This is a genomic window from Sorangium sp. So ce204 (assembly GCF_051526795.1).
In the GTDB taxonomy this organism is placed as follows: domain Bacteria; phylum Myxococcota_A; class Polyangia; order Polyangiales; family Polyangiaceae; genus Sorangium; species Sorangium cellulosum_B.
Genome location: NZ_CP150317.1, coordinates 5,679,247 through 5,736,163, shown reverse-complemented (window position 1 = coordinate 5,736,163; position 56,917 = coordinate 5,679,247). Strand labels below are relative to the sequence as shown.

The window sequence follows — 56,917 nt, the reverse complement described above, 5'->3', positions numbered from 1 at the left end:
GCGCACTGGTGCACCTTCGCCACGTGGGCCTCGAAGACGGCGGGGCGGTTCATCCGCAACGAGGAGGTGCCGGCGGTGCTCCGGCAGCTGATCCTCTCGGACGAGGACGAGCGGGAGGTGATCTCGCAGCGCGCCGGCATCGCGACGGGGCGCGGCAAGGGCGAGCCCCAGCGCTCGCCGCTCGCCAGCGGCGTCAACCTGCTCACGCCCTGGTGGGGTCATGGACTCGATCTGATGGAGATCCCGGAGCGGATCTTGCGCGAGCTGAGCTCGGACATCGCCCTCGGCAATCTCAAGGTCTTCGAGGAGCTCGGACCCCTGTTCGTCCGCATGATCCACCTCTATCGAGAGTGCCCGCGGCCCGGCGACGCGCAGCTCGCCGCGCTGCTCGACGGGCTGCAGACAGGGCAGTCCCGAGAGGGGGGACAGGGGCTGCTCCGCAGCGCCATGGCGCGCTACCACGAGGCGATGCTCACGGAGGAGAAGGACAGGAAAGCGGAGCTGGTCCTCCTCGCCAACGCGCTCGTCGGGCTGCACGAGCAGGTGCGGCTCCAGCCGTACATCGCGAGGGCGCTCAACGCGCCCGTCCGCTGCCTGCGCGACGCGATCGGCGTCCCCGGACGGCACCTGCCCGAGGCGCTCAGGTCCGTGATCCGCGAGCAGGCGGAGAAGGTGCAGGTGGTCTGGCGCCTGCTGGCCACGAAGGAAATGATGACCATGCGCCTGCCGGACGAGCTCCTCGATCTCGGCCACGACCTGCCCGCGCCGCCCGGCTTGCCGCTCCACTGCGCGGAGCTGGCGACCATCGAGGATCGCGAGCTCTTCGACCTCCTGAGCGAGTACGACGCGCACGACCAGACGACGCACGGCTGCGGCGCAGAGGACTGGGCGTCGCTGCCCGAGCGCATGGGCTACATCCTCGAGCTGTTCCGCTCACGGCAGTCCTGCGCGCGGCTCCTCGAGCGGCCCTTCAGCCGCGAGCAGCACGCCGAGATCGTCGCCTGGCGGGTGCCGATGCCCATCCACGGCGAGCTCTAGCGCCGCGCTCCTTCTCCCCCAGCGCGCCGCGCTCCGCTCAGGGGCGGGCCGCGCGGCGCTCGGAGAGCTGCGCCAGGAGGCCGAGCGCGCCCTGACCCTCCGCGATCTCGCGCCCGCGCCGGAAGGCCGCCTCGGCCCGATCCCGCGCCTCCGCGGCCGTCGGCGCGCCGCGCACGAGGGCGATCTCGCCCTCGAGACGGTAGAGCTCTGGCTCGAAGTAGCGCTCGTCGCTCTTCTCGACGAAGGCCAGCGTGTCGGCGAGCAGCGCGCTCGCCTCGTCGACGTTGCCCGCGCCGAGCTCCGCCTCGATGAGCGCTGACCGCCAGTAGGTGAGCGACACGCGGCTGCCGACGCCCGTCAGCATCGCCAGGCCTCCGCGGATGCGCGCGGCGCCCTCGGCGTACCGCGCGCGCGCCGCCTCGCCGGCCGGCCCCTCGGCCGCGCGCGCCGCCGTCGCCCATCCGAGGTCGATCTGGCTGAGCGCCGCCCAGTGGGGCATGCCCACCTCCTCGGAGAGCTTGCCGAGCGCGTGCGCGTGCGCCTCCGCGCCCGCGACATCGCCGAGCAGGCAGCACAGCACGGCCGCGAAGTGCTCGACGAAGCCGCGGCTCACGGGCTGGTTCAGCTCCTCGCACAGCGCGATCGCCTCGTCGACCGAGGCCCTGGCGCGCTCCGGCTCGCCGAGGTGGAACGCGATCCAGGCGAGGTGAGACAGCGAGAACGCCGCGGCGTCCTGGCCGAAGAGGAAGGCGAGCGGGAGGTGGCGCGCGGGATCGTAGAGCGCGAGCACCTTGTTGAAGTGCTCGCGCGCCTCGCGGAGGTGCCCTCGGAGGAAGCGCGTCGCGCCGAGCGCCTGGTGGGCGCCCAGCGTGATGCCGGCGTCGCCCGTGCTCTCGGCGAGCGCGAGCAGCTGCTCGCCGTGCTGCTCCGCCAGCGCGTAGTCGCCGCGGACGTGGAAGAAGATCCAGAGCCCCCACAGCGCGGGGAAGAGCTGCGGCGAGGAGCCCGCCTCGCGGCAGAGCGCGTGCGCGCGCGCGTACGTCGCCTCGACCTCCGGGGCGGCGTAGCCGCGCGTGATCATCAGCGGGACGCCGAGCGTGGTCTGCAGCGTGATCTCGTCGCGCATTCGCTCGCTGGTCTCCGGGAGCTGCTTGAGGAGCTCCAGCCCGCGGCTGAGCTGGCTGATCGCCTCGGCGTGCGCGGACGAGAACAGCGAGGCCTCGCCCGCGCGCTGCCACGCGGCGACGGCGGGGCCGATCAGCGCGGCCTCGGTGTAGTGCCGCGCGAGCAGCTCGGGCGGCGTATTCGTGGTGCGCTCGGCGAGGACGGCGGCGATGCGCGCGTGGTACACCTGCCGGGTGCTGCGGAGCAGCGACTGGTAGGCGGCGTCCTGCACCAGCGCGTGCTTGAACGTGTACGTCGAGCGCGGGGGGCGCCCCCGCTGGAAGAGCAGCTCGGCGTCGACGAGCTGCGCGAGCGCCTCGCGCAGCGCCTCGGGGCTCGACGCCATGAGCAGCGGCTCCGCGCCCGCGCTGCCCGCCGCGCACAGCTCGAGCGCCTCGTAGCCGAACGATCGGCCGAACACCGCGCAGAGCTGCGCGACCTCCTTGGCAGGGCCCAGGCGATCGAGGCGCGACATCAGCGAGTGCTGGAGGGTGGTCGGGATCTCGAGCGCGTCCACCCCCTGGCGCGCGGCGCTCGGCGCGCCGGTCGACTCCCCGGCGGCGGCCTGCGCGGCGGCCGACTCGACCACCATGCGCGTGAGCTCCTCGGCGAACAGCGGGACGCCATCGCTGCGCTCCGCGAGCGTCCGGATCACCTCGTCTGGCAGCGACGCCTTCGTGCCCGGCGCGCCGCTCGTCGCGTACGCGCCGGCCAGCTGCTGGACGAGGGCCCGCATCCGCTCGGCGCTGAGCGGGGCGAGGTAGAGCTGGGTGAAGTGCGAGCGCACCGGCCACGGCGGCGCGAACGTCGGGCGCGCGGTCAGGAGCAGCAGCAGCGGAGACGGCCGCCCCTCGTCGATGAGCCGGCCGAGCAGCTCCAGGGTCGACGGGTCGGCCCAGTGCAGGTCCTCGGCCGTGAGCACGAGCGGCTGCCGATCGGCGAGCCCGAGGAAGAGCTGCAGGAGCGAGGAGATGGTCTCCTGCCGCTGGCGCTGCGGGGTGAGCGCCGGCATGGGGTGGCGTCCCTCGGTCGGGATCGACAGCAGCGCGGCGAGCAGCGGCACGGCGAGCGGCCCCGCCTCCGCGTCGGCGAGCAGCTTCTCCAGCCGCGCGAGCCGGTCTTCGCGCGGCTCGAGCCCTGCGCCGCGCTCCGTCGACGGCGCGGCGCCGCTCAGCGTGCTCGCGCGCTCGCGGTCGCCCGCGAGCAGCGCGTTGAGCAGCTCGATCACCGGATAGAAGGCGCTGTTCTGGAGCTGCGGCGAGCAGCGCGCCTCGAGCCACAGGTGCGGCGTCCCGGCCAGCCGGTCGCGGAACGCGCGCACGCTCCGCGACTTGCCGATCCCCGCCTCGCCCGTCATCAGCACGACCTGCCCCGCGCCCCCCGCGGCCCGCGTCCACCGGGACGCGATCTCGTCGAGCTCGCTGTCTCTCCCGACGAGCGGCGTGAGCCCGTGCTGCATCCTCGCGTCCAGCCGGTCCCGCGCGGTCGTGCGCCCGTGCACCGCGAAGACCTCGATCGGCTGGCGCGCCTCCTTCGGGCTGATCTCGCCGAGCGCGTCCACGTGGTAATAGCCCTCGACGAGCTTCAGCGTCGCGCGGCTCACGAGCACCGTGCCCGGCTCCGCGTGGGCCTTCAGCTGCGTCGCGGCGTTCAAGGTCGGGCCTGCGAGCGATGGCGCGGCGTCGCTGTCCGCCACGACGACGATCCCGGTGTGCACGCCGACCTGCACGGACAGCGGCATGGACACGAGCTCACGCGCGTTCAGGCGGGACATGTGCTCGACCAGATCGAGCGCCGCCTGCACGGCGCGGAGGGCGTCGTCCTCCCTCGCGACGGGGTGGCCGAAATACGCGATCGTCTCCTCGCCCGGGGAGCGGAGGAAGACCCCCTCTTGCGCCCCGATCACCTGGGCGCACACCGCCTGGTACATCTGGACGAGCTCGTGGAACGCCTCGCTGTCGACCGTGTCCGCGATGCGCTCGGCGCCGGCGAGCCCGCAGACCAGCACGGTGAGCTGGCGGCGCTCGCCGCGGCCGGTGGTGGACATCGGCCGCGTCCCGGGCGCGACGCTGGGGCGGGACGTGAAGCTCGTCGCCGGCGCCGTCGGCGGGCCCCCCGAGGCGCCGAGGTGGATCGACGCGTTGCGGATCGGCCTCGCCGGCGCCGCGGCGGGCGCGACGTTGCGGCCTGGGATCGCGAGCGTCGGCGCGGCGCCGAGCCGCTCGTCCTGCCGCTGCTGCTCGGGGGATTTGCGCACCGTGCCCGGCAGCGACGCGATCTGCTCGGAGGGCACGGGCTGGGTCTCCTGCTCGGCCTCGCTCTGCCCGGAGGAGGGCACGGGCTGGGTCTCCAGCTCGGCCTCGACCCGCCGCGCCGGTCGCGTCGAGATTGCCCGCTGCTCCAGCGCGCCGCCGCGCTCCTTCAGCGAGGCGGTGGGTCCAGGATCGGGCGGCAGCGGCCACGGGATCCCCGACACATCGCACTCCTCCAGCAGCTCGTAGGCGTCGCGGGCGGACCGGAAGCGGTGCGCCGGCGACTTGGCGGTCACTTGTTCGAGCAGCGCGCCGAGGGGGTGGCCGCGGAGGGCGCGGGGGATCGGCACCGGCTCGGGGCTCAGCTGGCGGAAGATGACCTCGGCGATCGTCGCCTCGTGCATCACGGGCGCGCCGATCAGGCACTCGAGAAAGGTGAGCCCCCATGCATAGATGTCCGCCGCTGTGGTCGGGGTGGACTGCACGAGCTGCTCCGGGGCCATGTAGGCCGGCGTCCCGTTGAACTCCCCGGTGGGGGTGAGCGCGCGGTAGTCGGTGGAGCGGGCCTCGCCGATGAGCGCGGCGATGCCGAAATCCAGCACCTTGGCGTGCGTCCGCTTGCCCGACCCGGCGACCATGATGTTCTGCGGCTTGAGGTCGCGGTGAATGACGCCGCGCTCGTGGGCGAAGCCGATGGCGTCGAGCACCTGCAGCATCAGCCGCTTGGCCTCGTTCGGCTCGACCCCCCTCGTGCGCTGGCAGCGCGCGGTCAGCGTCTCGCCGTCGACGTACTCGAGTGCCAGGTAGAGCTCGCCCTCGGGCAGGCGCCCGGCGTCGAGCAGGCGAACGATGTTCGGGTGGCTCAGCTGGGCGATGACCTGCATCTCCCGCTCGAAGCGCGCTTCCTGGGAGCTCGACTCGCGCGAGCGCCGCAGCACCTCCGGCCGAAGCAGCTTGAGCGCTACGCGCTGGGTGGTCACGATCTGGCGCGCATCGTAGACGACGCTATGGCCGCCGCTCCCGAGGTGGCCGAGCACCTGATACCGGCCGTCCACGAGCGCGCCGACCTCGAGCAATCCATCGCGAGCGGACATCCCTTGATCTCTTACCGCCGAACGCCGCCGGAGTGGATCGTGAACGCCGCTGCCGGTCCAGGTTGATCGCTCGCGCCGCCTCGAGGCCCGCTCAAGCGACGCGAGGCAGGGCGCCAGGGCGAAGCGGCGCCCACATCTGCTGGCCTCCCCGCTGTGTCGCGCGCCTGGCCGTCCTTCGCTGGCGTGATGCAGGCAACCAGATCGCCTCGGCTTGAGCGCGTGGTGCAGGAGAACGAGGTCTGATACCCTCGCGATTGATGGGCAATGCCCCGCACTCCGGCAGCATGCCGCCACCTTCGAGTGGTCGGGGCCAAGGAGCCCTCCTCTACGCCGTCGACGATGAGGAGCTCAACCTGGACCTCATGGATCGGGCGCTCCGCTCCGGCTACCAGGTGCGCACCTTCGGGGACCCTCGCCGCGCGCTGGCGGCCGCGGTGAAGGAGCCGCCCGCCGTGGTCGTCGCCGACTACCGGATGCCTCATTTCAGCGGGCTCGCGCTGCTGCGTGAGCTGCGCCGGCAGGGGCTGAGCTACGTCCCGGTGCTGGTCTGCGCCCCGACGGACGTCGAGCAGATCCAGAAGATCTCCCGGGAGAGCGCGGCCTTCCGGATCATCACGAAGCCCTGGATCGCCTCGGATCTTCGCCGCCAGGTCGACCTGGCGGTGAGCCTCCACCAGCTCCAGGTCGCGCGGAACCACCGCTGAGCCAGAGGCGCCCCGTGGCTTCGCCGTGCGCTGTCCGGGGCGATGCGACCGGATCGCCGGCGGGCGGCGCGCGAGCGTGCTCGCGGTGCGGGGGCGTCCGGTGGTGTCCTTGAGCGATCGCTCCCTCGACGTTGTCGCGCTCGAGCTGCCGCAGCGCTTCGGCGACCGAAGGGGCGCGCTTGCCGAGATCGACGGTCTCCTCGGCTCGCCAGCGCTTGCGGGGGCAGACCTGGTGCTGCTGTCCGAGCTCATCCTCACGGGCTATGTCTCGCCGCGGGGCGACAGCGATCTGCGCCGCTTCGCGGAGCCGATCGACGGAGAGTCGGCGGAGCGGCTCGCCGCGCTCGCGCGAAGGCACGGGATCGCGCTGGCCGGCCCCCTCGTCGAGGCGAGCGGGGGCCGCTTTTACAACAGCCTGCTCGTCTTCGACGGCGAAGGACGGCGCGTGGGCCATTACCGCAAGCGTCATCCGTGGTTCCCGGAGCGCTGGGCGGCGCCGGGGGATCTCGGGACGCCGGTCCTCGAGCTGCGCGGCGTCAAGCTCACCGTCGCGATCTGCTTCGATGTTCACTTCGTCTCCGAAGACGCGGGCGACGCGCTCGACGAGGCCGATCTGCTGCTCTTCCCCACGGCGTGGGTCGACTCGCCGGGGGAAGAGGACATGCGCGCCGATCTCCTGCCCGTGCTTGCCCGGCGCCATCGCATCTCGATCGTGAACGCCAACTGGGGGCCCTCCCGCCCTGCGCTCGACGGCCAGGGCGGCTCGCGCATCCTCGACGCGCAAGGGCGGTCGGTCGCAGCGGCGCCGCCCGGCCCGGGGCCGAGCGCCGTACGCGCCACCTTGCGCTTCGCGCGAGCGCGGCGCGGCACGTGAGCGTGCGCGTGCGCGCGGGGAGCGCCAGCGCGCCTCGCGGGCAGCTCGAACGCCCGGGCGCGCTCAGGTGAAGGTCGAGCTTCCCCGCGCGGGCGCGGCGAAGCTGGGAGCCGGTGTGGCTGCCGCGATCGCGCTCAGGTGAACGGGAGCCGGGTCAAATCGACGTTGCCTCCGCTCACGATGACGCCGATCCGCGCCCCCTGGACCAAACGCCGCAGGACCGCCGCCACCGGGACGGCCGCGCTCGGCTCGATGACGAGCTTCATCCGCTCCCAGACGACGCGCATCGCCTTGACGATGTCCTCTTCGCTCACGGTGACGATCTCGACCCCGCGCTCGCGCAGGACCGCGAAGGTGAGCTCGCCGAGCGACGTGCGGAGGCCGTCGGCGATCGTGACCGGGTCGTTCGAGGGGACGATCCTCCCTTCGCGCATCGATCGTGCCGCGTCGTCCGCGGCCTCGGGCTCGGCGCCGATCGTGCGCGCGCGCGACAGCGAGCCGGTGGCGATGGCGGTCCCGGAGAGCAGCCCGCCGCCGCCCACGGGCGCAACCACGGCGTCGAGATCGTCCACCTGGGCCGCGAGCTCCAGCGCGGCCGTGCCCTGGCCGGCGATGATGCGCGGGTCGTTGTAGGGATGGACGAAGATCGCGCCCGTCTCGGAGATCACGCGGGCGATCGTCTCCTCGCGCGACCGGAGCGTGGGGGCGCAGCTCACGACCCGGGCGCCGTAGCCCTCCACGGCGGCGCGCTTCACCGCGGGCGCGTTCTCGGGCATCACGATGTACGCGGCGACGCCGCGGATTCGGGCCGCGAGCGCGAGCGCGGCGGCGTGGTTGCCCGAGGAGTGGGTCGCGACGCCGCGCCGCGCCTCCTCGTCCGAGAGGGACATGACCGCGTTGCTCGCGCCGCGGAACTTGAACGCCCCGACCCGCTGCAGGTTCTCGCACTTGAAGAAGACGCGCGCCCCGGCGATACCGTCGATCGTCCGGCTGGTCATGACGGGCGTCACGTGGGCGTGGGGCGCGATGCGCACGGCGGCGTCGCGGATGTCCTCGACGGTAGGCAAACGGCTCATGGGACGCTCATCGGAGCGCGGTCCCGGCCCGGCGTCCACCGCGAGCGCGGCGCGCCCACGCGACGCCCTCGCGGCGCTGCTTCAGAACAGGTCGGCCGCGACGCCGTCGGCGAAGACCCAGGCGGCTCGCGGGACGCGGACCCGCCCGCCGGCCACCTCCAGGCGGCCGGCGCGCTCGAGCCGCTCTGCGGCCCTCCGCCGCGAGGGCGGCCACGCCGGCACCCCGAGCGCCGCCGCGGCGGCCTCGAGATCGAGCCCCTCGCGCAGCCGCAGCCCGAGCATGATCCGCTCGGACAGCCGCGTCTCCGGGGCGAGCCGCTCCTCGCTCTCCACGGCGATCGCCTCGCCGCCCTCGGCCATCGCAGCCATGTACCGTTCTGGACTCACGATGTTCCGGTATCGGACCGCGGACGCTTCTCCGTCATGGCCCTCCGCGCCGGCCGAGCGCAGGCCCCAGCGCGGATCCGGGCGCGAGACCGTCCCGTAGGCGGCGCACCCGAGACCTATGTAGTCGATGCCTTGCCAGTAACCCAGGTTGTGGCGCGCCTCGTCGCCTGGCCTCGCGTAGTTCGACACCTCGTAATGGGCGAGCCCCTCGGCCTCGAGGGCCTCGTCGATGGCGAAGAACGTGTCCGCAACGCCATCGTCTCCGGCGAGCGGCAGGCGACCGCGCCGCGCGAGCTCTCCGAACGAGGTGCCGGGCTCGACCGTCAGGCTGTACGCCGAGATATGCGTCACCCCCGTCGAGGCCACGGCGCGCGCCTCGGCGGCGGCCTGCTCGGGGCGCTGCTCCCGCGCCGCCTCGACCGTTCCGACCGCGACACCGTAGATGAGATCGCCGCTCACGCGCGGCATCCCGGACCGGAGCGCCGCCGAGAGCGCGCCGAGCCCGCCGTCTGGGTCGTGCAGGCGCCCGAGGAACCGGAGGCGCTCGACGTCGAGGCCCTGAACTCCGACGCTGAGCCTGTTCACCCCGATCGCTCGGAACGCCCGGGCTCGCTGCTCATCGAGCGAGGTCGGGTTGCACTCCACGGTCACCTCGAGGTCCGGCGAGAGCCGGCCGGCGGCCGCGGTGACGGCCGACAGCACCCTGCCCATCTCGTCCGGCTCCCACAGGGACGGCGTCCCGCCGCCGAAGAAGATGCTCCGGAGCTCGCGCTCGCCCAGCACATCCTCCCGCTTCCGCAGCTCGGCCAGCACGGCGTCGGCATAGCCGCGGTGGTCGATCGCCTCCCGCGCCTTCGCGAAAGACACGAAGTCGCAGTAGGGACACTTCTTGAGGCACCAGGGGAAGTGGACGTAGACGGTGATCGGCTCCATGGTTTTCATGCATCCGCGACAACATTCGACCCGACGCAAGCGGGCGAAGCGGAAACTCCGAGATGAACCGAGGTGAGGACGAGGACGGCGTGGATGACGCGGATGGCGCGGATGGCGTGGATGGCGTGGATGACGACGAGAACGCGCGGCGGAGCGCGCGTGCCCTGCGCCGGGCAACGCGCCCGGGCACCTTACTCCGCGCGTGCGCGCGCGCCGCGCATGGTGACACAATTGCGAGGTCTAGATCGCGGTGTTAGCGTGCGAAAGGGAGGGGGCGCATTGCGCCCACCGAACTCTTCATGCTGACGTTGACGGAGCTTGTCGATCGCGTCCGGACCTATCAGCCGGCAGCAGACGTCGATCTCATCGCCCGGGCCTACGCCTACAGCTCTGATGCTCACAAAGGGCAGACCCGCAAGAGCGGCGACCCTTACTTTTCCCACCCGGCGAGCGTCGCCGCGATCATCACCGAGCTCAAGCTGGACACGGCGAGCGTCTGCGCCGGGCTCTTGCACGATGTCGTCGAGGACACGCTCGCGACGACCACCGACATCGAGAACAGCTTCGGCCAGGAGGTGGCGTTCCTCGTCGACGGCGTGACGAAGCTCTCGAAGATCAACTTCGCTTCCAAGGAAGATCGGCAAGCCGAGAACTTCCGCAAGATGCTGGTGGCGATGGCGCGGGACATCCGCGTGCTCCTCGTGAAGCTGTGCGACCGCCTCGACAACATGCGGACGCTCGAGTTCATGAAGCCCGAGGCGCAGGACCGGATCGCCCGGGAGACGATGGAGATCTACGCGCCGCTCGCGAACCGCCTCGGCATCGCGCGCTTCAAGAGCGAGCTCGAGGACCTGTCGTTCAGGTACATCGAGCCGGAAGCCTGGTCGGACCTCTCGCAGAAGGTCAAGACGACCGCGAAGGAGCGGGACAAGTACATCCACGAGGTCTCGAAGGTGCTCGCGGGCAAGCTCGCGGAGCAGGGCTTCGCGGTCGACGTCACCGGCCGAGCGAAGCACCTCTACTCGATCTGGCGCAAGATGCAGGCGCAGCAGTGCGATTTCGATCAGGTCTATGACGTCATCGCGTTCCGGGTCCTCGTCGAGTCGGTGGCCGACTGCTACGCGACGCTCGGCGTGATCCACTCGCAGTGGACCCCGGTCCCCGGCCGCTTCAAGGACTACGTCGCGCTGCCCAAGCCGAACATGTACCAGTCGCTGCACACGACGGTGATCGGACCCGGGCGCGAGCGGATCGAGATCCAGATCCGCACCCACGAGATGCACCGCGTCGCGGAGCAGGGCATCGCGGCGCACTGGAAGTACAAGGAGAACAACTCCGGCGGCATCGACCCGAAGGACGCCGCGCGGTTCGGCTGGCTCCGCCAGCTGATGGAGTTCCAGAAGGAGCTCAAGGATCCGGCCGAGTTCCTGGAGAGCGTCAAGGTCGACCTGTTCCAGGACGAGGTGTACGTCTTCACGCCGAAGGGCGACGTGCGCGTCTTCCCCCGCGGCTCGACGCCCATCGACTTCGCGTACGCGATTCACACCCAGGTCGGCGAGCACTGCTCGGGGGCGCGGGTCAACGGCGCCATCGTCCCGCTCCGATCGAAGCTCCGGAACGGCGACGTGGTGGAGGTGATGACCAACCCGAGCCAGCACCCTTCGAAGGACTGGCTTGATTACGTCTCGACCAGCCGCGCGCGCTCGAAGATCCGCAACTTCCTGCGCACGGAGCAGAGGGAGAAGTCGCTCAAGCTCGGTCGTGAGCTCCTCGAGAAGGAGATGCACCAGCGCAGCATGAGCCTGAGTCGCCTCACGAAGCACGAGGGCGAGCTGCGAAAGGTCATGGATCGCTTCGGGGTCACCTCGGCCGATGAGCTCTTCATCTCGGTCGGCTATGGCAAGGTGAGCGTCCGCGCGGTGTGCGAGTTCCTCGCGCCCACGCCCAAGGAGAACGAGAAGGGCACGCCGACCCCGCCGCCCGAGTCGATCAAGGAGGGGCGCATCGAGTCGCTCGTCCGCAAGGTCACCGGGCGCGACAGCCACGGCATCCGGCTGAACGGCATCGACGACGTCCTCGTCCGCTACACGAAGTGCTGTAACCCGCTCCCAGGCGACGAGATCGTCGGCTTCATCACGCGCGGCCGCGGCATCACCGTCCACCGCCGCAACTGCGCCAAGGCGTTCGACACGGACCCGGAGCGCCGCGTGGAGATCTCCTGGGACGCGCGCGCGAAGATCAACCGCCCCGTGCAGATCAAGGTGATGACGGCGAACCGGCCGGGCATCCTCGCGACGGTCGGCCACACCTTCCACGAGCAGGGCATCAACATCAGCGAGGCGACCTGTCGCGCGGGCGACGACGGTCGGGCGATGAACACGTTCACGTTCCTGTGCTCCGACCTCGCGCAGCTGAAGAGCGTGATCCGGCGGCTGCAGCGGATCCCCGGCGTGATGGCCGTCGAGCGGACCTGAGCGGCGCGCCTCAGCGGCCACGGCGAGCGCGCGCCGCGCCGCTCGTCCTGGGCGGCGCGCCCGCGGCGCTCGGTCCAGCCTCCGTCAGGGCGCGGGTGAGCGGACGGCCGAGGTCGCCGCCCGGCTCGTGTCGCGCGGCGATCTCCTGCACCTTGCGGACGAGCCGGGTCACGTCGTGGTGGCGGACCGGGGATCCAGCGGAGGCGCGATCACAGAAGAACGTGCGGCACCCGAGGGGCCTCGCGGCGTAGATCGCGCAGCGACCGGCGTCGGTGAGCATCGGACACCGCCGCTCCGACGCCTGCGGCAGCTCGCGTCGCCGGCTCGGGCCGCCGGCGGACGCCCCCGGCTCGGGCGCTCCCGCCCCGCCCGCTCGCACGATCCCCTCGAGCGCTCGGCGGCCCCCGCGCGCCGCGATCGCGCGCCGGACGGCAGCGAGCTCGACGGACGTCACGTACGGTTCGCGGCCCGTGATGCCGAACCGACAGCACTCGGTCGAGGCCTCGCACGTCCAGCCGCTGAAGACCTCTTCCGCCTCGCGGTACACGGCCGAGAGCTCGGTGAGCAGATCGGCCTCACGGACGGATGGATCGAGGGGCGTGGTTCGACGCATTCGTTCGGAGGCGCGCTCGTGGTGATCGGACGTACTGCCAGCCCGAAGCGGCCGCGATGCAAGGGGAGGGGTGCGGAGCCGGGCGGAGCTTCGAGCCGCGACCCTAGTGCCACGCGGCGCCGCTGCGAAGCAGCAATCCGCCATCCCGACGGGCGCTCTGACGCAGGGCACCAGCGCCGTCCGTTCTGGAGCGAGCTGCCGCTGCGACCGCGGGGGCGTCGGCGCTGTTCCCGGATGCGCGCGAGGCCGCGCGCTGGGCGGCGGGCGCGCACGCGCTATTCTCGCGCTGGATGCCGGTGCTGCGCCCGAAGCTTCGAGCCCTCGAGATCGTCGTCATCCAGGATGAGCGCCATGGCCGCGCCTTGATGCTGCGCGACACCGAGGGCATCGCGCCGTCTCCGGTCGTCGTTCCCGCCGCGAGCGCTGCCGTGCTCGCGCGCTTCGACGGGAGGCGACCGATCGACGAGATCGCGCGTGACGTCGCTCGGTCGACGGGCCAGCACGTGGACGCCGCCCACGTGTCGCAGCTGGCCGACGAGCTGGAACGCGCGTGGATGCTCGACAGCCCGCGATTCCACGCGCGCCGGCGGAGCGTCGTGCAATCGTTCGACGCGGCGCCGATACGGATGGCCGCGCATGCGGGCGGTGCGTACCACGGCGATCGACGGAAGCTCGCCGACTTCATCGAGCGAAAGTGCCTCCAGGTCGCGCGGCCGCAGGGCGGAGCGACGCGCGCTGCAGCGTCCCAAGGCGCGCCAGCGCGCATGGTCGGGCTCTGCGCGCCGCACATGGATCTCTGGCGCGCCGCGGCGGGCTACGGGCATGCCTACGCCGCGCTGGAGCAGGCGCTGGCGGGTCCAGGGCTCGATCAGGTCGACACGTTCGTTCTGCTCGGGACGTCGCACGCCGCGATGCGCCGTCCGTACGCCGTCTGTGAGAAGACGTTCGCGACGCCGCTCGGTCCTCTCGAGCCGGATCGAGAGATGATCGCGGAGCTCGCGGCGGCGAGCCGCTTCGACGTGCGCGAGGACCAGTACCTGCACAAGAACGAGCACTCGATCGAGTTTCAGGCCGTGTTCGTGCGGCACCTCCTTGGCGGCCGCGCGGCGTCGATCGTGCCCATCCTCTGCGGCCTCTCGGAGTGTCAGGCGCGGCGTCGCGACCCCGCGCAAGACGATGGCGCCGAGTCGTTCCTGAGGGCGCTCCGCGACGCCCTGGCGAAGCGCCCTGGTCGCGTCCTCGTCATCGCAGGAGCGGACCTCGCCCACGTCGGCCCGCGCTTCGGTGATCCCGCGCCCCTGGACGAGCGGCAGCGGACGGCGCTGCGCGACCGCGATCTCGCCTCGATCGAGCGCGCGACGTCGATCGACGCGCCGGGCTTCTTCGTCGACGTCGCTCGGGACCTCGCCAGCCGTCGCGTCTGCGGCCTCGGCCCCATCTACACGTTGCTCCGCGCGCTCCCGCCGTCGTCGCGCGGCGAGATGCTGCACTACGAGCAGTGCGTCGACCCCGAGGAGGGATCGATCGTCAGCCACACGTCTCTCGGATTTTACGGTTGAAGATCCGCGCCTCTACGTCCGCCTGGCGCGCTGGCGCTTCGTCATCGAGCGCGCCGAGAGCCCCCCCCGCTGGCGCGACGCGAGGCTCCCGGGCATGAAAAACGGGCGTCCCTCAGCCGCGCGGGACCCTGCGGCGCGCGATGTCGAGGCCGAGCCGGTCGGCCTCGCGGTAGATGGCCTGCCGCGACATGCCCAGGGCACGCGCAGCCGACGCGACGGAGCCGTTGGCCCGGGCGAGGGCGTCCTCGAGGCGGGCGCGCGCGAGCGAAGGATCCGTCGCGGGCGGGAGGTTCGGCTTCACCCGCGGGCCGCGCGCGAGCGATCCCGCGATCGGCGTGACGGAGAGCGGACCGTCCGGCGCAGCCTGGGCTGCGGTCACGATGGCGGACTCGAGCTGCGGCACGCCGCCCGGCCAGCCGGCGCGGACGAGCGCCTCCAGGAGCTGCGGGGTGAAGCGATCGAGGCCGATCGCGTTGCGCTCCGCGATGTCGCGCACGATGAGCGGCACGTCCTCGCGCCGCATCTCGAGCGTCGGGATCGTGATCCGCTTGCCGGAGAAGAGCGACGCGAACCACGGCGCCACGCGCCCGTCGCCGGCGGCGCGGTCGAGCGGCTGTCCGGTCGTCGCGATGATGCTGACGCCGTTCGAGCGGCCGACCGAGTGCGCGATCTCCAGCTGCTGCGGGCGCGGCAGGCGATCGGCGTCGAGGACGAGCCATGTCATCGGTCGCGCGCCCGGCGGGATGGCCGGCTTCGTCTCGGCGCTGCCGTCGACGACCAGCGTCTCACCCAGGCCCTCGCGCACCGCTGCGGCGAGGCGAGCCAGCGTCCGCTTCCCGACCCCGGGCGCGCCCTCGATGCAGACGCTGGAGCCCGACTGCACCAGCTTCATCACCGGGTCGATCCAGTCCTTGCGCTGCTTCGAGCCGAACACCAGCGGTCCGAGCCGAGACGGCGCGCCGTCGTACAGCGCGAGGTGCCGCTCGACGAAGACCCCGAGCTGATGCCCGAGGCGCACCACGTCGCCGTGCATCACGCCGATGCGCCGGGCGCGGACGCCGTTCACCCACGTGCCGTCGTGGGTGTCCATGTCCTCGATGTAGCAACCGTCCGAACGGACGCTGATCTTCGCGTGCTCCGGCGCGATCCCGTGGCCCTCGATGCGCCCGTCGCGCGCGGCGCTGCCGATCACGGCGCCGTCCATGAGGCTCACGATCCGCGGCGGCGCGTCGAGCCCGATCAGGACGAGCCCCCACCCACCGTCGTCATCCTGTCGCTTGGCGTGGACTCCGGACCGGTACTCTTTCTGAAGGACCGGCGCCGTTGTCTCCGCAACGTCCACTCGCAAAGCAGTCTGCTCGTTCATGCTCCCCCCAAGTCCAAAGGACCTGCCTGGTCGACCCAGGCCAACCAAGAGCGCGCCGAGTGGCGGGCACCCTTATGATGTAAGAGCCCCCCACACGGTGCCGCTGTCGCGAACGCGAAGGCTTTTGTGAGCGGCACCGTTCGCGGTGCTGCTTGGCGAGCCCCCTCGCTCGCAATGGCCACACAATACTCGACCAGAGCGGCCGTGCAACCTGCCGGCGACGGAAGTTTCGAGGTTTTGTTGTTGAGAGCTTGACTCCCACCACGCCGATTGGTACTCATCCGCCACGCATCGACGGAGCGAACCTCCGGTGATGACCCGGCGCGAATCAGGATTTTTCCGACAAACGCCTTTAGAAGTGGTTTCCTGAATTAAGTGATTGACATCTGCGGGAGTAACTCAGTGGTAGAGTGCAACCTTGCCAAGGTTGACGTCGCGGGTTCAAATCCCGTCTCCCGCTCCACGACATAGGCTCTGCGGCAGCGAGCAGACCCTGCGAGGCCGGTGTGACCCACCGGCCTCTGTGTTTTGTTTAACGTTCAGCTCAACGTTTTGCTCAACCGCTCGGCGCGCTGGCGTCGTGGGAACGCACGGGGCGATGCGCCGAACGGTGCGCCAGGCGGCGGGCCTGTGATACGAGGATTCGCCTCATGTCCGCTCCGCTCCACGAGCGCCTGCGCCTGCTTGCCCATAGCCTCGAGCGGCAGTTCCTAGGCAAGGACGAGATCATCCGCCTGCTCATGATCGCGGTCGTCGCGGGCGAGCACTGCGTGCTCCTCGGCCCGCCTGGGACCGCGAAGAGCGCGCTCATCCGCACGCTCGCCGAGCTGATGCAGGCCCGGTACTTCGAGTACCTGCTCACGCGCTTCACCGAGCCGAACGAGATCTTCGGCCCGGTCGACATCGGTGCTTTTCGCGAGGGCGTCTACCGCCGGAACACCTCGGGGATGCTCCCGGAGGCGGAGATCGTCTTCCTCGACGAGGTCTTCAAGTCGAACAGCGCCATCCTGAACGCGCTGCTCACGCTGCTGAACGAGCGCAAGTTCGCGAGCGGCGGCCAGGTGCTCCGCTGCCCGCTCATCAGCGTCTTCGCCGCCTCGAACGAGGTGCCCGGCGACGAGACGCTGACCGCGATCTTCGACCGCTTCCTCCTGCGGGTGCAGTCCGACAACCTCGACGCCTACCACTTCAGCGAGCTGCTCCAGCGCGGCATCCAGCAGGAGATCCGGCACATGGCCGGCGAGCCGCTTCGCCCGCTCGTCGCGGCGCGCGAGCTCGCCGAGCTCGGCCGAGGGTTCGGCGCGCGGATGAACTTCGGCGATGCGTTCCTGTCGGCCTACAAGGGGCTGGTGTTCCAGATCCGCGCCGAAGGGATATCGCTCTCGGATCGTCGTGTCGTGAAGATGCTCAAGCTCTTCGCGGCGAGCGCTTACCTCGATGGCCGCCAGACGACCGACGCGAGCGACTTCTTCGTGCTCAAGCACATCTGGAACAACCAGGATCAGGCGGCGATCCTCGAGGGCATCGTGCAGCCAGTGCTCGAGGCCTTCTTTCGCGAGCACCCGGATCGCCGCCGCGTCGGCGCGCTCGGCGTCGGCGTGGAAGCGCTCGCCGCGGAGATCGATCGGATCCGGCAGATCCTCACGGGCGGCGCCTCGCTCGGCGACGTCCAGCTGTTCAGTCAGCTGAAGGCGCTCGGCGAGATCAAACAGGCGCTCGCCGGCATCAACGACGCTCGCGCCCGCGAGCTCGAGGCGCGCGTGTCTCAGCTGCTCGAGGCTTCGTTTCGGAGCGGACGCTTCGCGCAGATCTAGCGGCGCCCGGTCCGGGCGTCGCCGGCGCGGCGACGTCCGTCCTGGAGCGAGCCGTCCTCCCGGCCTGGCTCCGGGCGGGCGCGCTCGGAGCGGCGTCGGTCCTGGAGCGAGCCGTCCTCCCGGCCTGGCTCCGGGCGGGCGTGCTCGGGGCGGCGTCGGTCCTGGCGCGAGCCATCCGCCCGGCCGGGCCCTGACCAGGTGCGCTCGGGGCGTCGGCGTTGGCTCTGGAGCGAACCCTCGGCTGCGCCGGTCCCCGGCTGCGCGCGGCGGCACCAGCGGCTTCCTGTGCAGGCCGAGGTGACGCCTTCGCGCCTGACCGGGCCGAGCTGGCCGTGCGGCGGTGGTCGACCGGACCCGACGACGCGCCCATCACCGCGCCGCGGATCCGCTTGGGCACGCCGAACGCCTCGCGGATGTGGAGGAGCTCATCCACCGTCAAGGCGCGCCACTCTCCCGGCCGGAGGCGTTCCGAGCTCACCCCGGCGAACGTCGTCCGGGCCAGGCGCATCACGGGCCAGCCGGTCGCCTCGCCCATGCGCCGGATCTGCTGGTTGCGGCCCTCGCGGAGGGTCACCTCGAGCCACGTCTTGTCGCCCTCGTGGCGGAGCAGCCGCGCCTCGGCCGGCAGCGTGACGCCATCCTCGAGGCGGATCCCCTCGCGCCACGGCGTGAGATCGTCCTCGCTCATGACGCCCTGGACCTTCAGGACGTAGGTCTTCGGCACGCCGCCGCGCGGATGGAGCAGCGCGTTGGCGAAGTCGCCGTCGTTCGTCATGAGGAGGATGCCGCTCGTCGCGAAGTCGAGCCGACCCACGGGGTAGAGCCGCGCGCCCGTGCCGCGCACGTGGTCGGCGACCGTCGGGCGCCCCTCGGGATCGCGCATCGTCGAGACGACGTTCCGCGGCTTGTGCAGCGCGACATAGACCGGCGCCTCGGAGACGAGGCGCTTGCCGTCGACCTCGATGCGGTCTTTTTGCCGGTCGGCCTTCAAGCCGAGCTCGGTCACGACGCGCCCGTTCACGCGCACCCGCCCGGCGAGGATGAGCTCCTCCGATGCGCGGCGCGAGGCGACGCCGGCGCGCGCGATGATCTTCTGCAGACGTTCTTCCATGGTGTGCTCGGGACCTACGCCGACGCGATGGTGTCGGCCGACGGCACTGATAAGCACGCCCCTCGCGCCGCGTCGACCGACCTGGGCGGTACGCCGCTGGGATCCGAGGCCGACGCCGGCGCGCCTGCCCTGGCGAACGCCCGCGGCGGCAGGAGCACCTGCGCGCGCTTGCGCCGTCAGGGCAGGGGGCGAGGTTGGCCGCACCTCGGCTCGAAGGAGGCGCGCTCTATTTCTTCTTGTCGCTGGAGGGCGCCGCGCTCCCGCTGTCGCCCACGGCCTCGTTTGCCTTGTCCGCGGCCGCCTGATCTTCCGCAGCCTTCTTCGCGGCTGCAGCGGTGGCCTCCTCTTCTTTCTTGCGCTCCTCGTCCTCGAGGCGGCGCTTCAGCTCGTTGTCGTGATCCCACCGATCGACCCGCTCGTCGGCGTCGATGTCCACGCCCATCCGCTCGAGCCGCCCCATGCGGTAGATCTCCCAGACGTCCGGCTTGCCGTCGCGGTTCGTGTCGCGCTTGATGCGCGCGAGCTTGCCGCCGCTGTAGTACTTCCACTCGTCGGGGTTGCCGTCGCGATCGGAGTCGACCTTCACCTCGGCCAGCCTTCCGCCGGCGAACGTGAGCCATGTGTCGATCCGGCCATCGTAGTTCGAGTCGGACTCCTCGTGAAGGCTCTCGCCCTTGTCGTTGTACTTGCGGACGACGTCCTTCACCCCGTCGAAGTTGGTGTCGATCTCGCGGCAGACGAGCGCCCTCTGGCGGTCTTCGCCGGTGCCCACGATCTGCCAGACGCGCCGCACGTTGGGCTGGATCGCGCCTGGCCCGGCGGTCTCGCTCGTCTCGCGATCTTCTTTGCCCTTCCAGTCGCACATCGAGCGATCGTCGATGCTGCCGTCGGCGTTGCGAGCCGCCTCGACCCTCGGCGCCTTCGCGCCTTCGAACCCTGGATCCGAGCCGCACGCCGCGCCGAGCAGGCTGAGCGTGGCCAGCGCGATGAGCGCTTGTCTCCTCATGTCACGGTCCCTTCTTGGCGGCCGGCTGGCCGGGCGCGGAGCCCGCGGGCGCGGTGGTCGCCGATGCAGCCGCGCCCGCGGGGGCAGCGGTGGGCGCGGCGGTCGCCGATGCAGCAGCCGCGCCCGCGGCGGGGGCAGCTGTGGGCGGGGCGCCCGGCGCTCCGGCGGCCGCAGGCTGCCCTGCGCCCGCCCCTCCCTCCGTGGGCGCGGCGCCGCCCGGCGGGGGCAGCGGCGCTTTCGGCGCGCCGTACGACTCGGCGCAGAGATCCACCACGCTTCCGGGATCGGCCTTGCCGTCGGCGTTCTGATCGCTCGCCACGACCGCGCACTTCGCGTCGTTCGGGTTGTTGAACTGCCACCACTGGTCGACGATCCCATCGCCGTCGGAGTCGCGCTCGCGGCGCGCGAGGCGCGGACCCTCGTAGTAGTCCCAGGTGTCGAGCTTGTCGTCGAAGTTGGTCTCGCGCTCCTTCAACACGACGGCGCCGCGCTCGTAGTGAGCGATCTCGTCGGCCCGCCCGTCGCGGTCGAAGTCCGATTCGCGCCGCCGTTCCACCCCCTTGGCGTCGTAGTAGATGAAGGCGTCGATCGCGCCGTCCAGGTTCAGGTCGACGACCCGACAGACCTCCCGGCCGTCTTGCTTCACGTGGATGATGTCGGGTATCCCGTCGCCGTTCACATCGACCTTCTCCGCAGAGGCGGAGTCCTTGTCGCAGGGCTCGTGGACGACCGCCGTGTCCCGTTCGTTGGTGGAGCCCTTCGCGCTCGAGGGGTCCGGCGTCGAGGACGCGCAGGAGGTGACCGAAATGGTGATCAGGGCCACAAGCGAGCACCTGGACGACCGCCAGGTGAGCGGGAATCGCGTCATCAAGAGATTCCTCCGGCCAGCCCGGAACCCTCGGGACAGAAGCTCGACGCGCCGGGCGAGCCGTCCCGACGCGGACCAGCTTCAAGCCGCAGTCTAGACCGCGGCCCGCGCGCACATCAAGAAGCCCCACTGAACGCGACGGACGCGACGGGCGCAACGGACACGACGGACGCGACGGACGCGACGGACGCGACGGACGCGACGGACGCAACGGACGCAACGGACGCAACGGACGCGACCCGCGGCCCAGCCCGGCCGATCCCCGCACCCCGGCGAGCGGGGTGGCGCCATTCCGATTGACATCATACGTACCGGCATCTAGGGTAACGTCTTGTCAGTCGTCCCCTTCGAGACTGGCGGGTTACCCTCCCGGGCGTGACATGTCGCGGAAGAAAGTCTCGACGACCATCTACATCACGCCCGAGCAGGCCGAGCGGCTGAAGATCCTGCACGAACGCACCAAGGTCCCGATCGCGGTCTACATCCGCGAAGGGATAGATATGGTCCTCAAGCACTACGAGCACGTGCTGCCAGGGCAGATGTCCCTGGAGAGCCCGCCGGTCGCCGCGCCGCCGATCCCGAAGAAATGACCGTCGCCGGGGGCCGCAAGGCTCCGGTGCCGGACGCCTGGGCGCCGGTCGCTCGGGGTGGATAGCTTCGCGGCGCGGGTCGCGCTAGGAGCAGCCGCGCCGCGGTCCACCATTTCCCGCGGCGCTCGTAGAGCCGCGCGCCGCGGCTCGCTCCCCCTGAGGGCCCGGACGTTCCAGTCCGCTCCCTCGCACCTCGGTCGAGGCCGCGCGCTGCGGCCGCTAACGCTGGTCAGGTCGCCGCGCCCTGAAGCTCGCTATGCCCGTTGATTCCAAGCTCATCCGCAACTTCTCGATCATCGCCCACATCGACCACGGCAAGTCCACGCTCGCCGACCGCATCCTCGACGTGACCGGAGCGCTCACCGCCCGCGAGCAGAAGGAGCAGTTCCTCGACAAGATGGACATCGAGCGTGAGCGGGGGATCACGATCAAGGCCCAGACCGTTCGCCTGGATTACACAGCGAAGGACGGCCAGACGTACCGGCTGCACCTCATCGATACGCCCGGGCACGTCGACTTCAACTACGAGGTCTCGCGCAGCCTCCAGGCGTGCGAGGGCGCGCTGCTCGTCGTCGATGCCACCCAGGGCGTCGAGGCGCAGACCCTCGCGAACGTCTTCCTCGCCCTGGACAACAACCTCTCGATCCTCCCGGTCCTCAACAAGATCGACCTCCCCTCGGCCGACGTCGACCGGACGACGCGCGAGATCGAGGACGTCATCGGCCTCGACTGCTCCGGCGCCATCCCCGCCAGCGCCAAGACGGGGATCGGCATCGCGGAGATCCTCGAGGCGGTGGTCGAGCGCATCCCGGCGCCGAAGGGCGACCCGAACGCGGCGCCCCGCGCCCTCATCTTCGACAGCTGGTACGACAGCTACCGCGGCGCGGTCGTCATGGTGCGCGTCGTCGACGGCATCATCCGGAAGGGCCAGAAGGTCCGCTTCATGGCGACCGGCCGCGACTACGAGGTCACGGAGATGGGCGTGTTCACGCCCCACGCGACCGCCATCACCGAGCTCGGGCCAGGGGAGGTCGGCTTCCTCGTCGGCAACATCAAGAGCGTCGTCGACACGAAGATCGGCGACACGGTGACCGACGCCGTCCACCCCGCGACGACGCCGCTCCCCGGCTTCAAGGAGGTCAAGCCGATGGTCTTCGCCGGGATCTTCCCGACGGACTCGGCCCAGTACGAGGACCTCCGCGACGCCCTGTCGAAGCTCCACATGAACGACGCCGCGTTCGTCTTCGAGCCCGACACCTCCGAGGCGCTCGGGTTCGGCTTCCGGTGCGGCTTCCTCGGCCTTCTCCACATGGAGATCATCCAGGAGCGGCTGGAGCGCGAGTACAACCTCGACCTCATCACGACCGCGCCGAGCGTCGTCTACCACTGCTACCTGAACGACGGCTCGATGAAGTCGATCGAGAACCCCGCGAAGCTCCCGCCGCCGAACCTCACCGATCGCATCGAGGAGCCGATCTTCCGGATGACCGTCCACGTGCCGTCGACGTACGTCGGCGCGGTCCTCGCCCTGTGCCAGGAGCGGCGCGGGGAGCAGAAGTCGATCCAGTACGCCTCGTCCGACCGCGTGATCATCACCTACGACATGCCCCTCAGCGAGGTGCTCTTCGACTTCCACGACAAGCTGAAGAGCGTGTCGCGCGGCTACGCGTCGATGGACTACGAGCTCGTCGGGTACCGCGCCGACGATCTCATCAAGCTGGACATGCTGGTGAGCGGCGACCCGCTCGACGCCCTCAGCGTCATCGTGCACCGGGACAAGGCGTACGCCAGGGGCCGGGACCTCGCGGTGAAGCTCAAGGACATCGTGCCGCGCCAGCAGTACGAGGTCGCGATCCAGGCGGCGATCGGGTCGAAGGTCATCGCGCGGACGACCGTGAAGGCGATGCGCAAGGACGTGACCGCCAAGTGCTATGGCGGCGACATCAGCCGCAAACGCAAGCTCCTCGAGAAGCAGAAGGAGGGCAAGAAGCGGATGAAGATGGTCGGGAGCGTCGAGATCCCGCAGGAGGCGTTCCTCGCCATCCTGAAGATCGACTGACGCGCGGGGGCGCCGGTCAGCGCGCGCCTCGCCGCGCCGCGCGGCCACGCGAGCGTGGCGGCGCGCGGCGCGCGCTCGTATAAGCCGCCCATGCAGCCCGCCCCCGTCCGGCCGCGCGAGCTCCGCGCGGCGTTCCCTGCCTTCGCCCTCGCCCTCGGCCTCGCCGTCCTCGCGTGCGACGATCAGCGCGCCACGGCGCCTCGAGCGTCCGCCTCAGCCTCCGCGCCGCCGGCCGCGGACAGCGCGGCGCCGGCCCCGAGCGCCGCGGCGGCCCCCGCGGCCACGGAGGCCGCGAAGCGGGACATGCCGCCGCGGCCGATCCCGATCGGGTCGAGCGGGCCGATCCAGCCGAGCGCGCCGGCAGAGCAGCAGATGATGGCGATCCAGTACACGCTCGCCATGGTGTCGCCGCGGTCGACCGACCCGCTCGTCGACAAGCCCTACCTCGAGGGCATCCTGCCGAAGCTTGCCGCGGCGGCGCGCACCGCCGACAAGGGCAAGACCCCGCCGAACCCCGTCAAGGCGACCAAGGGGAACAGGAAGATCGAGGTCGACATGGGCAAGGGGTGCACCGAGCGCACCCCGTCCAACCTGCTCGCGCAGCGGGCAGGCTCCTCCCTGAAGGAGGCGTACGACGCGGGGATCCTCGTCGTCTCCTGCCACGACGACCGATGGGAGTGCCACCAGTCGACGCGGGATCCGAGCGACGTCCTGTGCCACGCAGCGCCGCGGCGCTGAGCGTGGTATGGGCTGCGCCTGCCATGCAGGAGACGCTTGTCTACTCGGTCCCCGGCGCCAGCGCCCTCCCTCGAACGGGTCCGCTCGCCGAGATGCTCGTCGAGCTGAACCGCGAACGCCCGCCGCTCGCCCGGCTGCGCCACGACGCCACCGTCGCGTTCGGTCCGACGATGCGCGTCGAGCGCTTCGCCCTCGGGAACGGGCTCAAGGTGCTCGTGCTCGTCGACCCCTCGGCGCCCGTGGTCTGCCTGCAGACCTGGTTCGGCGTCGGCTCGCGCCATGAGCGCGTGGGCAAGACCGGCATCGCCCACCTCTTCGAGCACCTCATGTTCGGCGAGACGGAGAGCGTCGCTCACGGCGCGTTCGACCGGATGCTCGAGGAGGCCGGCGCCGAGACGAACGCGGCGACGTTCCTCGACTGGACCTACTACCACACGAACCTGCCGAAGGACGCGCTCGCGCTCACCCTCCGCCTCGAGGCGGAGCGCATGGCGCGGCTCGTCCTCCGCGATCCGCAGGTGTCGAGCGAGAAGGAGGTCGTCGCCAACGAGCGGAGGCAGCGGGTCGACGACGACGTCGACGGTGCGGTGAGCGAGCTGCTCTACAAGGAGGCGTTCACCAAGCACGCCTACGGGTGGCCGACCATCGGCTGGATGGAGGACATCAAGGGCTTCACGACCGAGGACTGCGTCGAGTTCTACCGGACGTACTACGCCCCCAACAACGCGGCGCTGGTCATCGTCGGCGACGTCGCGCTCGACGAGGCGCTGCGCGGGGTGCAGGACCACTACGGCGCGCAGGAGCCCTCGAAGATCCCGGTCGAGGAGGTGTGCCCCGAGCCGCCGCAGATCGCGGAGCGCCGCGCCGAGGTGGCGAAGCCGACCGCCACGCACAAGGTCGCGATCGGCTATCGCGCGCCGGCGCTCGGGGATTTCGACCACGCGCCCCTCGCCCTGCTGAACGAGATCCTCTTCTCCGGGCGGTCGTCGCGCGTCCATCGCGCGCTCGTTCAGGAGCAGGAGATCGCGAGCGAGGTCCGGGGCTGGGTGGGCTCGTTCCGCGATCCTTCGCTCTATGACATCTACCTCTCGGCTCGCGGCGAGCACACGGGCGAGGCGCTGCTCGCGGCCCTCGAGCCGCTCCTGGAGGCGGTGCGCCGCGCCCCCGTCACCGAGGCGGAGCTCGATCGGGCGAAGGCGCGCATCGAGCTCTCGGTCCTGCAAGGGCTCGAGACCGTCGCCGGCAAGGCAGAGCAGATCGGCTTCTACGAGACGGTGCTCGGCGATCCTGCTGCCCTGTTCGAGCGCCTCGCCGCCTACCGGCGGGCGTCCGTGGGGGATCTGCTGCGCGTGGCGCGGCGCTACCTGGTGAGCTCGGCGCGGACCGTGATCCACGTGATCCCGGACGGGACGAGCGACGAGGACGGGACGGACGCGGAGAGCGAGGAGGCATCGTGAGCCAGAGCGTGAAGAGCGGCCTCGCCTGGGGCGCCGAGGGGCAGGGCAGGGGAGCGACGGGCGGTCGCGTGGCGCCCCGCGACGGCGCGGTGCTCGTGGAGACGAGCCACGCGCTCCCCATCGTCAGCATCGTCGTCGCGTTCCGCTCCGGCTCGGCGCTCGATCCTGTCGGGCGCGAGGGGCTCGCGCGCATCACGGCGCGCATGCTCCGCCGCGGCGCGGAGGGCTACAGCGCGAACGAGATCGAGGAGACGATCGACGCGCTCGGCGGGGAGTTCGGCACCGACGTGGCGACGAGCGCGACGACGGTGCATTTCGAGGTGATCAAGCGCTCGCTCGATCGGCTCGTCGAGCTCGGGGCCACGCTCCTCGCGCGCCCGACGTTCTCGCCGCCGGAGCTCGCGCGGCTCCTGCGCGAGGCCGAGGCCGAGCTCATCGAGGCGCGCGACAGCGATCGCTCGCTCTGCAGCCGCGCCTTCCGGCGGACCCTGTTCGCCGGGCACCCCTACGGCCGCCGCATCGCGGGCACCATCCCGACGCTGCGGGAGATCACGCGCGACGACGTCGCCGCGTTCTATGCGCGGCACTACACCCGGCGCAACGCGATCGTCGCCATCTCGGGCGACATCGAGCCCGGCGAGGCGCACGCGGTCGCCGAGCGCCTCCTGTCCGGCCTGCCCGAGGGCGATGCGATCCCCGATCCGGTGACGGATCCCGGGGCGAGGCCGGGGCGTTGCGTCGTGTTCGTCGACAAACCCGAGCGGACCCAGACGCAGATGGTCATCGGCGGGCTCGGCACCGACGCCCACGACCCCGATCACATGGCGCTCCTTGTCGCGAACACCGCCTTCGGAGGCACCTTCTCGTCGCGGCTGATGCAGGAGGTACGGGCGAAGCGTGGCTGGTCCTACGGCGCCTCGTCGCGCGCGGGCTTCGATCGGCACCGCGACGCGTTCACCATGTGGACCGCGCCCGCGGCGCAGGACGCCGCCGCCTGCCTCTCCCTGCAGCTCGGGCTGCTCGAGGCGCTGCGGCGCGATGGGATCACCGAGGACGAGCTCACGTTCGTGAAGCGCTACCTCGTCCGCTCGCACGCGTTCGAGATCGACACCGCGAGGAAGCGCGTGCATCAGAAGCTCGACGAGCTCCTGTACGATCTGCCGGAGGGGTACCACGAGACCTACCTGAAGCGGATCGAGGACGTCACGCTCGAGGAGGCGAACGCCGCCGTGCGGCGCCGGATCTCCGAGGACGATCTCGTGATCGGCGTCGTCGGCACGCACGAGCAGATCGGCGAGGCGATCGCCGCGGCCGTCCCGAGGCTGGCCGAGGTGAAGGTCGAGCCGTACGATCTCGAGTAGCCGGCGCCGCGCCGAGGGCGATCACGTCGCCGCGCGCAGGCCGAGAGACCCGGGCGCGCGCCGTCTCGGGCGATCTCGCCCCGCGGCGGCGAGGCCTCGGCGCTGGTGACGCCGGCGGCCCGTCCGAGCGGCGTCGGACGACCGGGCGCGCGATCGGAACCGCCCGTCGGCCGCTGGCATCCAAGGCGCTGCTCCTTCGCGAGATCGTGGCAGGGCTCGCGGCCCGCTCCGGGATCACCGGCGCTCCGGCCGCGATCGCGGCGCGCGCCGCGCGATGCCTGCCACGGCGCGCCTTGCGCCGGCTCGCGAGGGCGAACGAGGGGAGCTCGCGATGAAGGTACGAACCATCCACGCGCCGGTCCTTGCGGCGGTGACCGCGCTGTCCGGGCCCGCTGCCGCGGCGGTCCCCGTCACGATCACCCACCAGGGACGCCTCTTCGATCCGGTGGGCCAGCCCATCGACGACACGCTCGACGTGGTGTTCGCGTTCTACGACGCGCCCGACGCGCCCGTGCCCGTCTGGAGCGAGCTCCACACCATCACGTTCGACCAGGGTTATTTCTCGGTCGACCTCGGCGAGCTCGCGCCCGTCGACAAGCCGGTCTTCGACGGCACGGCGCGCTACCTGGGGATCACCGTGGGGGACGACCCCGAGATGGTGCCCCGCGCCAGGATCGCGAGCGTTCCGTATGCGCTCCAGGCCAGCAACGTCGCGGGGGACATCACGCCGAACTCGATCTCCATCGGCGGTCGCCTCGTCATCGACAGCAGCGGCGTGTGGGTCGGCGATCCGATCGGCCTGCAGGGCGCGCCGGGGCCCGCGGGCCCTCCCGGCGCGGCCGGCGCGGCTGGCCCGGCTGGCCCGGCTGGCCCGGCTGGCCCAGCCGGCCCGGCTGGTCCGCCTGGCGCTGCCGGGCCGCCGGGGGCGGAGGGGCCGCAGGGGCCTCCTGGTTTCCTCTCGAGCACCTACGTTTCCGGCGCGGGTGCCGCCCCTCAGAAATCGCTGCAGTTCCTCGCTGCGCCCGCGACCGTGAGCGTGACCGCCTCGGGGCAGCGCGTCGTCGTCGTCTCCAACAAGGCGCTCGGCGCCGCGTCGACCCCGGCGGACCAGCTCCACCTCTGGATCTGCTCTCAGCAGCTCTCGCCTCTCGGGGAGCTCAGCCCAGAAGGGACGGGCGTCTATGCGGTCCAGGTCCCGGCGCACACCCGCATCACCATGGGGCTGAGCGCAGCGCTGTCGCCGCCCCCAGGCCAGTACAACGTCGGCCTCTGCGGGAAGTCCGATAGCCCCTTCTGGACCAACAACGACTATTCGTACACCTCCGCTGTCGTCTCGATGCAGTAAGGTCGGGCTGTGCGGCCGACCTCGCGCGCCGCGAGGCGCGCGGCGCCTGCCCTCCGATCGCTACCATGCAGAAGGAGCTGATGACCCCCGCGGCGATCCTGCTCGGCAGCCTCTTCATCGCAGCAGGGCTCTACCTCGGGCTGCAGCGTCCGCCGCCGCCGCCACCTGCGCCTCCGTCGGCCAGCGTGGAGGCCCCGACAGCACGCGCGGGCGCGCTGCCTGCGACCGCGGGCGCGCCCGCCCCTTCGCTGCCTGCGCATCACCCCGCGTCGGCAGGGGCCTCGCCTCTGACGAGCGAGCTCTACAAGCGTGTCGAGGGGGATGCCGCCAAGGAGCTCGAAGCGCGCCGGTCGCTCTTCGTGAAGCAGTGCTGGGAGCCTTCGCTCAGGAAGAACCCGGCTCCAGCGCGCGCCAGGTACATCTTCAACATGACCTTCGATGCGTCCGGGGACGAAATCGCCCGCGGCATCAGCGAAGTGCGAGGGATGGATCGCCCCGACGCGGCGCAATGCCTCCGGATGATGCCGCTCGGGCTCGTCGTGTCGCCGCCCGGATCGCGCGTCTCCGTCGAGGTCGAGATGACCCTGCCGTGAGCGCGCCGTGGCTGTGAGCGCGCCCTCACCGCGGCGGCCGCGCTGCAGCGATGCCTCTCCGTCGTTTGGTCCGCGATGGGCGGTGGGCTAAGGTCACGCCGTGGCTTGGCTTGCTGAGCTCGCCCTGCACCTCTGCCGCGCGCTGCACCTCGTGGTCCTGGCGATCGCGCCCACGTGGCTCTCGCCTGAGCCGCTCCCGGCCGGCGCGCTCGCCCTCTCGGGATCGCTCTCGGCGGCCGCGCTCGCCGCGGCGCTCGGCCTGTCGGCGTGGTTCGCCGCGCGGCTCGATACACGGCTCGCCAGGAACGGCGCGGCGCTGCTGTGGATCGCGATCGCCGCGGCGCTCGCGGCCACGCTCTACTACCGCGGGCCTCGCGCGCCGCTCGCGCAGGGGGTCGTGTTCGTCGCCGTTCCCCTGTGGGCGGCGCTCGCGACCCTCGCCGCCGCCGCCGCGGAGCGCTGGCTCGGATCGAGCTTCAAGCACCGGCGCATGGGGGCCGCGATCGTCGTGATCGGCCTCGGCGTCGTCCAGCTGAACGGGGCAGCGCCCCTGCTCGGGTCGCGCGAGAGGATGTGGTGGGCAGCGCTGCGCCGCGACGGCGCCCACCTGCGCGCGATCGACGAGCTCACGAGCCCGCTCCGCGAGCGGCGCAAGCTCGACGAGCTCGACGGCGTCGCGGCGCGCTGCCTGAGGATGCACCCCGCCGCCGCCGCGCCCGCCGCGCCCGCCGCGCCGGCCACGTGCGCCTGCCTCGCGCTGCGCGCCGAGGCGAGGCTGCACGCCCGCAACGCTGGCGCCGCCCTCCGCGACGCGGAGTCCGCGCGCGAGCGGTGCCCGGAGCAGAGCGGCACGCGCGCGGTCCTGGCCGAGGCGCTCGCCGTCGCCGGCCGCTCCGAGCGCGCCGAGGCCGAGGCGCGGGCCGCGCTGGAGGAGGGCGGCGACCCGTCGCGGCTCCGCTATGCGCTCGCGCTCGCGCTCGAGCGCGCGGGTCGCCTGGCCGAGGCCAGGGCCGAGGCGGATCGCGCGACCGACGCCGGCGCCGGCCGGAAGGCGCAGCTCCTCGCGGGAGCGCTCGCGATCCTGGCCGGAGATCTCGACGGGGCGAAGGCGCGCCTCACGCCGCTCGCCGAGCAGGATCCCTCGGACGCCGAGGTGCTCTACAACCTCGCGCTCATCGCCGACAAGCGCGGCGACTACAACGGCGCACGTCAAGGCTACCTCGCCGCCCTGAAGGCCGAGCCCAGGAGCGCCGATGCGCGCTACAACCTCGCGCTCCTGACGTTCCGTGCGGGCATCGCCGAGGAGTCGCGCCACCACGTCCGCAAGTTCCTCGACGCGTTCCCGGACGATCCGCGGGGCAGCCAGCTCGCGCGGACGACGGGCACGCCGCTCGACAAGACCCACGCGACCGACAAGACGGACAAGGCCGACGGCGCCGCGCTTCCGGGCCGGCCCGCCGCGCGGCGGCCTCTGCAGGAGCCCGCCGCCGCGAGCTCGGGTTCTCGTTAGCTTCCGCCGCGAAGCGTCGTAACCGACGCAACCGACGCAACCGACGCAACCGACGCAACCAACGCAACTAAATACAGGGCGCGGGGGATGGCGGGGCTTCTGCGCCATTTCACGCTGTCGGTCCCAGTTCACTTTTGCATGGCGCGAACGTGACCCTGGATGTCGACCTGTGTTATTCCAGAAGGTCTGGGAGGCTGCGTGACACCCGCCGCGGGGAACACCGTTGCCGATCGCTTTCGCCTGGTGCGCCCGCTCAGGCAAGGTGGGATGGGCTCGGTGTGGCTCGCCCAGCACCTCGGCCTCGACATCCCGTGCGCGATCAAGTTCATGAACGCGCAGGGCGTCTCCAAGGAGGTGCGGCACCGGTTCGAGCGTGAGGCGAAGGTCGCTGCGCAGATCCGCAGCCCGCACGTCGTGCAGATCCTCGACCACGGCGTCTGGCAGGGGACGCCGTACATCGCGATGGAGTACCTCGAGGGGGAGGACCTCGACACCCGCATCCAGCGCGTGGGGCGGCTCGACCCGCACGACACCATGGCGATCACGGCGCAGGTGGCGCGCGCCCTCACCAAGGCCCACGCGAGCGGCCTGGTCCATCGCGATCTCAAGCCGGCCAACATCTTCCTCGTCCGGGACGACGACAGGGAGATCGCCAAGGTGCTCGATTTCGGCATCGCGAAGGACAGCACGCCGCAGGTCACCTCCACCACGAAGACCGGCTCGCTGCTCGGGACGCCCGCGTACATGAGCCCGGAGCAGGCGCAGGGCACCAAGAGCATCGATCACCGCTCGGATCTCTGGTCGCTCGCCGTCGTCGTGTTCGAGTGCCTCACCGGCAAGCTCCCGTTCAACAGCGAGGCGTTCGGCGATCTGCTCCTCAAGATCATGGTCAAGCCGCTGCCGGTGCCGTCGCAATTCGCTCCCGTGCCTCCTGGCTTCGACGCCTGGTGGGCCCGCGCGGCGTCGCGCGAGCCGGAGGCGAGATTCCAGAGCGCGAAGGAGTTCTGCGACGCGCTCGCGATCGCGCTCGACATCGCGAGCGAGAGCTACGAGCCCAGGACGAGCATCGTCGGCCCGTTCCGCGTGTCCGGCGAGCGCATCTCGGTGGAGCTCGGGTTCGCGCCGCGATCGAGGGAGAGCGCGGCGCTCCCCGACGCGGGGCCCGACAGCGCGGCGCCTTCGTTCGGGGACGCGGTCACGCTGATCGCCTCGGCGGACGCCGAGGCTCCGCGGACCTCGACCGGGCCCGGCGCGACGGTGGCCTCGCCCGGAGCAGCGGAGGCCGCGTCCGCGATGGCCGGCCGCCAGATGCGGCCGCAGACCACCAGCGCGCTGGTCTCGGTGGTGTCTCCCCCAGGCCGGCGGCCTGCCGTCGGACGCGCGCTCGCCGCCGTGGCGGCGGGCGCGGTCCTTCTCGTGGCCGTCGCGTTCTTCGCCCTGCGCGGCGGGAGCCCTGACGCGACGGGGCAGCCGCTCGCGCAGCCCGCTCCCACGGCTTCGGTGTCCGATGCGCCGCGGGGGCCCGACGTCGTGGCGCCGGCCACCGCCTCCGCGCAGGCGCCGGAGCCGGCCCCCTCTGTGGCCTCGACGGCTGTGGCCTCGGCGACGGCGTCCGCGACGGCGCCGAGCGGCCCGCGCGCGCCATCGGCCCGGCCCGCTCAGGCGAAGCCGCGTTCCCCCGCGCCGCCGGGGAGCGCCCGCCGCAAGCCGAAGCCGACGGATTTCGGCATCTGACGTTCACCTGCAGCACTTCGCACGGACCTCCTTCGTATGGCTCGTCGACTAGGGATCGCTTCCTTGCTGCTCGCCCTGACCTTCACGCCCGCCGCGCTGGCTCAGGTCTCGGACGCCGATCGCGCGACCGCGCGCTCGCTCGCCGTGGAGGGGCAGGAGGCCCTCGAACGAAAGGACTTCGCGGCCGCGCTCGATCGGTTCAGCCGCGCCGACGCCATCATCCACGCGCCGACCCTGCTGCTCGGCGTGGCCCGAGCCCAGGTCGGCGTGGGCCAGTGGATCGCGGCCCAGGAGTCGTACAGCCGCATCGTCCGCGAGGGGGTGCCGGAGAAGGCGCCCGAGCAGTTCTTCGAGGCGATCGCGGCCGCTCAACGCGAGCTCGACGCGCTCGCGCCCCGGATCCCGCAGGTGCTCATCTCGGTGAGCGGGCCGGACACCGCCGCCGTCACGATCGACGACGCGCCGGTGCCGCGCGCCGCGCTCGGGGTCCGGAGGCCGGTCGATCCAGGCGACCACGTCGTCCGGGCGTCGGCCGCGGGGTTCGCTCCGATCGAGGTGAAGGTGACGCTCGCCGAGGGCGCCAGCGAGACCGTCGCGCTCCAGCTCAAGCCGGTGGCGCCGCCTGCGGTCAAGCCGCGTCCACCGGCGGCGCCGCTGCCAGATCAGGGCGCTCCTGCTCCCGGTTCCGGCGGCGGCAGCCGCACGGTGCTGGCGATCGCCGCGCTCGGGCTCGGCGGCGCCGGGCTCGCGGCCGGCGCCGTCGGCGGCGTGCTCGCGCTCGGCAAGCACGGCGATCTCTCGGAGCGCTGCCCGGCCGGCCGGTGCGACCCGTCGCTCAAGGGCGAGATCGACAGCTACCACGCGATGGGCACCCTCTCGACGATCGGGTTCGCGATCGGCGCGGCGGGCGTCGGCGCGGGGGCGTTCCTGCTGCTCACAGCGCCGAGCTCGCCGCAGCGCGCCGGGATATCGATCACGCCCGTGATCGGGCTCGGCTCCGCGGGAGCGAAGGGGAGTTTCTGATGCGCCAGGCGTTCGGAGTCGGCTCGATGGTCTGCGTTGCCCTCATGACCGCCGCGGCATGCACCAGCGTGCTCGGGGACTTCACGGTGAGCGAAGCCGGCGCGAGCTCTGCCGGTGGATCCGATGCGTGCGCGACCGGCACGGCGGACTGCGACGGCAACCCCGACGACTGCGAGGTGAACCTGCTCGACGACCCCCAGAACTGCGGCGCTTGCGGCGCGGTGTGCCTGGACGGCGGGGCGTGCGGCGCGACCGGCTGCAGCGGGGCCACGGAGATCGCGCGCGGGTTTCCCTCCATCGAGGCTCCGAACGCGAACCTCCTCACCGTCTACCAGGGCGAGGTCTACTGGACCGCCGGCGAAGGCATGGGCGGCAGCGTGCAAAAAGTGTCGGTCCTCGGCGGAGCTGTCACGACGCTCGCCGTCGGCCAGAACGCTCCGTACGGGATCGCCGTCAACCAGCACGGCGTCTTCTGGTCCAACCTCAACGACAAGGACGTCTTGATGGTGGACCGCAACGGAGCACGCGCGTCACAGGTGCTCTTCAACTCGAATTTCGCGACCCTCGGCGTCGCTGCGGACGAGACCGCGGTGTTCTGGGCGCAGCGCGCGGCCGGCATCGGAACGCCGGGCGACGGGAGCCTCATCGGCCAGATCCTGATGCCCGGCGAATGGGCGGACGACGAGTTCCTCGAGGTCAGCGATGCTTCGCCGCACCTCATCGCGCTCGACCAAGAGCACGTGTATTGGGTCGACAGGAGCCTGCGCGGCACGGTGAACCAGACGCATCGGCAGACCCGCGACACGAAGCGGCTGGCCGACGAGCAGCCGTTTCCGTACGCCATCGCCGTGGACGACGACCACGTCTACTGGACCACCAGCCCGCGCGGGGATCTCAGCAGCGACGTGTCTGCCGTCATGAGGGCGCCCAAGGGCGGCTCGGAGGACGCGGTGGCTGTCTGGACGGCCGACGAGGATGATGACGTGGCGCATGCGTCCCCCGACTGCATCGCCGTGGATGGGCTCGATGAGTTCGTCTACTGGACCGATCAGGGAGCGCCCCGCGTGATGCGGAAGCTCAAGGACGGCACCGGCAGGGCTCGTCCGCTGTACGAGGGCGGCACCCCGCGCGGGATCGCGCTCGCCGGCGGGTTCGTGTACTGGGCGGACGAGAGCAGCGGCACGATACGCAAGCTCCCCCGCTGAGGGGCGGCGCACATGCGCCCGGCGGCGCCACGCCGCCGCTCAGCGCGGGGCCGCGCGCGCCCGCTCAGCCCGCGGCGTCGCGCACCCGCTCAGCCCGCGGCGTCGCGCACCCGATCGACGTCGACGCCCAGCCGGCCTGACGTGTCGTCGGCCGCCGAGACGACGCGCGCGCCCTGGATGATGTCGCGCGCCATGAGCTGCGTGGAGAGGATCGCGCAGAACGCCATGTCGTCGGTGTTGCTCATCGACTTGCCGCCGGTCTTGCGGCACTTCGCGACGAGCGCGGCGACGGGCTGCGCCTGCCAGATGCCGGCGTCCTTGATGGCGTCCGGCGACAGGCACGCCTCGACATAGTCCGGCGTCCCGCTCCCGAAGAAGGGCTGCACCACGGGCGCGCGGTACGGCTGCTTCTTCCGCTCGAGGACGCCGGGCGGCAGGAGATCGCCCATCGCGCGCTTCAGCACGTGCTTCTCGTCGAGGGTGCGGAGCTTGAGCGCGTCCGGCAGCGCGTCCGCCACGTCCATCACGTTGGGATCGAGGAACGGGAAGCGCCCCTCGACCGAGTTCGCCATCATCATGCGCTCGCCCTGGGAGGAGAGCAGGTAGCCGGAGAGCAGCGTCGTGATCTCCAGGTACTGCGCGCGCGCGAGCGGCGTCCAGCGCATGAAGTCGCGCGGCAGCTGCTCCCTCAGGCGATCGGCCGCGGCGGTGTCGCCGATGCCCTCGCGCATCGCGGAATCGAGCATCAGCTTGATGCGGCTCGTGGCGTCCCAGCGCGGGCGGTGGGAGTAGAACGGGTCGTCCGTCTGCGCGAGGTTCCGCCCGAAGAAGGCCTTGGCCATCTCGACCTGCGCGACCGGCGACCGCTGTAGGTAGGGGTAGAGCCGGAGGAGGAGCTGCGGCCTGAGCTTGCTGTCCGGGTGGCGCGCCCAGAAGCGGCGCACCCGGTCCTCGCGGAAGATGTCGTAGCCGGCGAAGAACTCGTCGGCGCCCTCGCCCGTCAGCACCACGCGGTAGCCGCTCTGCCGGACGAGGCGCGCCAGGATGAACAGCGGCGCCGGGGCGGTGCGCAGGAGCGGGGCCTCGGCGTGGTAGACGACCTCCGGGAAGACGCCGGCGATGTCGGCGTCACCGCACTGGATCGACGCGTGCGACGTGCCGAGGTGCGCCACGGCGGCGCGCTGGTACTCGGCCTCGTCGAACTCGCGCTCGGCGAACTCGACCGAGAACGTGCGCAGCGGCACCTCGCGGTTGGAGGCGATGAGCGCCGCGACGATCGTGGAGTCGAGCCCGCCGCTCAGGTAGCTGCCGACGGGGACGTCGGCGCGCAGGCGAATCGTCGAGCCGCCGCGGACCGCCTCGCGCACGCTGGACACGAGCCCCGCCTCGTCGCCGCCGGGCGCGCGCCCGGCGGGGAACTCGGGGCGGAAGCGGACCGAGACGCGCGGGGCCACGTCGCGATCGAGATCGAGCGTCGCCACCGCGCCCGGCGGGATCTGCTGGATGCCCTCGTACGGCGTGAGCGGGGCGGTCGGCGCCCAGAACGTCAGCGCCTCGTCGAGGCCCTCGCGGGAGATCGCGCGGGGGATGGTGGGGTCCTGGAAGAGCGACTTCACCTCGCTGGCGAACCGGAGGACGCCGCGGTGGACCGTCCAGAAGAGCGGGTTGATCCCGACGCGGTCGCGCGAGAAGAACGCGCGCCTCCGCCGGACGTCCCAGATGACGAACGCCCACTGGCCGTTCAGCCGATCGACCATGGCCTCGCCGTACTCGGCGTAGGCGTGGATCAGCGCCTCGGTGTCGCTCTTGGTCCGGAAGTGGTGGCCCTTCGCCGTGAGCTCCTCGCGGAGCTCGATGTAGTTGAAGATCTCGCCGTTGAAGCAGACCCAGAGCGTCTCCTCGGCGTTGGCCATCGGCTGCCAGCCGCCGTCGAGGTCGATGATCGACAGGCGCGAGTGGGCCAGCGCGACGTGGCGATCGCGGTAGATGCCGAAGCCGTCAGGGCCGCGGTGGCGGAGCGCCCGCGCCATCTTGAGGGCCAGCTCGCGATCGGGGTTCGGCGCGTCGGTGCGTAGGTTGATGAGGCCGGCGATACCGCACATATCAGATGAGCTCGCTCTTCTTGACTTTGCCGCTCGCCGTCTTGGGGAGCGAATCCATGAACTCGACGAACTTGGGCACGGCGACCTCGTCGAGCTCGGACCGCACCTTCTTCCGGACGTCGTCGGCGGTCACCGCGGCGTCAGGGGCCTTCACCACGGCGGCCTTCACCGCGACCCCGAGCACCTGATCCGGCACGCCGACGACCGCCGCCTCGACGACGCCCGGGACCTTGCAGATCACCGACTCGACCTCGAGGGGGCTCACCTTCTCGCCGCGGGTCTTGATGATGTCGTCCTTGCGCGCGACGAAGTAGAGGTACCGGTCCTCGTCCATCTTGAAGAGATCGCCGGTGTGGAGCACGACCTCGCCCGGGAGGGGCCCCGGCCGGAGCGCGCGCGCGGTCGCGTCGGGGTTCCTCCAGTAGCCGCGCATCACGTTCGGCCCGCGCACGACGAGCTCGCCCACCTCGCCCGGCTCCGCGTGCGTGCCGTCCTCCCGCTCGATCCAGAGCTCCTCGTTCGGCATCGCGATGCCCACGGAGGACGGCCGCTCGAGCGCCAGGGAGGGCGGCAGGTAGCAGACGCGCGTGCACTCGGTCTGGCCGTACATCGCGAAGAAGGAGACGTTGGGCAGGAGCTCGCGGAGGCGCAGGAGCTGCGGCGCCGGGAGCCCGTACGCGGCGTTCGTCATGTACCGGAGCGCCGAGAGATCGGCCTTCGCGAAGTTCTTGAGCGAGAGCATCGACGCGAAGATCGTCGGCACGCCCGCGAAGCCGGTCGCCCGCTCCTCGGCCATCCGCTGGACGATGGGCCACGGCATGGAGAAGCCCTTCTCGAGCACGACGGTCCCGCCGAACGCGTGGGTCACGAGCAGCTGGAAGAGCCCGTAGGTGTGCGACAGCGGCAGCACGCAGAGGATCACGTCGTCCGCCGTGTGCTCGAGGTACGCGCCGATGGCCGCGGTGCTGTTGCGGAGGTTCTGGTGCGTCAGCATCACCCCCTTCGACTCGCCCGTGCTGCCGCTCGTCCAGCAGAGCGTCGCCAGATCGAGCTCGATCGCGCGGCGCGGAGGGGGCTCCCCGGGCGCGCCGGCCAGGGCCTCCTGGAAGTCGCGCCCGTCGGGCGGGGGCCCGGCTGCGGCCGGGAGGGCGGCGCCGCTCAGGAACGTCGCCGCCGGCCTCGCGCCGGGCGGGAGCTCGGCCACGGCGGCGAGGCTCTCGCGCATGCCGCGCGCCGCCACGAGCACGCGGGGGCCCGCGAGCTCCATCACCTGGCCGAGGCGCCGCGGTCGCATCGCGGTGCCGAGCAGCGACGGCACGCCGTCGGCCCGGAGCGCTCCGTAGTACGCGACGACCGCGTCCACGCCGTTGTCGAGCGCGACCATGACGCGATCGCCGCGCTGCACGCCCGCCTCGCGGAACAGGGCGGCGCAGCGATCGGCCAGCGCGTCCAGCTCCCGGTACGTGATCCGCCGTCCCTCGCAGACCAGCGCGACGTGGTCGGGGCGAGAGGCGGCGAACGATCGCAGCGCGGAGTCGATGAGGAAGCGATCCGAGCGCGGATCGCGACGAGCGGTGTGCTGCGTGCTCATGCGCCCCCCGGGGTTCGGGCTAGTTGCTGCTCTTCTTCCCGCTCACGTAGGTGACGAGCCTGGCGATCGAGCCGAAATTCTCCGGCACCATCTCCTCGTCGGCGACCTGGATGCCGAGATCCTGCTCGAGGAACTGGACGATCTCGAGGACGGCGGTCGAGTCCAGGATCCCTTGATCGAGCAAAGCGACCTCGGACCCGAGATCGGCGGTAGCGCCCCGGTATCCGAACGAGGTGACCAGGAAGTTGCGAATCGTCGATTCGATGCTGGAAGTGCTCATGGAGGTAGTCTCCACGTCTATCACCCCCCCGGCTTTCCTGTCGAGAACACTCCGCGGAGCGACGGCCAGCGCGCGGATCGCGGCAGGACGCGGTCGCGGTCGCGGTTCATCGTTCACGCTCGCGTCCGCGCTCGTTCGCGCGCGGTGTTCCCCGTGCCGTCCGTGTCCGAAAGCCGCCGCCAGGGCGCGCTGCGGAGGTGGGATTGGCGACTGACGATCTCGCTGCAACGTGAGTGAATGTCAGCGAGGATCCGCGCTGTTTCCGGCGGGTTTCACGGCCGGGGAACGGCGTACCAAGCCGAGAATGCCGTTGACAGCGGCGAGCGCGGTCCGACGGCGCGGCTCGTCAGGCGTGGCCCTGATCGCGGACGAGCAGCGGCTGCGCGTGGAGGTACTGCGCTACCCGGCGCTTCGCCTCGATGTCCTTGAACACGCGCTCGACCTGCTGCGGCGTGATGCCGACGGCAGACGCCGCGTCCGCGGCCGGAACGTTGTTGTTGTAGGCGTACAGGCAGAGATCCATCTTGTCGTAGGGGAGCGCGAAGTAGAACTCGTCCTGCCCCTGCGGCATCGAGAACGTGTCCGTCGTCGGCGCGCGCCTGCGGATGTCGGCAGGGACGCCGATGTACTCGGCGAGCGCGTAGACCTGGCTCTTGTACAGGTGCGCGATCGGCTTGAAATCCGCGGCGCCGTCGCCTTGCTTGACGAAGAAGCCCTGATCGTACTCGAGCAGGTTCGGCGTGCCGGCGACGGCGTAATTGAGCCTGTCCGCGTGGTAGTACTCCATCATCTTGCGGATGCGCTGCTTGAAGTTCGTCGCGGCGACGAGCTGCAGGTACGCGTTCAGGGGCATCCGCTTCACGCGCGGCTCCTCGCCGGGCGGCTGCGCCGTCAGCTGCGAGACGTTCAGCCTGTCGCTCTCGAGGATCGAGGGGAGCGTGATCTTGAACTTCCAGCTCTCGTTGTAGTCCGGGTAGACCATCCGGATCGCCTCATCCTGCCGCTCGTAGCAGCGGAGGCCGGTCAACGCGGGCTTGATGTTCTCGATGACCGCCTCGATGCCGAGGCCCTCGGCGAGCAGCTTGCCGAGGCGGAGCGCGTCATCGGAGGTGTCGCGCTCGGGCATGAAGATGCCCAGCACCTTGTCCTTGCCGAGCGCGCGGACGCACAGCGTCGAGACGACGGAGCTGTCGATCCCGCCCGAGATCCCGACCACGGCCCCGCGCCGCCGCAGCGTACCGAACACCTGATCCCGGATGGCCTGCTCGATCTCTTGCGCTACCGCCGGGGCATCGATCCTGAGGACGTCTCGCGAAAACATGGTTGGCTCCACCCTTTCAAAAAGATGGACCAGCCTATTAAAACGGGGCGCAGCAGGGAACCCTGTTCGCTGCCAGCGGGCATATGCGAGGGAGGAGCGGCGCGCGGGGGCCGCGTCTTTCATGGTTCCGTGGGTTTCATGGGCCAGGGCGTCCGTCTGCCCCGGTTGCGCCGCCGCGCAGCCACTTCCCGCTCGGGCGGCCGGGGCGATCGTCAGGGCGCGGGCCGCGGCTCGCCGGTCGCGGAGAACTCGTTGGCCTCCGCGGCCAGGATCCAGAGCACGGCCATCCTGACCGCGACGCCGGCCTCGACCTGGTCGAGGATCACGCTCTGCGCGCCGTCCGCGACGCGTGGATCGATCTCCACGCCGCGGTTCATCGGCCCCGGGTGCATCACGATCGCGTCTGGCTTGGCGAGCGCGAGCCGGGCCGGGTTCAGCCCGAACGTGCGGCTGTACTCGCGCGTGCTGGGCAGGAAGCTGCCGCTCAGCCGCTCGCGCTGAACACGCAGCATCATCACCACGTCGGCCCCTTCGAGGGCGGGCTCGATCCGATCGTAGACCGTCGCGCCGAGCGACTCGCCCGCGATCGGCAGGAGCGTGCGCGGGCCGGCGAAGCGGACCCGCGCGCCCATCGTCGTGAGCAGGTGCGCGTTCGAGCGGGCCACGCGGCTGTGGACGATGTCGCCGCAGATGGCGACCTCCAGCCCTTCGAGTCGGCCCTTGGCGCGCCGGATCGTGAACGCGTCGAGCAGCGCCTGCGTCGGGTGCTCGTGCGTGCCGTCCCCCGCGTTGACGACCGCGGCGCGCGTGTGCGCGGCGACGTGGTGCGGCGCGCCCGACGCGGCGTGCCGGATGACCAGCACGTCCGGCTGCATCGCCTGGAGGTTCTGCACCGTGTCGAGCAGCGATTCCCCCTTGACCGCGCTCGAGGTGGAGACGCTGATGTTGATGACGTCGGCGCTGAGCCGCTTGCCCGCGAGCTCGAACGACGTCCGCGTGCGCGTCGACGGCTCGTAGAAGAGGTTCACGACCGTCTTGCCGCGGAGCGTGGGCACCTTGCGCACGCTCCGCCGGGAGACGTCGAAGAGCGACTCGGCGGCGTCCAGGAGGGCCACGATCTCGGGACGCGAGAGACCCTCGATGCCGAGCAGGTGACGGTGCGGGTAGATCCTCCTCATGCGCTGGCTTACGTTCCTTCCGGTGGCGGGGGGGGCTCCGAGAGCTTTGTGCCGGCGGCGGTGACGAGAGCCCAGAGCTCGCCCGCGCGCTCCACGACGTCGATGCGCTGCCCGGGGGCGAGCTCGACCGCGCGGACGATGTAGTCGGGGTGAATCGGCAGCTCCCTGCCGCCGCGATCGACGAGCGCGACGAGCTCGATCCGCTGCGGTCGCCCGTAGTCGAGCACCGCGTCGAGCGCCGCGCGGATGGTGCGACCGGTGTAGATGACGTCGTCGATCAGCACGATGCGCCGGCCGTCGACGGGGAAGGAGATGTGGCTGGGGCCGATGCGCGGGTTCGGCAGGGCGGTCGCGGCGTCGTCGCGGTAGAGCGTGATGTCGACGGCGCCGACCGGCGGCGCGTGCCCCTCGATCTCGAGGAGCAGCGCGGCGAGCCGCTTGGCCAGCGGCTCACCGCCCCGCCGGATCCCGATGAGCGCCAGATCTTCCACGCCGCGGCCGCGCTCGGCGATCTGGAGCGCGATGCGCCGCAGGCCGCGCCCGATGGCGGCCGGGTCGAGCAGAGCTTCCATGGCGCGGCGAGGGCTAGCACGGCGAGCGCCCTGCACCCAAGGCCCGCGTGCGCCGCCCGCCGGATCGCCCGCGCGCCCGAGGGCGCGCGCCCCCTCCGGCCGTGCCGAGGAGGAGGAGCGCCCTCGGCGCGGCGTCGCGGCGCGTCGCGGCAGCAGCGCGGAGGCGCCTGCGGCCTCAGTCGGGCTGGTGCAGGACCCGCTGGGTGCGCTCGACGAAGTAGAACCGCTCGAAGCCCGCGCGCTGGAACGTGAGCGCGCCGAACCCGTTGACGGCGATCGCGGCCGCGCCGAGCGCGTAGAACGGCGCGCCGAAGCGGCGGCCGGAGACGGCGATCATCGCGAAGAGAAACGGGGCGAAATCGTTGGAGAAGCGGTAGCCGAACTGGAGCCAGCCGGTGTTCTGGTAGAGGAGGCTCGGCAGCGCGACAGCGGTCGCCGTGGCGGCGAGCGCCCAGAACGGGGGCGACGTGCGTCGGGGCCAGAGGGCCCACGCGTAGATCGGCGTGGTCACCCAGAGCGCGAGCCCGTGAGCGTTGATCTGGAAGGGGGCGCCCTGCACGTGGGTGTACGGCAGGCCGGTGAGCACCACCGCGAGGTTGCGCGGCAGGTAGTGGTACGAGAAGAGCCCCCACTTCTCGATCCGCGCGCGCCACGCGATGTGGAGGTACCGGTGGCCGAACTCGGCCGCGTCGCCGAAGCGCGCGTGGTTGTGCCAGAGCAGCGCCGAGAGCACGAGCGCCGCGGGCGCGGCGAACAGGGCGAGCCGGCGCAGGAGGGCGCGCGGGTCCGAGCGGTCGACGCGGAGCGCCTCGAACAGGAACAGCGGCAGGGCGAAGCCGAGCGGCGTGCGGGTCGCGAAGCCGAGGCCCAGGGCGAGGCCCGCCGCGAGCGGGTGGGCGGCTTCGAGCGCGCAGTAGAGATAGACGCACGAAAGCGCGACGCCGACGACGTGCGCCGCGAACCACACCGTCCCTTGCACCGCGCTGAACCAGTAGACGCTCCCGAGCGCGAAGAGCAGCGAGAGCGCGACGTTCTCGGCCTGCGTGCGGTGGCTGCGGCGCGAGGCCGAGAGCTTCTCCAGCGCGAGGAAGAGGACAGCGGGCCCGACGCCGGCGAAGGCCAGGAAGAACTGCCCGTCGCGCACGCGCTCTGCGCTGCCGGCGAGCTTGACGAGCGGCGCGATGAGGACCGCGGGGAAGGGGGGAAAGCTGACGTAGGTGCGGTCGCCGAACACGGCGAAGTCGTTGCCGCCCGCGTGCGCCGGCGGCGGTCCGCCGAGATCGAGGCGGCCGTGGAGCCACGCCTCCGCGAGCAGCGCGTAGTGGTTGTAGGGCGTGTGGGACGCGAAGATCTCGCGGGAGGAGCTCGCGGCGTACGCGAGCGTCACGAGCGCGTAGAGGGCGATCGCGACCGCTGCGCGGCGGCCTGCGCGGCGTGCTTCCCCTGAAGGTTCCGGCCGCCGATCGGCGGCGCCCGGCGGCGGCGGGGGCCGGGCCTCGGGCGTGGCGCTACGGTCCATGCGCGGGCGACGCTACCATGCAGCCTGATGTGACGGCGGCCGCGGGTCGGTCTTGCGAGCCAACGCACCCCGCGCTAAACGCTCCGCTTTCACTGGCCCGGAACCCATGTCCCAGTTTGCCGTCTCTGCCAATGACATCGACATCTCCGGTATTTCGCTGGACATGCCGGTGCCGCTCGACTGGATGAACGCGGCGCTCGCTGACGCCGACGTCACCGGGCGCGCGCCAGGTCACCTCTCGGCCCGCCTCTCGCGGACGGGGAACGAGATCGTCGTGCGCGGCCGCGTCAAGGCGCCCGTCGCCACGCCCTGCGCGCGGTGCCTTGCCCCTGCCGCGCTGGACGTCGACGCCGAGCTCTCGCTCCTCTTGCGTCCTGCCCCGAAGGCGGACGGCCATGGCCACGGCCACCGGCGGGACGACGCTGCCCGCAACGGCGCGGCGAAGCCTGGGGCCGGCAAGGTCAAGGAGCCGGAGTACGAGTTCACGGCGGACGAGGCCGACGTCGACGCGTACGACGGCGAGACGGTCGAGCTCGATCCGTTCATCCGCGAGGCCATTCTCCTCGAGATGCCGAACTTCCCCTTGTGCTCGGAGGCTTGCCCGGGTATCGGTCCTGCCGCGTCCCGAGAGGACCGCGAAGGCGGCTCCTCGGCCCTCGTCCGCGGGGCGGCGGAGGAGGATGAGGCCGCTCCAGGCCTCGACCCGCGGCTCGCGCCGCTCAGCGCGCTCCGAGAGAAGCTTGGACAGAAGCCCAGCGGCTCTGACAGGCGCGCGCAACCTGCATCGACCCCCCCGGCCAAGGCCGGGACACCGAAGAAGAAGACCAAGAAGGAGTAGTTCCGTGGCCGTCCCCAAGAGGAAAACCACCCCCAGCAAGCGCGACATGCGGCGCGCTAACCACGACAAGGTCACCCCCGTCCAGCTCGTCTCCTGCGAGAACTGCGGGGAAGCCCGGCTCCCGCACCGCGCCTGTGGCGCCTGCGGGCACTACAACGGGCGCAAGGCGAAGGCGACCAAGGCGACCGCGGCCTCATGACGGGCGCGGGTGCGCCGGCGCGCGCGAACGCTGCGCCCGCGCACCTGGGCGCGGCGCCGGCTCGCGCGGACGCGCGAGGGGCCGTCGCATGAGCTCCCCGCGGCCGAGGAGCCGCATCCTCGGGACGGGCAGCTACGCGCCCGCCCGAGTCGTGCACAACACCGATCTCGAGAAGATCGTCGACACCTCCGACAGCTGGATCCGCGAGCGAACGGGGATTCACCGGCGTCATATCGCTGCCGAGGGAGAGGTCACGAGCGACATGGCCGCCGCGGCCGGCCGCTCTGCGCTGGAGGCCGCCGGGCTCTCGGCGGCTGACCTCGACATGATCATCGTCGGGACGATCAGCGGCGACACCCCGATGCCCTCCTGCGCCGTGTACGTGCAGCAGAAGCTCGGCGCTCAGGAGATCCCCGCGTTCGACATCTCGGCGGCCTGCGCCGGCTTCGTCTACGGCCTCACGATCGCCGATCAGTTCATCGCGAACGGTGTCGCCCGGCACGTCCTCGTGATCGGCGTCGAGCTGCTCTCGCGCATCCTGAACTGGAAGGATCGCACGACGTGCGTCCTGTTCGGCGACGGCGCCGGCGCGGTCGTGCTCGGGCCTGCGTCGGGCGACGGCAGGGGCATCATCTCGACGCGGATCTTCAGCGACGGCACGCTCGCGAACTCGCTGGTCATCCCGGGCGGCGGCACGGCCGAGCCGCTGACGCCCGAGGGCATCGAGCAGAGCCGCAACAAGGTCCACATGGTGGGGCAGGACATCTTCAAGGTCGCCGTGAAGAACCTCTCCAGCGCCTCGCTGATCGCGCTCGACACGGCGGGCATGGCGGCCGGCGACCTGGACTGGGTCGTCGCCCATCAGGCGAACCTGCGGATCATCAGCCAGGTCGCCGCGCGGCTCAGCCTCCCTCTGGAGAGGTTCGTGCTCAACATCGAGGAGTACGGCAACACGTCGAGCGCATCGATCCCCATCGCCCTCGATGAGGCGGTGCGCGACGGGCGCATCAAACCGGGGCAAAACGTCCTGTTCTGCGCGCTCGGCGCTGGCATCTCCTGGGGCGCGTCCGTCATCCGGATGTGAGCGGGCCATGCGCGTGTGCCCGCGTCGGGGTCGAGGTCTGCGTGTTCGCTTGAGCTCGCCGGGCGATCCGGCCTGAGGTAGTCTCGCGCGCGCTGGCCGCATGACGTGGTTCGGGGGACGGACGACGTCCGCCTCCCTGGCTTGGATTGAGGGCAAACGTGAAAATCGCTTGGCTGTTTCCAGGGCAAGGGGCGCAAGAGGTGGGGATGGGCAAGGCCCTCGCGGAGGTCTCGGCGGCCGCGCGCGGCGCGTTCGCGCGGGCGGACGCGGCGCTCGGCGAGCCGATCTCGCGGCTTTGCTTCGAGGGGCCGATGGAGGCGCTGACGCAGACGAGCAACACCCAGCCCGCCATCGTCGCGACGAGCTGCGCCGTGGCTGCGGCCCTCATCGAGCACCTGCCCAACCTCGAGCCGCCGCTGTACGCGGCCGGCCACTCGCTCGGCGAGTACAGCGCGCTGGTCGCTGCTGGCGCGCTCGAGATCGAGGACGCGGTGAGGCTCTGCCGGATCCGGGGCAGCGCCATGCAGGAGGCCGTACCGGCGGGCGAGGGGGCCATGGCGGCGCTCATCGCGCTCGACCAGGAGGTGGTGCTCGCGATCTGCGCCGAGGCGGCGCAGGGCGAGGTGGTCGCGCCGGCGAACTACAACGGGCCGGGGCAGATCGTGATCGCCGGGCACGCCGGCGCGGTCGCGCGCGCGGGCGAGCTCGCCGTCGCCCGCGGCGGCAAGGCCATCCCGCTCAAGGTGAGCGCTCCCTTCCACTGCGCGCTGATGCGGCCTGCGGCCGAACGCCTGCGCCCCGAGCTGGAGCGCACGCAGCTGATGCCGCTCGCCTTCCCCGTGATCGCGAACGTCGACGCCGCGCCGAACGCCGATCCGGAGCGGGTGCGGTCGCTCCTCCTGCGCCAGATCGATGGCACCGTGCAGTGGATGCGGACGATCGAGCGCATGGCGGAGGATGGCGTGACGCACGCCCTAGAGATCGGCCCTGGCAAGGTGCTGGCCGGGCTGGTGAAGCGGATCACGAAGCAGATCAAGGTGCTCAGCGTGAGCGACATGGCGGGGATTGAGCGCGTGAACGCGTTCCTTTCGGAGGCATAGGCATCGATGTTCGACCTTACGGGCAAAGTTGCGATCGTCACGGGTGGATCGCGGGGGATCGGGCGTGCCGCGTCGGAGGCGCTCGCGGCGCAAGGCGCGCACGTGATCGTCAACTACGTGCGAGGAGAGGCCGAGGCGCGCGCGGTCGTCGACGCGATCACCGCGCGCGGCGGGAAGGCCGAGGCGCTCGGGTTCGACGTCGCGGACCTGCCGGCGACCGAGGCCGCCATCGCCGAGGCGGCGAAGCGCCTTGGCCGGCTGGACATCCTCGTCGCGAACGCGGGGATTGCGATCGACGGCCTGCTCCTGCGGATCAAGGAGGAAGACCTCGATCGCCTCTTCGCCGTGAACGTGAAGGGCTCGATCGCGTCCGCGCGCGCGGCGACCAAGGTCATGATGCGCGCGCGCACGGGCCGCATCGTCTTCCTCTCCAGCGTCGTGGCGGAGATGGGCAACGTCGGCCAGGCGGCGTACGCCGCGACGAAGGCGGCCCTGCTCGGCGTGACGAAGTCGCTCGCCCGCGAGTACGCGGGGCGCGGCATCACGGTCAACGCCGTGGCGCCGGGGTTCATCGACACCGACATGACGACGACGATCAGCGCGGAGATGAAAGAGGGGCTGACGAGGATGGTCCCGCTCGGGCGCACGGGCCGAGCAGAGGAGGTCGCCGCGGCGATCGCATTCCTATGCTCCGACGAGGCGAGCTACGTGACGGGCGAGACGCTGCGCGTCAACGGCGGGATGTACGTGTGAGAGCGCTGGCTTGAGGACCCCGGCTGCCAGGCGTCACGCACAGCGGCAAACCAGGCGCACACGAAAAAAGCGGTCGCAGGTAATTCGATGGTGCAACGCTGATGGCGATGGGCTACTAGGGGTTCCGTTTTCCCGGGAGGAATACCATGGCTGAAGGTCGCGACATCACGGCCGAAGTAAAGCGGATCATCAAGGAACAGCTCGACGTCGACGAGAAGGACATCAAGCCTGAGGCGAGTTTCATCGACGATCTGGGCGCCGATTCGCTGGGCCTGGTGGAGCTTGTCCTCGCGTTCGAGGAGGCGTTCGAGATCGACATTCCGGACGAGGACACGGAGAAGATCCGGACTGTCCAGGACGCGATTGACTACATCGAAAGGAATGCCAAGGACAAGAAGTAGCGTCCCCACCGCCCTACCGGACGCGGCGTCACCATGGAGGTGGGTTGGCGCGTGAGCCAGCGAAGGCTCTGCCCTTCGCCGATGCACGCGCTCTCACCTCTGTGGTGGCGCTAGGGCAAGAAGAGCCATGGAACGCGTTGTCATCACCGGTATCGGGCTCGTCACGCCCAATGGCCTCGGCACCCAGGCCACCTGGCAATCTTTGCTGGCTGGTCAGTCTGGTATCGCACCCATCACCCTCTTCGACGCGAGCACGTTTCCCACGCGCTTCGCCGGCGAGGTGAAGGGCTTCGTGCCCGAGGAGTACATGCCCAAGAAGAAGGTGAAGGAGATGGGCCGCTTCGCCCAGCTCTCCATCGCCGCATCGCAGATGTGCATGCAGGACTCGGGGATCGAGCTCACCGACGAGGACCGCGATCAGTGCGGCACGTTCATCGGTGTCGGCCTCGGCGGCCTCGAGTACCTGTTCCAGCACTCGATCACGCTGCACGAGAAGGGCCCCCACAAGGTCAGCCCCTACTTCATCCCGACGGTCATCGCGAACCTCGCCGCGGGGCAGGTGGCGCTGGCGCTCGACCTGCGGGGCGCGAGCTACTGCAACACGAGCGCGTGCTCGTCGAGCGCGCACTCGCTCGGCGAGGCGTTCGAGTGGATCCGCCGAGGTCGCTCGCACATCATGCTCACGGGCGGCGCGGAGGCGACGATCACCGGCCTTGGCATCGGCGGCTTCTGCGCGATGTTCGCCCTCTCGAGGCGCAACGACGAGCCGCAGCGGGCGAGCCGCCCCTGGGACAAGGGGCGCGACGGCTTCGTCTGCTCCGAGGGCGCCGGGTCGCTGCTGCTCGAGTCGCTCTCCCACGCGAAGAAGCGCGGCGCGAAGATCTACGCAGAGGTCGTCGGGTACGGCGCCTCGTGCGACGCGTACCACATCACGAAGCCGGCGCCCGACGGCGCCGGGGCGCAGCGAGCGATGAAGATGGCGCTCGACGACGCCAAGCTCGCGCCGGACGCGATCGACTACATCAACGCTCACGGCACCTCGACCCCGCAGGGGGACATCGAGGAGACCCGGGCGATCCTCAAGACCTTCGGCGATCACGCGGCGTCGAAGCGCCTCTGGGTGAGCTCGACGAAGTCCGCGATGGGCCACCTGCTCGGGGGCGCAGGTGGGGTCGAGGCGGCGGTCTGCGCCCTCGCGCTGCGCCACGGCGCTGTGCCGCCGACGCTCAACCTGGACGATCCCGACCCCGAGTGCGTCCTCGACTACGTCCCGTTCACCTCTCGCGAGCGCCGCATGAAGCACGTGATGTCGAACTCCTTCGGCTTCGGTGGCACCAACGTGTCGCTCGTGTTCTCCCAGTTCGACGGCTGATCGCGCGCCGCGCTGGATGGCTCGATGAAGTGCCCATTTTGCGGCCATCTCGAGGACCGGGTCATCGACTCCCGCGCTGGCGGCGCGGGTGAGGTGATCCGGCGGCGGCGCGAGTGCGCCTCGTGCGAGCGCCGGTTCACGACGTACGAGCGTGTCGAGGACATCCTGCCGACGGTCGTCAAGAAGGACGGTCGGCGCGAGTCGTTCGACCGGCAGAAGCTCGTGCGAGGGCTCCGGATCGCATGCAACAAGCGGCCCGTGTCCACCGACCAGATCGAGGCCATCGCCGACGCGATCGAGCGCGAGGCGCAGGAGTCCGAGCGGCGGGAGATCTTGTCGACCGAGCTGGGCGAGCGGGTGATGAACCACCTGCGTACCCTCGATGAGGTCGCCTATGTCCGGTTCGCAAGCGTTTATCGTTCCTTTCGGGACATTGACCAGTTCATGGTCGAGCTTGGCAAGCTTGTGAAGGCCAAGGCGCCCTAGTAGATCCGGCACTTCGATGTCTGCGAAGCCCCCCAGCCCCGATCCCGAGCTCGACGCCGCGATGATGCGCCTCGCCATCGAGGAGGCGCACAAGGCGATGCCGTCGCCGAACCCCCCGGTCGGCGCGGTGGTGCTGAACGCCGCGGGGGAGGTCGTCGCCGTCGCGCACCACGCGCGCGCTGGCGAGGAGCACGCCGAGGGGCTGGCGCTCGCGGCCGCCGGCGACGCGGCGCGCGGAGGGACGCTCTACGTGACGCTGGAGCCCTGCAACCACGAGGGGCGCACGCCGCCCTGCGTGGACGCGGTGCTGAGCGCCGGCATCAAGCGCGTCGTCGTCGGCGCGCCCGATCCGAACCCCGCGGTGGTCGGCGGCGGGGCGCAGCGGCTCAGCGACGCCGGGCTCGCCGTGGAGGTCGGCGTCGCCGGCGCCGAGGCTCGGGCGCTCATCGAGCCCTGGACCAAGTTCATCACGACGGGCATCCCCCACATCGCGCTCAAGCTCGCCCTGTCGCTGGACGGCCGCATCGCGACCCGCACGGGCGCCTCGAAGTGGGTCACCGGCCCCGAGGCGCGCGCCAAGGTCCAGGAGCTCCGCTCGCGGCACGACGCGGTGGCGATCGGGATCGGCACGGCGCTCGCCGACGACCCTCGGCTCACCCTGCGCGAGTCTGCGCTCGGGCCCGGGGGGCGGAGCCCCATCCGGCTCGTCTTCGACACGCGGCTCAGGCTGCCGCTCCACACGCGCCTCGCCCAGACGGCGCGGGAGGTGCCGACCTGGGTGCTCACGGGCGCCGACGCGCCCGAGGAGGCGGAGCAGGTGCTCGTCGACGCTGGCTGCGTCGTCCTGCGCGCGCCGACCTCGGCCGAGGGCCGGGTCGACGTGACCGCCGCGATGCGCCTCTGCGCCTCGCAGGGGATCGTCTCCATCCTTGTCGAAGGTGGCGCCGAGCTCGCCGGCAGCCTGCTCGCGTCGCGCCTGCCCGACGAGCTGCACGCCTTCGTCGCCCCGATCCTGCTCGGCCCCCGCGGCCGGCCGGGCGCGGTCGACTGGGCGGGCCCGGACACGCCAGGCGACGCGCCCCGGATCGTCGATCCACGCTGGGAGCTCTGCGGCCGCGACGCGTACGTCAGCGGCCCTCTCGCCTTCCCGGCGCGCAGCTGATCGGCGCGCCCGGGCGGGTCAGCTCGCGGCTTCTGCGCCGCGCTTCTGCATCTTCCGCTGGACGATGCGCTTCTTGAGCGTGCCCATCCGGTCGATCATCAGCACGCCGTCGAGGTGATCGAGCTCATGCTGGATGGCCACGGCGAGCAGGCCGTCGGCCGCGATCTCGAACGTCGCCCCGTCGCGCCCGCGGGCGCGGACGGTGACGCGCTCGGCCCGCTTGATGTCCTCGCTGATGCCAGGGAACGAGAGGCACCCTTCGGGGCCGGTCAGCTGCCCCTCTTGCCGCACGATCTCCGGGTTGATGAACACGAGGAGGTTGCTCGGCTCGTTGTCCGCGGCGATGTCAACGAGGAAGACGCGGTGTGGCTCCCCGATCTGCGTGGCCGCGAGGCCGACGCCGGGCGCCGCGTACATGGTCTCGGCCATGTCGTCGATAAGCTTCGTGATTTCGGGCGTGATGTCCCCGACCGGCTGTGCCTTCTGACGCAGGCGCGGGTCGGGATAGTGGAGGATGGTGCGGATGGCCATGGCTACTCAGCATCATAACCTCCGTTCCTAGCTGGCGCCCGTCAAGACGCCCTCATCTCGCGTGTTGCGTGGGTTGCGTGGGTTGCGTGGGTTGCGTGGGTTGCGCGTCGGTTGCGCGTCGGTCGCCGTGCTTCGCGCTGGCCACGCTGGCCAGCCTTCGCGCGGGCAGCCGCTAGCGATTTCGCCGGAACGAGGTCGACGTATCGACGCTGAGCCCGCGGGACTGAAGATCTTCCACGATGTCCGGCACCAGCCCGGAGGGGTGAAACGTCCCCTCGAGCGCGCCGCCGGCGGCCGTCCGCTCGACCACGAAGGTGAATACGTCGCGAATGGCGATCTGCCCGCCCTCCACCGCGAGCTCCGCGATGCGGAGCACCCGGTGGCGACCGTCGCGGAGCAGCGCGATCTCGATCGCGAGGTCGAAGGACGAGGCGAGCCACTCGCGCGCCGTCTCCGGCGTGATCCCGGGGCGGGTCGCGGCGATGTCGGCGGGGAGCCTCGTCACTGCCTGCCGCAGTGTCGGCGCGCGGGAGGCCGCGAGCACGCCGTCCATGCCGCCGCCGATGGCGTCCACGATTTCGGCCGCGACGTGGCCCGAGAACGAGCTCACCACGACCCGCTCCGGCCGGATGCGTACGGCCGCCCGCACGGCCCGGGTGCGTTCGTCCGTCGTGGCCCCGAGCGCGATGGACAGCGTGTTCGGCTGATCGAGGGCGAGCTCGTCCTCTTCCTGGAGCACCACGACCCGGTCGTCGGGCTGCGCCGCGGCAGCGAGCGCGCCGAGCAGCCAGCCCGTCCCGGCGTCCCGCGTCCCGGTGACGAGGAGGTTGCCGCGACCGAGCACGCACTGGGCGAGCAACCCGGCCATCGCGCGCGAGATCGTTCCGTTGCGCACCAGGTCGTCCAGCGTGACGTCGGGGCGCTGTGGCTTCCGGATCACCAGGGTGGAGGTCGCGGCCGGCGGCAGCACCGCGAACAGGCGGCGCCCCTTCGGCAGGGTCCGCTCGACGAAGCTCGCGCCCGCCTCGATCGGCTGGCCGGCCGCCATGCAGAGCCGGCGGATGGCCCGGCCGACCGCGCGCTCGCTGCTGAACCCGACCTCCGCGATGACGCGCCTGCGCCCGTGCATCGCGATCACGTGGTCGTAGCGGAACACCTGGATCTCGCTCACCTCGGCGTCTTCGAGCAAGCGGTCGAGCGGGCCGAGCGAGAGGAGCTCCCGCTGCGCGTCGGCCACGAGCGCCTCGGCGTCGACCTCGGGGGGGAGCTCGCCCGCCGCGCGCAGCGCCTCCGCGCCTGCGGCGCTCGCCTGCGCGATGCGCTGGGCGAGCGCGCCGTCCGGCGGCGCGCCGCTGTCGAGCGGCGTGAGATCGACCACGTCGGCGAGCCGCTCCATGAGGCGCCCGAGCGCCCGGCGGTGCGCCACGGCATGCGCCGAGTCGCCCTGTCCCCGGTCGACCCGATCCGAGACGGGCGGGATGGCGCGCCGGCTCGGGATGGGGACCACGCTCGGATGGACGGCGACGTTCGAGGCGCCCTGCGGCGACACCGCGGAGGTGCTCGTTGCGCTCTGTGCAGGCAGCGGGGTCGCGGTCGCGTACGGGCGCGGCGCCTGCGGGGGTGGGGGGGCGGCGTTGACGGCGCGGCCGTCGCGCGCCGGCGGTGCGGTGGTCATCGCCGGGTGCGCAGGCAGCGGCGGGACGGACACACCGCCCTGCGAGCCTGGCGTGAGGGGCGGACGAGGCGAGGGGATGCGCGGCGGACCGGGGACGGGGATGGCCGCGGCCGCGTCGACCGACTCGTCCGGATCGTTCTCGAGGGGGAAGTGGCTGATCACGCCCTGGCTCGTGCGCGACGGCTCGCCCCTCTCGTTGATCAGCGGCAACGGCGCCGACCGGTGCAGCCCTTTCTCGGCGGACGGCGGCGGCCCGCGATCGGGCAGAGGTCCCGGCTCGCCGGACATCTCTTCCGGCGCGCGCGGAGGCGCCGTGCTGTCCGGAGGGGCCGTCCCGGCCGCCGCCGTCTCGATCCGCAGCACGAAGTCGCCGATGTAGATCTTGTCGCCTTCGCGAACGATCGTCGCCTGAGCGATCTTCCGGCCGTTGACGTACGTGCCGTTCGTGCTCTTGAGATCGGTGACGATGAAGCGCCCGTCGCGGAAGAGCAGCCGGGCGTGTCGCTTCGACACGTTGCCCTTCGGCAGCATCAGGTCGTTGCCCTGCACGCGGCCGACGTTGATCTCTGTCCGGTCGAAGGTTTCGCGGCGCTCCGCGCCCCCTTTCTCGCTGATGATCACCGAGAACATCTCGTCGCCTCGCGGGGCCAGGGCGGAGGTGAGACCCGATGCCCTCGCCACGCCATACGAGCAAGCTCGAACAGACATGTCAACGAGATGCCTTCGATTCCTGCTCCCGGGCGGCGAGCGGGCTCGGGCCCGGGACTGCGCCGCCTGCGCCGCCTGCGCCACGTGAGCGCACGGGGCGCGGTGCAGGTCGCGCGCGCGATGGAGGTCCGGGGATCGATCCGCCGAGCTGTCGCGCCAGCGCGCGCAGGGGGAACGTCGGCGAACAGGCTGAGCCGGCGCCGCCCGGTGCGTGATGTCCTTCGAGCAGGTCGCCTGCTCCGCTGCGACGCTCGATCGATGTCCTCGGCAAAAAGCGCCGCAAGCGCCTGGCCTGCGCTGGGAGAGCGCCCGGAGCGCGCTGCGTCGCTCGCTCCCACGACGCGCGCAGCACGAGGAGCGCGCCCGAGTCGCCGCGCCATTGCGGCGGAGGCCAGGAGAGCGCTGCCCGACGTGCGAGGCTCGCTGCGTGACATGGCGAAGCCCCCACGGACCACGACGCCCTGCGCGGGCCGAAGGACAAGGTTCTTCGATAAAAGCGCAAAACTTGACGGTTGCGCGAATTCTGCTTCGCACCCCACGGCGCGCCGTCACCGCGCGTGATCGTGGACTCGCCGTCAGGATCCGCTGTACGGCGCGAAATTCTCATCGGAGGCTGCTGAAACCGGAGACTGCCGGTGAAGCGGTACTGCCTCGCGCAAGCGCCCGCCGAACCATCATCGCTGCTTGACCTTGGCGCATCGAGCCGTTTACGTTGGCGCCCGCTCGGACCGGGGAGAATCGTCGAAGTCGCCGCGCACGCACATCAACCAGCGGCTGGGCAGCCGCCCTGCGCAAGCTGGATCTGTCTACGAGGGGGGTTTGCTGCATGCAGCCAAGCCCGCATCGGAATCAGGGACCGCAGCCGTGGTCACCTCCCGACTGCCAGCCTGCGCGCCTCGGGTATCGACGAGCTCTGAAGTGGAGGAAATATGGCAGTTGGCAAGGTTAAGTGGTTCAACGACGAGAAGGGTTGGGGCTTCATCAAGCAAGAGACTGGCCCCGACGTCTTCGTTCACTATTCGCAGATCAACGGGGAGGGGCGCCGCCGTCTGTTCGAGGACGAGACCGTTGAATTTGAGATCAAAGAAGGTCCCAAAGGTCTGCAGGCGGTCAACGTGATCCGCGCCACCGCCTGACTTTCCTCCTGACCAGAGCCCCACCGGACTGCCCGCGCAGCGCCCCCGCTGCGCTCGAGTCACGGCATTGCCGAGCCCCGAACATCGCGCGCCCGCCTGGACGGTCGTGCGTGCGGCGGATGGATTGCGCGCGGCTCCGGTGGGGCGCTCGGCCGAGCGCCGAGCGCGCGGCGGGCTCATCGCTCGGGGACCGGGACCTCGCGGAACGCGTCTTGACCCGGGACGAAGCGGTGCGACGTGATGCCCCCGATCGTCCCCGCGTCGTCGATCTCGTAGACATTGAACCCGGCCATCCGTTCGTCGCTGTCGTGAAGGAGCGAAGCGCTGGTGGCGCCCACGGCGTCGATGTGACCCCGCTCGGTGTGCAGCTTGCGGTGAATGCGCCGGTGCAGGTGCCCATGCAGCAGCAAGCCGCGGCGCACCTGCCGCAGCAGCCGCCCCTCTGCCGCGGCATCACCCAGGCCTTCCAGCAAGGTCTTCGCCCGGCTCGCCGGGTTATGGAAGGGGTGGTGCTGGAGCACGACCGGCGTTCGCCGCCGCACCTCCGGGTGTTCTAGCGCTCGCTCGAGCGCGCGCAGCTGGACGGGGCCGAGCCGCCCCGACGCCACCAGCGGGGGACGCGGCCAGGCGGTCGAGAGGCCGATGATCGCGACGGGCCCGCGCAGGTGCACGAAGGGGAACGCCGAGCCTCCGCCATCGCGGGTGGCCCCACCGCCGTCGCTCTTCCCGGGCGCGTCGAGGACGAGGTCGGAGCGCAGGTACGGCGCGAAGTACCGAGAGAAGCGCTGCGAGCGGTGCGCGCCCTTCGTGTACGCGTCGTGGTTCCCCGGGACGATGCTCACCCGCTCGGGCGGAAGGCCGAGACCGCTCTGCAAGAAGTCGCGGACCAGGACGAACTCTCGCTCGAGCGCGAGGTTCGAGACATCGCCGGTGATGACGACGTGGTCCACGTCGAGCCGCCGTATCTCCCGCGCCGCGGCGTGCACCGCGTGCGGCTTGTGGATGGCGTGGCGCCGGAAGCGGAGGTTGAGGTAGCCCGTGAGGCGCTTGTTCAGGAGCCGGAACGGGATGGCCCCCTCGAGGGAGAGGAGGTGCAGGTCGGAGAGGTGCGCGATCCTCACGGGCGCAGTATGGGCTCTTCCGGCGCGGCGGCCAACCGCCGCGGCTCAGGCGTCGCGCGCGCAGCGGAAGCCGCGCCACGCGCGGCGGCTGGTCGGCGAGTCGTGCCCCCGCGCGGCGCCACGCAGCCAGGGCCGCCCCAGGATGTAGCTGCCGCCGCGCAGCACGCGCTCCTCCCCCATGTCGGGCCCCCGCGGGTTCTTCGCGCTGCCGCTTGGATACTCGGGATGGTAGTAGTCAGCCACCCACTCCTCGACGTTGCCGGCGAGGTCGTCGATGCCGTCGGGGGTGCGGCCGGCCACGAGCGAGCCGACGGGCGCGAGCTCGAGGAAGCCGTCGCCGTCGTCGAGCTCGTCGAGCTCGTCGAACGACAGCCTCCCGTGGTTCGCGTGGAATGGGTTGTAGACATGGCCCCAGGGGTAGCGGCGCCCGGCCGCGCCCCGCGCCGCCCGCTCCCATTCGGCCTCGGTGGGCAGGCGACCGCCGGCCCAGACGCAGTAGCGCTGCGCGTCGCTCCACGAGACGAGCACCACCGGCACCTCGGGCCGATCGAACCGCTGCCCGCCGGAGGCATACGGAGGTTCGGCGCAGACGCCGGCCGAGACGCACCGGCGGTAGCTCGCGACGGTCACCTCGGTTCGGTCGATCCAGAAATCCGACAGGTACACCTCGTGGGGCACGAGCTCGTTCGCGAAGCTCGCCTCGGTCTCGTCGACGCACAGCTCACCGGCCGGCTCGAGCTTGCAGAGCGTCACCGCGTGCGCGATCTCGACCTCACTCGATCCCATCGTGAAGCTCCCCGCGCGCACGAGGACGGCAGGTGGACCGGGCGCGCGCAGCGCGACGACGCTCGCGGGCGAGCGCGCGGCGGACGCCGAGAGCGCGGCCTCCGCGCGCGCCGGGAGGCGCGGGGCGCGCCGCGCGCGGGATGGTGGAGCGGCCACGCCGGCGAGGGAGAACGCGACGAGCGAGGCCACCGTGGCCAGCGTGAAGAGGGCCGCCGGACGCATGTCGGAGACGTAGCATGCTCCAGCCTCGCGGACTGTTTCCGCCTCTTCCGGCTTCGCTCGATGCGGCGGTCAGTCGTCTCGGACGTCATGACCGCAGCGGGCCGCCTGGTCGAGCGTTCGACCCTGCGCAGCGCGGCGCACTTTCGCGGCGCGCCGCGCGACGCGCCGCAAAAGTGCGCTGCGCGCCGAGGAGCGATAGACTCGAGGGGCTCGATGTCAACCCTTATGGACAACGCGAACACGGTGAGCGCGGAGGTCGACGCCGCGGTGATCGAAGCGCTGCATGAGGCGCTCGAGAGCGGAGAGCTCGTGCTCTTCGTGGGGGGAGGCATCTCGGCCGCGGCCGGGCTGCCGACGTGGCGTCAGCTCGTCGACCTGCTCGTCGAGAGGGTGCGCGAGCAGACCGGCGACGAGGTCGCGATCGCCGAGGTCGCGGCCCTCGCGCGATCGCAGCGCTACAGCGAGGCGCTGGGCGCGGCGGAGCAGGCGCTCGGCCCGGCGGAGTTCAACGCGTTCGTCGAGGACGCGCTCGACGACGAGGGGCTCGAGCCGCCGCGGATCGCGATCGCCATCGCCGCGCTGCGAGACAAGCTGCGCGCCGTGCTCACCACGAACCTGAACCACCTGCTCGAGCGCGCCTTCGGCTTCGAGTGGGACACCATGTGGCGCGTCACCGACGAGGTCGCGTGGCGGCGGCGGTTCATCCTCAAGCTGCACGGCACGCTGAAGGAGCCGCACAGCTGGGTGTTCGCGCGCGAGCGGTTCCTCGCGTCGATCGCGCCGCCCGACGTGCGCAAGTCGCTCTCGACCGTGCTCTCGCGGTGCCCCGTGC

The 56,917-nt window shown here is 71.4% G+C and carries 47 protein-coding genes and 1 tRNA gene (2 of these 48 running past the window's edge); 29 read left to right on the top strand and 19 right to left on the bottom strand.

Annotated features, from left to right (window positions below):
• Positions 1-1,038, top strand: the 3' portion of a protein-coding gene (locus WMF22_RS21330; RefSeq protein WP_438036841.1) for a hypothetical protein. Its footprint begins 309 nt before the window's first position; the window shows 1,038 of its 1,347 coding nt (coding positions 310-1,347); the start codon falls outside the window, past its left edge; its stop codon occupies positions 1,036-1,038.
• A gap of 37 nt (positions 1,039-1,075) precedes the next feature.
• On the opposite strand, the gene WMF22_RS21325 is transcribed toward WMF22_RS21330, so the two are convergent.
• The gene (locus tag WMF22_RS21325) at positions 1,076-5,548 is read right to left on the bottom strand and encodes a protein kinase domain-containing protein (protein ID WP_437300871.1); all 4,473 of its coding nucleotides are present in this window, start codon (positions 5,546-5,548) and stop codon (positions 1,076-1,078) included.
• A 257-nt stretch (positions 5,549-5,805) separates the two neighbouring features.
• Between WMF22_RS21325 and WMF22_RS21320 the strand changes: the two genes are divergently transcribed.
• Complete coding sequence (locus WMF22_RS21320; protein WP_012236479.1) at positions 5,806-6,252, top strand: response regulator; 447 nt, start codon at positions 5,806-5,808, stop codon at positions 6,250-6,252.
• A 103-nt stretch (positions 6,253-6,355) separates the two neighbouring features.
• Positions 6,356-7,126 (top strand): carbon-nitrogen hydrolase family protein, encoded by a 771-nt coding sequence (locus WMF22_RS21315; RefSeq protein ID WP_438036840.1) that lies wholly within the window; start codon positions 6,356-6,358, stop codon positions 7,124-7,126.
• Positions 7,127-7,260: 134 nt separating this feature from the next.
• Here WMF22_RS21315 and WMF22_RS21310 read toward each other — a convergent pair whose 3' ends face one another.
• Positions 7,261-8,202 (bottom strand): pyridoxal-phosphate dependent enzyme, encoded by a 942-nt coding sequence (locus WMF22_RS21310; RefSeq protein WP_438036839.1) that lies wholly within the window; start codon positions 8,200-8,202, stop codon positions 7,261-7,263.
• A gap of 81 nt (positions 8,203-8,283) precedes the next feature.
• Entirely contained in the window at positions 8,284-9,531 is a 1,248-nt protein-coding gene (gene hemW, locus WMF22_RS21305) for a radical SAM family heme chaperone HemW (protein WP_437300869.1), read from the bottom strand.
• A 290-nt stretch (positions 9,532-9,821) separates the two neighbouring features.
• Between hemW and WMF22_RS21300 the strand changes: the two genes are divergently transcribed.
• Positions 9,822-11,996, top strand: a complete 2,175-nt coding sequence (locus tag WMF22_RS21300; RefSeq protein ID WP_437300868.1) for a RelA/SpoT family protein — start codon at positions 9,822-9,824, stop codon at positions 11,994-11,996.
• Positions 11,997-12,006: 10 nt separating this feature from the next.
• On the opposite strand, the gene WMF22_RS21295 is transcribed toward WMF22_RS21300, so the two are convergent.
• Positions 12,007-12,609 (bottom strand): YkgJ family cysteine cluster protein, encoded by a 603-nt coding sequence (locus WMF22_RS21295; RefSeq protein WP_438036838.1) that lies wholly within the window; start codon positions 12,607-12,609, stop codon positions 12,007-12,009.
• 290 nt (positions 12,610-12,899) lie between these two features.
• Between WMF22_RS21295 and amrB the strand changes: the two genes are divergently transcribed.
• Entirely contained in the window at positions 12,900-14,168 is a 1,269-nt protein-coding gene (amrB, locus tag WMF22_RS21290; protein WP_438036837.1) for an AmmeMemoRadiSam system protein B, read from the top strand.
• A gap of 112 nt (positions 14,169-14,280) precedes the next feature.
• Here amrB and WMF22_RS21285 read toward each other — a convergent pair whose 3' ends face one another.
• Entirely contained in the window at positions 14,281-15,510 is a 1,230-nt protein-coding gene (locus WMF22_RS21285; protein WP_437301585.1) for an FHA domain-containing protein, read from the bottom strand.
• A 412-nt stretch (positions 15,511-15,922) separates the two neighbouring features.
• On the opposite strand from WMF22_RS21285, the gene WMF22_RS21280 reads away from it, so the two are divergent.
• Positions 15,923-15,997, top strand: a tRNA-Gly gene (locus WMF22_RS21280).
• Between the two features lie 187 nt (positions 15,998-16,184).
• Positions 16,185-17,348, top strand: coding sequence for an AAA family ATPase (locus WMF22_RS21275; protein WP_012236471.1), 1,164 nt, complete (start codon positions 16,185-16,187; stop codon positions 17,346-17,348).
• Here WMF22_RS21275 and WMF22_RS21270 read toward each other — a convergent pair.
• From WMF22_RS21270 to WMF22_RS21260, 3 genes are all read right to left on the bottom strand, one after another.
• On the bottom strand, positions 17,260-18,459 hold the full coding sequence (locus WMF22_RS21270; RefSeq protein ID WP_438036836.1) for a pseudouridine synthase: 1,200 nt from the start codon (positions 18,457-18,459) through the stop codon (positions 17,260-17,262). The genes WMF22_RS21275 and WMF22_RS21270 overlap by 89 nt on opposite strands.
• A 226-nt stretch (positions 18,460-18,685) precedes the next feature.
• Positions 18,686-19,465 (bottom strand): hypothetical protein, encoded by a 780-nt coding sequence (locus WMF22_RS21265; RefSeq protein ID WP_437300864.1) that lies wholly within the window; start codon positions 19,463-19,465, stop codon positions 18,686-18,688.
• Position 19,466: 1 nt separating this feature from the next.
• Positions 19,467-20,333 carry a hypothetical protein gene (locus tag WMF22_RS21260; RefSeq protein WP_437300863.1) on the bottom strand — a complete coding sequence of 289 codons (867 nt, stop codon included), beginning with the start codon at positions 20,331-20,333 and terminating at the stop codon, positions 19,467-19,469.
• A 380-nt stretch (positions 20,334-20,713) separates the two neighbouring features.
• Here WMF22_RS21260 and WMF22_RS21255 point away from each other — a divergent pair, with 380 nt between their 5' ends.
• The 11 genes from WMF22_RS21255 to WMF22_RS21205 all read left to right on the top strand — a co-directional run bounded on the left by WMF22_RS21255 (position 20,714) and on the right by WMF22_RS21205 (position 33,948).
• Positions 20,714-20,923: a ribbon-helix-helix domain-containing protein gene (locus WMF22_RS21255; protein WP_012236467.1), complete on the top strand. Its 210-nt coding sequence runs from the start codon at positions 20,714-20,716 to the stop codon at positions 20,921-20,923.
• 256 nt (positions 20,924-21,179) lie between these two features.
• On the top strand, positions 21,180-22,982 hold the full coding sequence (gene lepA / locus WMF22_RS21250; protein WP_438036835.1) for a translation elongation factor 4: 1,803 nt from the start codon (positions 21,180-21,182) through the stop codon (positions 22,980-22,982).
• Positions 22,983-23,072: 90 nt separating this feature from the next.
• Complete coding sequence (locus WMF22_RS21245) at positions 23,073-23,720, top strand: hypothetical protein (RefSeq protein ID WP_438036834.1); 648 nt, start codon at positions 23,073-23,075, stop codon at positions 23,718-23,720.
• A 23-nt stretch (positions 23,721-23,743) separates the two neighbouring features.
• Complete coding sequence (locus tag WMF22_RS21240) at positions 23,744-25,177, top strand: M16 family metallopeptidase (RefSeq protein ID WP_438036833.1); 1,434 nt, start codon at positions 23,744-23,746, stop codon at positions 25,175-25,177.
• Positions 25,174-26,538, top strand: a complete 1,365-nt coding sequence (locus WMF22_RS21235; protein WP_437300859.1) for a M16 family metallopeptidase — start codon at positions 25,174-25,176, stop codon at positions 26,536-26,538. The genes WMF22_RS21240 and WMF22_RS21235 overlap by 4 nt, the downstream gene beginning before the upstream one ends.
• A gap of 331 nt (positions 26,539-26,869) precedes the next feature.
• Positions 26,870-27,883, top strand: a complete 1,014-nt coding sequence (locus tag WMF22_RS21230) for a collagen-like protein (RefSeq protein ID WP_438036832.1) — start codon at positions 26,870-26,872, stop codon at positions 27,881-27,883.
• 65 nt (positions 27,884-27,948) lie between these two features.
• Positions 27,949-28,476, top strand: coding sequence for a hypothetical protein (locus WMF22_RS21225; protein WP_438036831.1), 528 nt, complete (start codon positions 27,949-27,951; stop codon positions 28,474-28,476).
• Positions 28,477-28,576: 100 nt separating this feature from the next.
• Entirely contained in the window at positions 28,577-29,986 is a 1,410-nt protein-coding gene (locus tag WMF22_RS21220; RefSeq protein WP_438036830.1) for a tetratricopeptide repeat protein, read from the top strand.
• A 198-nt stretch (positions 29,987-30,184) separates the two neighbouring features.
• Positions 30,185-31,720 (top strand): protein kinase domain-containing protein, encoded by a 1,536-nt coding sequence (locus WMF22_RS21215; RefSeq protein WP_437300855.1) that lies wholly within the window; start codon positions 30,185-30,187, stop codon positions 31,718-31,720.
• 63 nt (positions 31,721-31,783) lie between these two features.
• Positions 31,784-32,743, top strand: a complete 960-nt coding sequence (locus WMF22_RS21210; RefSeq protein WP_437300854.1) for a hypothetical protein — start codon at positions 31,784-31,786, stop codon at positions 32,741-32,743.
• Positions 32,743-33,948 (top strand): lipoprotein receptor, encoded by a 1,206-nt coding sequence (locus tag WMF22_RS21205; protein ID WP_438036829.1) that lies wholly within the window; start codon positions 32,743-32,745, stop codon positions 33,946-33,948. Before WMF22_RS21210 ends, WMF22_RS21205 begins: the two co-directional genes overlap by 1 nt.
• An 89-nt stretch (positions 33,949-34,037) precedes the next feature.
• Here WMF22_RS21205 and asnB read toward each other — a convergent pair whose 3' ends face one another.
• From asnB to WMF22_RS21170, 7 genes are all read right to left on the bottom strand, one after another.
• The gene (asnB, locus tag WMF22_RS21200) at positions 34,038-36,050 is read right to left on the bottom strand and encodes an asparagine synthase (glutamine-hydrolyzing) (RefSeq protein ID WP_438036828.1); all 2,013 of its coding nucleotides are present in this window, start codon (positions 36,048-36,050) and stop codon (positions 34,038-34,040) included.
• A gap of 1 nt (position 36,051) precedes the next feature.
• Entirely contained in the window at positions 36,052-37,641 is a 1,590-nt protein-coding gene (locus tag WMF22_RS21195; protein WP_438036827.1) for a class I adenylate-forming enzyme family protein, read from the bottom strand.
• Positions 37,642-37,660: 19 nt separating this feature from the next.
• Positions 37,661-37,921 (bottom strand): acyl carrier protein, encoded by a 261-nt coding sequence (locus tag WMF22_RS21190; protein WP_012236454.1) that lies wholly within the window; start codon positions 37,919-37,921, stop codon positions 37,661-37,663.
• Positions 37,922-38,267: 346 nt separating this feature from the next.
• A complete protein-coding gene (gene nadE / locus WMF22_RS21185) occupies positions 38,268-39,242 on the bottom strand; it encodes an NAD(+) synthase (protein WP_012236453.1) in 975 nt (324 codons plus the stop codon).
• Positions 39,243-39,454: 212 nt separating this feature from the next.
• Positions 39,455-40,420, bottom strand: coding sequence for an aspartate carbamoyltransferase catalytic subunit (locus tag WMF22_RS21180; protein ID WP_012236452.1), 966 nt, complete (start codon positions 40,418-40,420; stop codon positions 39,455-39,457).
• Between the two features lie 8 nt (positions 40,421-40,428).
• Complete coding sequence (gene pyrR / locus WMF22_RS21175; protein WP_012236451.1) at positions 40,429-40,992, bottom strand: bifunctional pyr operon transcriptional regulator/uracil phosphoribosyltransferase PyrR; 564 nt, start codon at positions 40,990-40,992, stop codon at positions 40,429-40,431.
• Positions 40,993-41,167: 175 nt separating this feature from the next.
• Positions 41,168-42,511, bottom strand: coding sequence for a hypothetical protein (locus WMF22_RS21170; protein ID WP_437300850.1), 1,344 nt, complete (start codon positions 42,509-42,511; stop codon positions 41,168-41,170).
• 106 nt (positions 42,512-42,617) lie between these two features.
• On the opposite strand from WMF22_RS21170, the gene WMF22_RS21165 reads away from it, so the two are divergent.
• From WMF22_RS21165 to ribD, 9 genes are all read left to right on the top strand, one after another.
• The gene (locus WMF22_RS21165; protein ID WP_438036826.1) at positions 42,618-43,349 is read left to right on the top strand and encodes a YceD family protein; all 732 of its coding nucleotides are present in this window, start codon (positions 42,618-42,620) and stop codon (positions 43,347-43,349) included.
• A 4-nt stretch (positions 43,350-43,353) separates the two neighbouring features.
• Positions 43,354-43,548 (top strand): 50S ribosomal protein L32, encoded by a 195-nt coding sequence (gene rpmF, locus WMF22_RS21160; protein ID WP_012236448.1) that lies wholly within the window; start codon positions 43,354-43,356, stop codon positions 43,546-43,548.
• Between the two features lie 88 nt (positions 43,549-43,636).
• Positions 43,637-44,632, top strand: coding sequence for a beta-ketoacyl-ACP synthase III (locus WMF22_RS21155; RefSeq protein ID WP_437300848.1), 996 nt, complete (start codon positions 43,637-43,639; stop codon positions 44,630-44,632).
• Between the two features lie 158 nt (positions 44,633-44,790).
• A complete protein-coding gene (gene fabD / locus WMF22_RS21150; protein WP_438036825.1) occupies positions 44,791-45,732 on the top strand; it encodes an ACP S-malonyltransferase in 942 nt (313 codons plus the stop codon).
• 6 nt (positions 45,733-45,738) lie between these two features.
• On the top strand, positions 45,739-46,485 hold the full coding sequence (locus tag WMF22_RS21145) for a 3-oxoacyl-ACP reductase family protein (protein WP_437300846.1): 747 nt from the start codon (positions 45,739-45,741) through the stop codon (positions 46,483-46,485).
• A 146-nt stretch (positions 46,486-46,631) separates the two neighbouring features.
• Positions 46,632-46,886 carry an acyl carrier protein gene (gene acpP, locus WMF22_RS21140; protein ID WP_012236444.1) on the top strand — a complete coding sequence of 85 codons (255 nt, stop codon included), beginning with the start codon at positions 46,632-46,634 and terminating at the stop codon, positions 46,884-46,886.
• A 127-nt stretch (positions 46,887-47,013) separates the two neighbouring features.
• Positions 47,014-48,258: a beta-ketoacyl-ACP synthase II gene (gene fabF / locus WMF22_RS21135; RefSeq protein ID WP_437300845.1), complete on the top strand. Its 1,245-nt coding sequence runs from the start codon at positions 47,014-47,016 to the stop codon at positions 48,256-48,258.
• 24 nt (positions 48,259-48,282) lie between these two features.
• Positions 48,283-48,744: a transcriptional regulator NrdR gene (gene nrdR / locus WMF22_RS21130; protein WP_012236442.1), complete on the top strand. Its 462-nt coding sequence runs from the start codon at positions 48,283-48,285 to the stop codon at positions 48,742-48,744.
• Between the two features lie 16 nt (positions 48,745-48,760).
• Positions 48,761-49,906 carry a bifunctional diaminohydroxyphosphoribosylaminopyrimidine deaminase/5-amino-6-(5-phosphoribosylamino)uracil reductase RibD gene (gene ribD, locus WMF22_RS21125; protein WP_437300844.1) on the top strand — a complete coding sequence of 382 codons (1,146 nt, stop codon included), beginning with the start codon at positions 48,761-48,763 and terminating at the stop codon, positions 49,904-49,906.
• A gap of 18 nt (positions 49,907-49,924) precedes the next feature.
• Here ribD and def read toward each other — a convergent pair whose 3' ends face one another.
• On the bottom strand, positions 49,925-50,437 hold the full coding sequence (def, locus tag WMF22_RS21120; RefSeq protein ID WP_437300843.1) for a peptide deformylase: 513 nt from the start codon (positions 50,435-50,437) through the stop codon (positions 49,925-49,927).
• A 172-nt stretch (positions 50,438-50,609) separates the two neighbouring features.
• Positions 50,610-52,742, bottom strand: coding sequence for an ATPase, T2SS/T4P/T4SS family (locus WMF22_RS21115; protein ID WP_437300842.1), 2,133 nt, complete (start codon positions 52,740-52,742; stop codon positions 50,610-50,612).
• A gap of 1,007 nt (positions 52,743-53,749) precedes the next feature.
• Between WMF22_RS21115 and WMF22_RS21110 the strand changes: the two genes are divergently transcribed.
• Positions 53,750-53,956, top strand: coding sequence for a cold-shock protein (locus WMF22_RS21110; RefSeq protein ID WP_012236438.1), 207 nt, complete (start codon positions 53,750-53,752; stop codon positions 53,954-53,956).
• A gap of 176 nt (positions 53,957-54,132) precedes the next feature.
• Here WMF22_RS21110 and WMF22_RS21105 read toward each other — a convergent pair whose 3' ends face one another.
• Both WMF22_RS21105 and WMF22_RS21100 read right to left on the bottom strand, forming a co-directional pair.
• Entirely contained in the window at positions 54,133-55,077 is a 945-nt protein-coding gene (locus WMF22_RS21105; protein ID WP_438036824.1) for a metallophosphoesterase family protein, read from the bottom strand.
• A gap of 45 nt (positions 55,078-55,122) precedes the next feature.
• The gene (locus WMF22_RS21100; protein WP_438036823.1) at positions 55,123-56,085 is read right to left on the bottom strand and encodes a formylglycine-generating enzyme family protein; all 963 of its coding nucleotides are present in this window, start codon (positions 56,083-56,085) and stop codon (positions 55,123-55,125) included.
• Between the two features lie 213 nt (positions 56,086-56,298).
• On the opposite strand from WMF22_RS21100, the gene WMF22_RS21095 reads away from it, so the two are divergent.
• Positions 56,299-56,917, top strand: partial view of an SIR2 family protein gene (locus tag WMF22_RS21095; protein WP_437300839.1) — the 5' end (the start) only. The gene runs 881 nt beyond the window's last position; only the first 619 of its 1,500 coding nucleotides appear in the window; its start codon is at positions 56,299-56,301; the stop codon falls past the right edge of the window.

Bases quoted from the DNA above. Each gene is read 5' to 3' on its own strand.
- WMF22_RS21325 (WP_437300871.1), bottom strand. From the start codon at position 5,548: ATGTCCGCTCGCGATGGATTGCTCGAGGTCGGCGCGCTCGTGGACGGC.
- WMF22_RS21320 (WP_012236479.1), top strand. From the start codon at position 5,806: ATGGGCAATGCCCCGCACTCCGGCAGCATGCCGCCACCTTCGAGTGGT.
- WMF22_RS21310 (WP_438036839.1), bottom strand. From the start codon at position 8,202: ATGAGCCGTTTGCCTACCGTCGAGGACATCCGCGACGCCGCCGTGCGC.
- hemW (WP_437300869.1), bottom strand. From the start codon at position 9,531: ATGAAAACCATGGAGCCGATCACCGTCTACGTCCACTTCCCCTGGTGC.
- WMF22_RS21300 (WP_437300868.1), top strand. From the start codon at position 9,822: ATGCTGACGTTGACGGAGCTTGTCGATCGCGTCCGGACCTATCAGCCG.
- WMF22_RS21295 (WP_438036838.1), bottom strand. From the start codon at position 12,609: ATGCGTCGAACCACGCCCCTCGATCCATCCGTCCGTGAGGCCGATCTG.
- amrB (WP_438036837.1), top strand. From the start codon at position 12,900: ATGCCGGTGCTGCGCCCGAAGCTTCGAGCCCTCGAGATCGTCGTCATC.
- WMF22_RS21275 (WP_012236471.1), top strand. From the start codon at position 16,185: ATGTCCGCTCCGCTCCACGAGCGCCTGCGCCTGCTTGCCCATAGCCTC.
- WMF22_RS21270 (WP_438036836.1), bottom strand. From the start codon at position 18,459: ATGGAAGAACGTCTGCAGAAGATCATCGCGCGCGCCGGCGTCGCCTCG.
- WMF22_RS21265 (WP_437300864.1), bottom strand. From the start codon at position 19,465: ATGAGGAGACAAGCGCTCATCGCGCTGGCCACGCTCAGCCTGCTCGGC.
- WMF22_RS21260 (WP_437300863.1), bottom strand. From the start codon at position 20,333: ATGACGCGATTCCCGCTCACCTGGCGGTCGTCCAGGTGCTCGCTTGTG.
- WMF22_RS21255 (WP_012236467.1), top strand. From the start codon at position 20,714: ATGTCGCGGAAGAAAGTCTCGACGACCATCTACATCACGCCCGAGCAG.
- lepA (WP_438036835.1), top strand. From the start codon at position 21,180: ATGCCCGTTGATTCCAAGCTCATCCGCAACTTCTCGATCATCGCCCAC.
- WMF22_RS21245 (WP_438036834.1), top strand. From the start codon at position 23,073: ATGCAGCCCGCCCCCGTCCGGCCGCGCGAGCTCCGCGCGGCGTTCCCT.
- WMF22_RS21240 (WP_438036833.1), top strand. From the start codon at position 23,744: ATGCAGGAGACGCTTGTCTACTCGGTCCCCGGCGCCAGCGCCCTCCCT.
- WMF22_RS21230 (WP_438036832.1), top strand. From the start codon at position 26,870: ATGAAGGTACGAACCATCCACGCGCCGGTCCTTGCGGCGGTGACCGCG.
- WMF22_RS21225 (WP_438036831.1), top strand. From the start codon at position 27,949: ATGCAGAAGGAGCTGATGACCCCCGCGGCGATCCTGCTCGGCAGCCTC.
- WMF22_RS21205 (WP_438036829.1), top strand. From the start codon at position 32,743: ATGCGCCAGGCGTTCGGAGTCGGCTCGATGGTCTGCGTTGCCCTCATG.
- asnB (WP_438036828.1), bottom strand. From the start codon at position 36,050: ATGTGCGGTATCGCCGGCCTCATCAACCTACGCACCGACGCGCCGAAC.
- WMF22_RS21195 (WP_438036827.1), bottom strand. From the start codon at position 37,641: ATGAGCACGCAGCACACCGCTCGTCGCGATCCGCGCTCGGATCGCTTC.
- WMF22_RS21190 (WP_012236454.1), bottom strand. From the start codon at position 37,921: ATGAGCACTTCCAGCATCGAATCGACGATTCGCAACTTCCTGGTCACC.
- nadE (WP_012236453.1), bottom strand. From the start codon at position 39,242: ATGTTTTCGCGAGACGTCCTCAGGATCGATGCCCCGGCGGTAGCGCAA.
- WMF22_RS21180 (WP_012236452.1), bottom strand. From the start codon at position 40,420: ATGAGGAGGATCTACCCGCACCGTCACCTGCTCGGCATCGAGGGTCTC.
- pyrR (WP_012236451.1), bottom strand. From the start codon at position 40,992: ATGGAAGCTCTGCTCGACCCGGCCGCCATCGGGCGCGGCCTGCGGCGC.
- WMF22_RS21170 (WP_437300850.1), bottom strand. From the start codon at position 42,511: ATGGACCGTAGCGCCACGCCCGAGGCCCGGCCCCCGCCGCCGCCGGGC.
- WMF22_RS21165 (WP_438036826.1), top strand. From the start codon at position 42,618: ATGTCCCAGTTTGCCGTCTCTGCCAATGACATCGACATCTCCGGTATT.
- WMF22_RS21155 (WP_437300848.1), top strand. From the start codon at position 43,637: ATGAGCTCCCCGCGGCCGAGGAGCCGCATCCTCGGGACGGGCAGCTAC.
- WMF22_RS21145 (WP_437300846.1), top strand. From the start codon at position 45,739: ATGTTCGACCTTACGGGCAAAGTTGCGATCGTCACGGGTGGATCGCGG.
- acpP (WP_012236444.1), top strand. From the start codon at position 46,632: ATGGCTGAAGGTCGCGACATCACGGCCGAAGTAAAGCGGATCATCAAG.
- fabF (WP_437300845.1), top strand. From the start codon at position 47,014: ATGGAACGCGTTGTCATCACCGGTATCGGGCTCGTCACGCCCAATGGC.
- nrdR (WP_012236442.1), top strand. From the start codon at position 48,283: ATGAAGTGCCCATTTTGCGGCCATCTCGAGGACCGGGTCATCGACTCC.
- ribD (WP_437300844.1), top strand. From the start codon at position 48,761: ATGTCTGCGAAGCCCCCCAGCCCCGATCCCGAGCTCGACGCCGCGATG.
- def (WP_437300843.1), bottom strand. From the start codon at position 50,437: ATGGCCATCCGCACCATCCTCCACTATCCCGACCCGCGCCTGCGTCAG.
- WMF22_RS21115 (WP_437300842.1), bottom strand. From the start codon at position 52,742: ATGTTCTCGGTGATCATCAGCGAGAAAGGGGGCGCGGAGCGCCGCGAA.
- WMF22_RS21110 (WP_012236438.1), top strand. From the start codon at position 53,750: ATGGCAGTTGGCAAGGTTAAGTGGTTCAACGACGAGAAGGGTTGGGGC.
- WMF22_RS21100 (WP_438036823.1), bottom strand. From the start codon at position 56,085: ATGCGTCCGGCGGCCCTCTTCACGCTGGCCACGGTGGCCTCGCTCGTC.